The sequence below is a fragment of the Pantoea sp. Ft-CA_14 genome, from assembly GCF_024520875.1.
GTDB lineage: Bacteria > Pseudomonadota > Gammaproteobacteria > Enterobacterales > Enterobacteriaceae > Pantoea > Pantoea agglomerans.
Genome location: NZ_JALNPM010000014.1, coordinates 1 through 57,671, shown reverse-complemented (window position 1 = coordinate 57,671; position 57,671 = coordinate 1). Strand labels below are relative to the sequence as shown.

The window sequence follows — 57,671 nt, the reverse complement described above, 5'->3', positions numbered from 1 at the left end:
CGGCTCAATGCGAATCAGCACCGGCACGCGGTAATCATTGTTCAGCGCCTGGTCCAGACCGGCTTTCATCAATGGCGCTTCTGAGACGGTACCCAGGCGAATGCCGCGGAACTCAACCGGCGCCCCCGCCTGCAGACCACGGATGGAGTCGGTGAAGAACATCAGGTAATCAATATGGTTGGTGTAGAGCGAGTCCTGAATGCTGCGCTGATCGTCAAACAGATGATAGTCAGACTTATTCTGCGCAGGCTGACCCAGCTCCCAGCCATCCGGCACGTCAAAACTGACGCCGCCGCTGAACAGCGTGGTCAGCGATCCCATTTCCACCCGCATTCCTGAAGCGGACATATCCACGGCGATGCCACTGTCCTTCCAGAAGCGCACATTGGTTGTAATCAGGCGATCGTAAGGCGCAGCGACGAACAGCTGATAGGTCATCATGCGTTTTTCGGTATCAAAAGCGCTGGTCTCGACCGTACCGACGCGATAGCCACGGAACAGCACCGGATCCCCCGGATTGAGCTGACCCGCTTTCTTGCTGTCCAGCACGATGCGAATCCCTTTGGCATCCGGTGGCGCTAACGGCGGCGCATCCAGCAGCTTAAACTGCTCGGGTGCCTGGCTTTTAGTGCCCGGCTGTAATTCGATATAGGCACCGGATAACAGAGTGCCGAGACCGCTGATCCCTTCGCGACCCACCTGCGGTTTCACCACCCAGAAAACGCTGTCGCTGTGCAGCAGTTTTTCCATGCCTGAATTCAGGCGCGCTTTGATTTCCACATGGTGGAGATCGTCGCTTAACACCGCGCTTTCCACCACACCGACATCCACACTGCGGCTTTTAATCGTGGTTTTACCCGCAACAATGCCTTCGGCGTTTTCGGTGATGAGGGTGACTTCCGGCCCCTGATGGCTGAAGTGATAAAAGAGGATCCATCCGCCGATTAACAGCGTAACGATGGGGACAATCCAGACTGGCGACCAGCGCTTAATCTGTTCCACCTTTGCATGGCCGTGATTAGTTTCCGTCAAGGCGCGACTCCTTCATATTGTTTTCGCGTACACGATCCCAGGTTAATCGCGGGTCAAAGGTCATGGCAGCAATCATGGTGATAATCACCACCATTGCAAACAATACTGCCCCCCACGCGGGATAAACATTCATTAATTGCCCCATGCGCACCAGCGCAGAGAGCACGGCAATAACAAACACGTCGATCATTGACCAGCGGCCAACAAATTCGACCACTTCATAAATTTTGTGCATCCTGTGGCTGTCACGCTGTCCGCGTCCGCTGGCATCCCAGCAAAGCCAGCCAATCGCCAGCATTTTCAGCGTAGGCACCATGATACTGGCGATAAAGATCACCAGCGCCACCGGATAGGAGCCATCACCCCACAGCACAATCACCCCCGCCATGATATTGGAAGGATAGGCAGTGCCGAGGGTTTCCGTCACCATAATCGGCAACAGGTTGGCCGGGATATAAAGCAGTATGGAGGTGAACAACAGCGCCAGCGTCCACTGCAGGCTGTGCTTACGCCGTGCCTCAGCCGTGACGCCGCAGCGGGGACACTTATGCTCTGCTTCCGGCAGAATGGCCGTACAGCAGGGACAGGAGCGCAGACCCTGCTCTAAACCACTGATGCCCACTTCGGGCGGATGGGGCAGTGCAGGTCGGGGTGACAGACTGTCCCACAAGCCGCGTCGATCAACGCACTGAAAGGCCCGCAGCTGCAGCAGACAGAACAGAACCCACGGCCAGAAGCTGGTCTCCAGGCCGATCTCGCCATAGGCCATCAGCTTGACGAAACTGACCAGCACGCCCGCCATAAAGATTTCTGCCATGCCCCAGTTACGCAGCTGAAACAGAATACGTGCCAGACCAGTTTTGAGTCCAGTCGGCAACGGGACCCGATTGACCAGAAGGATAATGGTGATCATGCAGAAGGCCGGAACCGCCTGCACAAAGAGAAGGAACAGCGTCGCCAGACTGCTGTAATCTTCCGTCACCATCACCTGAGGTATCTGCGCCAGCGTGATCTGGCTGGTCAGCCCTGCCACCTTCATTGAGACAAAAGGAAACAGATTCGCCAGCAGCAGCATAAACAGCGCTGCCAGCGCATAGCCCGTTGGCCGTTTACGCGGTTCGTGCCAGTTGGCCGTCAGGGAGGTGTGGCAGCGCGGGCATGACGCACGGCTGCCAACGGGAATGTCCGGCAGCTTAATCATTAAATCGCATTGTGGACAGAGCATCCACGCGTTACTTTTCACTGCTGAACACATCCGTTAGCCCTGCCCTACGCGCCGTTTTTCAGTGACTCTAGCTCTTCCCAGCGCGCAAAAGCGGTTTCCAGCTCCTGCTCAGTCTGAGCCAGATTATCCAGCACCGGTTGCGTCTGATCGTGTGCCTGACTGAAGAAGTCGGGATGACTCATCTTCGCCTGCAGTTCTCCGATACGCGCTTCCAGCTGCTCCAGTTTTTGCGGCAGCTGTTCCAGCTCACGCGCAAGATTGTAGCTGAGTTTATTCACGCTACGCTTCGCATCACCCTTCTCGGCTGCAGGCTTAGAGGCGTTGCCCGTCGCTTTCGCTGGTGCTGCCGCCTTGTGCTGCCGGTAAGCGGCGCGCTGTTGCTGAGCATCGTGATAACCGCCAACAAAGGTGCCAATCTCACCGTTGCCTTCAAAAATCCAGCACTCGGTAACGGTATTATCGACGAACTGACGATCGTGGCTCACCAGTAACACGGTGCCCTGATAACCATCAATCAGCTCTTCCAGCAGTTCCAGCGTTTCGACGTCAAGGTCGTTAGTCGGTTCATCCAGAATCATCAGGTTGCTGGGACGCAGGAACAGGCGTGCCAGCAGCAGACGGTTACGTTCACCGCCCGAAAGGGCGCGCACCGGCGTCATGGCACGTTTTGGATGGAACAGGAAGTCCTGCAGATAGCCCAGTACGTGGCGCGGTTTGCCGTTGACCAGTACTTCCTGCTTGCCTTCGGCCAGGTTGTCCATCACGGTGCGATCCGGATCCAGTTCAGCGCGATGCTGGTCAAAGTAGGCTACTTCCAGCTTGGTGCCGGAATGCACACGACCATGGTCAGCTTTCAGCTGCTGCAGCATCAGGCGTAGTAAGGTAGTTTTCCCGCAGCCATTTGGTCCGATCAGCGCAATTTTGTCGCCACGCTGCACCTGGGTTGAGAAGTCCTTCACCAGCACTTTGCCATCGACCGCGTAGTCGACATTTTCCAGCTCAAAGACAATCTTGCCGGAACGGGACGCTTCGCCCACCTGCATGTTGGCTTTGCCCATCACTTCGCGGCGTTCTGAATGTTCACGACGCAGCGCTTTCAGCGCACGCACACGGCCTTCGTTGCGGGTACGGCGAGCTTTGATGCCCTGACGGATCCACACCTCTTCCTGCGCCAGTTTGCGGTCGAATTCGGCGTTCTGCATCTCTTCAACGCGCAACGCTTCCTCTTTGCCTTCCAGATAGAGATCGTAGTTGCCTGGCCAGGAGACCAGCTTGCCACGGTCCAGATCGACAATGCGCGTCGCCATGTTGCGGATAAACGAACGGTCATGGGAAATAAAGATGATGCTGCCGGTGAAGTTCTTCAGGAACGTTTCCAGCCAGTCGATGGTTTCGATATCGAGGTGGTTGGTTGGCTCATCCAGCATCAGGACGCGCGGGTTACTCACCAGCGCACGACCCAGTGCCGCTTTACGCAGCCAGCCGCCCGAGAGCGATGACAGCTCGGTATCGGGCTGCAGACCAATCTGCTCCAGCACGTCATGGATGCGGCTCTCCAGCTGCCACAGATTCTGATGGTCGAGGATGCTCTGCAGACGCGCCATCTCATTGAGGTTTTTATCGCTGGGATCTTCCATCACCACATGGGAAATGGCGTGATAGGCTTTCAGATGCTCAGCCTGCTCTTCAACGCCCTCGGCCACGAAGTCATACACCGAACCGGTAATATTGCGCGGCGGATCCTGTTGCAGACGCGCCACGACCAGATCGGTTTCATAAATAATGCGGCCATCATCCAGTGGCTGTTCGCCATTGATGATTTTCATCAGCGTGGATTTACCCGCACCGTTACGGCCCACCAGACAGACGCGTTCGTTCTCTTCGATGTGCAGTTCGGTGTTGTCTAACAGCGGCGCATCGCTGAAGGAGAGATAAGCGCCGTGGATACTGATTAATGACATGTAAGCTTATTCCTTACCGGCGTGAGTGATCAGCCAGCAGTTGTGAATTTGACGGTTACGCGCGAAGTCCTGCGACTGCGTTTTCTGGGTAATATCCTGCGCCTGCAGGCCCAGTGATTTCAGGCCATCCATGTCCATTTTGAAACCGCGTTTGTTATTGGAGAACATGATGGTGCCGCCGCGACGCAGCAGGCGCTTCAGGTTACGCATCAGCATCATATGATCGCGCTGAACGTCGAAGCTCTCTTCCATACGTTTTGAGTTGGAGAACGTTGGCGGATCGATAAAGATCAGGTCAAAGTTCTCGTCACTCTCATTCAGCCAGCTCAGACAGTCCGCCTGCATCAGACGGTGCTGACGCCCGGTCAGTCCGTTAAGACGCAGGTTGCGCTCCGCCCACTCCAGATAGGTACGCGACATATCTACCGTAGTGGTTGAACGCGCGCCACCCAGACCGGCATGCACACTGGCGGTACCGGTATAGGCAAACAGGTTCAGGAAATCTTTGCCCTGACTCATCTGGCCCAGCATTTTACGGGCAATGCGGTGATCGAGGAACAGGCCGGTATCGAGATAGTCGGTCAGATTCACCCAGAAACGCGCATTAAACTCTTTAACTTCGAAATAGTCGCCCTTCTCGCTCAGCTTCTGATACTGCGCTTTGCCTTTCTGGCGTTCACGCGTTTTCATAATCAGACGGTCGGCAGGCAGTTGCAGCACGCTCAGCGTCGCGCTGATGACATCGAACAGACGCTGACGCGCTTTATCAGGATCGATAGTTTTCGGTGGCGCATATTCCTGGATAATCACCCAGTCGCCATAGCGATCGACAGCAACGTTGTAGTCTGGCAGATCGGCATCGTAAATACGGTAGCATTCAATGCCTTCCTGACGCGCCCACTTCTCCAGTTTCTTCACGTTTTTACGCAGGCGGTTAGCGTAATCTTCCGCAATCTGTCCAGCGCTTTCATGACTGTTAACCGCCAGCTTATAGTTTTTCTGCACGCAATCCAGCGGACCGTTCTTCGCTTTAAACTGGCGATCGGCACGCAGCTGCAGGCAGCTCAGCAGTTCTGGCGAGGCGCTGAACAGCGACAGGTTCCAGCCGCCAAAATGCTGCTTCATCAGACGTCCGAGCTGGCTGTGCAGCGCAATCAGGGCTGGTTCGCTCTCCAGACGTTCACCGTAAGGAGGATTACTCAGCACCGTACCGTGAACCGCCGGATCGACCGGATTAGTCAGCTTCAGCAGATCCTGCTGGCCGAAGGTGAAAAGTTCAAAGACGCCAGCGCGGCTGGCATTCGCCTGCGCCCACTCCAGCACCCGACCATTATTGTCGTAGCCAAAGAAGCGCGCCTGAGTGGCAGCCGTACCAGTGCGGGCACGGTTCTGCGCCTCAGTTTTAACCTCCTGCCACAACGCAGCGTTAAACTGGCTCCAGGCGGTGAAGCCCCAGTGCTTGCGCAGCAGGCCTGGCGCACGATCGCAGGCAATCAGTGCGGCTTCAATCAGCAGCGTACCGGAACCACACATCGGATCGATCAGCGGTGTCGTCGGCTCCCAGCCAGAACGCAGCACGATGGCCGCCGCCAGGGTCTCTTTTAACGGCGCCTGACCGGTCTGCTGGCGATAACCACGCTGATGCAGCGAGCTGCCGCTGAGATCCAGCGCAATGCTGGCGCGATCGTCATTCAGCCAGACGTTGACACGGATATCTGCCTGCTCACGATCGACGTTAGGTCGTTCGAGGTTCTGACGGGTAAAGCTGTCCACGATGGCATCTTTAACTTTCAGCGCACCAAACTGGCTGTTACGAATCGAATCGTTGGTGCCGCTGAAATGCACAACAAAGGTTTTGTCGCTGCCGAACATCGTCGGCCAGTCCACGCTCTGCACGCCCAGATAGAGATCCAGATCGCTGTAGACGCCAAACTCTCCCAGCGGCAACAGGATGCGTGATGCTAAACGACTCCACATCAGGCTTTGGTACATAGTGCGATCGTCGGCTTCGTAGTGAACGCCTCCCTGCACCACTTGCAAATCCTGCGCGCCCAGCGCGTCCAGCTCACTTTTTAACAGCTCTTCGAGCCCACGCGCCGTGCTGGCAAACAGAGAATTCATATCGTCACTTTTTAACTCTTGAGAAAATTGTCGCGCATTATAGCGAATCGGAGACCTATGTCATAAAGTTAGCTTCTTTTGTGCTGCGCGTCGGGTTCAAGGAGAACACCATGATCACGCTTTCCCGCTTATTTATTCATCCTGTGAAGTCGATGCGGGGATTAGCGCTGTCACACGCGCTGGTCACTGACAGCGGACTGGCATTTGATCGTCTGTTTATGGTGACCGAACCTGATGGCACCTTTATTACCGCGCGTCAGCATCCGGAGATGGTGCGCTTCACGCCCGCGATTTTACCGGATGGCCTGCTGCTGACGGCCCCGGATGGCAGTCACTCCCTGATCCGCTTCAGCGATTTCGATGAGCAGGATCACCCCACCGAAGTCTGGGGAAATCATTTCACCGCGCGCATAGCGCCGCCTGCGATTAACCAATGGCTGAGCCAGTTCTTCCCCCGTGAGGTTCAGTTGCGCTGGGTCGGGCCGCAACCCAGCCGCCGGGTTAAAGCGTTTAATCATATTCCGCTGAGCTTTGCCGACGGCTTTCCGTTTTTGCTGATCAACAACGCGTCGCTGCATGATCTGCAACAGCGCTGCCCGGCCAGCGTCCGTGCCGAACAGTTTCGTCCGAATCTGGTCGTCAGCGGCGCTGCCGCATGGGATGAAGACAGCTGGGCGGAGATTCAGATTGGCGACGTGATATTCGAGGTGCCTAAGCCATGCAGTCGCTGCGTGCTCACCACTGTCAGCACCGAGACCGGCGTTAAGCATCCTGCCGGTCATCCACTGGCCACGCTGCAGACGTTCCGCACCGCCCTGGATGGCAGCGGGGATATTGATTTCGGTCTGAACTTAGTGGCGCGCAACAGTGGGGTGGTGCGCGCCGGTGATGAGATGATTGTCCTGAAACGTCATGCACCGCGCAGCTATGGTGCCGGTGAAGTGGTCGAAACACTGAAACCAAAGCAGCAGGCGCCAGATGCCGTGGCTATCACGTTTCAGGGTCAGACGTTCACCGGGGATAATCAGCAGGTATTACTGGATCAGCTGGAGATGCAGGGCTTCCGGATCCCCTACTCCTGTCGGGCGGGACTGTGCGGCAGTTGCAAGCTGAGTCTGGTCGCGGGTGAGGTTAAGGCGCTGAAACAGAGCGCCCTGCGTCAGGACGGCACGCTGTTGAGCTGCAGCTGTATTCCGGCTGGCGATGTAGAACTAAGGTAGTCAGACTGCGCGGGCGTAGCGCGGCGCGACATCCTGATACAGGGGCTGCAGGCGATCGTTCATCACCTTGATGGCATCGCCGAGCACCATGTTTTTTCCGGCCAGCGTCAATCCCGGCTGCGCCAGCAGGCAGAGCGCCGCATTATCGCCACTCTCAACCACCAGCAGTCGTGCCTGCGTTCCCTCTTCTGCCAGCGTAACCTGTACCATTTCACCGGGACGGGGCTGCATTGCCGGAGCATAAGAGGCGAAATGCCAGCTTTTCGGCATCAGTGGCTTGAGGAAGCGTGCAGCGACCAGCGCATTTAACACCAGTTCGGCGCGATGGCTGCCACTGAGTTTGCACTGACGGCAGGTCTCTTCAAAGGTGTAATAAAGGGCGGCGTCATCGACACAAAAACCCGATTCAGTGAAGGCATCCGGCGTGAGCATCTTGCGGGAATAACGGGAACGGAAAAGCATACCGTCTGCCAGGTCGAGCATCATTCGGTCGTGGCTGTTGTCAAAATACCAACGCCAGTTATCATCGGGTTTAATTTTCATCGTGTGCCCTGTATTTACCGCTGCGCCAAAAATCACGCAGAATTCAGCGAAAAAAGAAACATAAGGAAAAGCTGAAAAAGCGTGCAACAGGACAAAATATAAACGAGCCGAGGGGATAAATAAACCCCCCGGCCAATGATTGTGAGAATTGTCTTAGAGATGGGTGACGATATCTTTAATTAAGCCTGGCCCCTGATAAATAAAGCCTGAATAAATCTGAACCAGTGTTGCCCCGGCGGCGATTTTTTCACGCGCTGCCGTCAGAGAATCGATCCCGCCGACGCCAATAATCGGCAACCGTCCCTGCAGTTCCTGAGAGAGGCGCTGTATCACCGCCGTGCTGCGCGACTGCACTGGCCGTCCACTTAATCCACCCGCTTCCTCAGCATGCTTAAGACCGCTCACCAGCGAACGATCGAGCGTGGTATTGCTGGCAATCACGCCATCAATCTGATGACGAATTAAACTGTCCGCGACCTGAATTAACTCTTCTTCAGAGAGATCGGGCGCAATTTTTACGGCCAGCGGAACATATTTCAGATGACGCTGTTCCAGCTCTTTTTGTTTCTGTTTGATGGAAGAAAGCAGATCATCCAGCGCCTCGCCATATTGCAGCGAACGTAAACCTGGGGTGTTAGGTGAGGAAATATTGATGGCGATATAACCGGCGTGGGCATAAACCTTTTCCATGCAGATGAGATAATCATCTTTGCCCTGCTCGACCGGCGTATCTTTATTTTTACCGATATTGATCCCCAGCACGCCGTTAAAGCGCGCTTTCTTCACGTTTTCAACCAGGTGATCAACACCCAGATTATTAAACCCCATCCGATTGATAATTCCGCCCGCTTCCACCAGACGAAACATGCGTGGCTTATCGTTCCCCGCCTGGGCGCGCGGCGTGACGGTGCCGACTTCAACAAAACCAAAGCCCATCGCCGCAAACGCATCAATACACTCTGCGTTCTTATCCAGACCCGCCGCAAGGCCCAGGGCATTCTTAAAGGTCAGTCCCATACAGGTGACCGGACGCGACGGCAGATTCTGGCGATAAAACATCTCCAGTGGGGTGCCGTTCATAAAACGCAGTTGCTGAAAAGTGAGTTCGTGTGCGCGTTCGGGATCAAGTTTAAACAGCGCCGGTCGGACGATAGGATAAAACATGCACTCTCCTGAAGGACGGAAGCGATCGTGGAAGTCGGTGCACGGGAAAATGTGCGCCAGAATGGTAAAGTGCTCTGGCGCAAAAGTAAATCGAACAGCGGGGATGCATAAAACTATCTGAAAATGCTTTGATCTTACGCGGCGGAATCGTTTACGGGTTGATTTTTCACCTCAGAGGGAAACAGATATTCCCGCAGGATGCCGTGACGTTGCATGATGCCAAAAATACCGAGACAGACGAACGCTTCAGCCCCGACCATCGACCATGCGGCACCGATTGCGCCAAACTTCCACGCCAGGAAACAGCAGAGCGGCACGTTAACCACACCAGCGGCCATCATCACCCACATACGCTGGCGGGCCAGACCATGTGGGATCAGAATCTGTAATCCTGCCGGGTAGGCAATGTTGCCAAACAGGAAGCAGAGCACAAAGACGCGCAGCACATCCGCTGACTGAATAAAGTCTTTACCCAGCAATATTGAGACCACCAGGTCAGCAAAGAACCAGGTGAAGATTACAATCGACAGACTCAGGGAAAACGACAGCAGCAGGCTTTTGCGTGTCGCGGCAATCGCGGCCCGTTTATCCCGGCCGAACAGGTGGCTGACGCGCGGGAAGAAGGCGCTGCCGATCTGCTCCGGCACAGAGTTGGCCGCTTTACGCAGGCGATCGGCGCCGTTGTAGATCCCGACCATGTAAGTAGAAGCAAAGGTGGCGAGAATCACCACGTTGACGCTGTTGAAAAGGTTAGCTCCGGCAATGGCGATAAATACATCCATGCTGTCGGTGATGCGCTGTTTGATTTCGCGTGGTTCAAAGCGATAGCGGCCAATGACTTTCATCTCCAGCACAAACTTCAGCGTAATTGCCGCGCTGATAATGGAGACCGCGCCAGGGATCAGGGCAGCCAGCCAGGTATCCTGCGGAGATTTCACCAGCAAAAAGGTCAGCGGAATCGCACAGAAGTTACCGAAGGTGGCGATCATCGCCGTCTTACCCAACTTCTCAAAGCCTTGCATCAGCCAGCCGAATGAAAACAGCGAGCCGACCAGCGTGGTGCAGTTCGCCAGAATGATGAAGAACAGAGGGTGCCAGGAGGGATTGAACCAGGTCGCGGTCAGCAGCGTGCCGCTGGTGACCACCAGCAGCATCAGCTTGGCGTTAAACGTTGACCAGAAGAGCTGGCTGACGCGTTCTTTGTCATCACGATGGTGAGCAATATCTTTGGTGGTAAAGACATTGAATCCCCAGTCGGAGATGGTGCTGCAATAAAGCACGCAGGCGATCGCCAGCGCCAGCGTACCCATCTGCTCTACGCCCAGAACGCGGGCAAGATAGGGCAGCGTGGCCAGCGGAAACAGAAACGACGCGCCACGGTAAGCCAGCAGCGAGAAAATATTAATAACCAGACTTTTATCGAGTACTTTTGCCATGTCGCAACAACCTTATACACATTGCATGTCTCACCTTCTCATTTCGCTAAGGCATAAACAATATCGCTTCACATTTTTCAGAATCAGGCTGCGCGCTTGAGCTCTTTTTTAACCTTGTAATGCTGCAGCGCAATAAAGAGTTCCGGGCGATTAAACAACAACCACTCTTTAAGATTTTCTGATTTTACATTACGACCCATAAAGCGAATGGCATTACAGACATATTCCGGTACCGGCGTTTTATTATAGAGAGACAAATAGATCATCAGACGGAACGAGTGAAGTAAATAAGACTTTTCCAGCGAACTACGCCAGGCTGATTTAGGGAGCGAACTGGTTAACGTATTATAAGCATGCATAAAAGCGTCATAGCGCTGATAGAAAAACTCATTGCCTTTGGTACTGTTGGTCAGTGAACCACTGCGGATGCGCTGCTTATAATAGACCTGACGGCTGACCCATGCGTGCTGGCATTTCATAAACACGGAGAGCGTAAAGTTGTGGTCTTCATGAACCCGACGTACAAAGCGCAACTTATGCTGTTCAATGACGCTTTTTCTTAAGACGTAATTCCAGACGGCAGAGGTATATCTGCCATTACGCAGCAGGCGCAGAAAGACCTCCTGTGGTTTCTGCTGGCCAAACTGGTCATGCTTCACTTTTGGCGAGGTGATATCAATGTGGCCATCTTCATAGACGCAGGAGTTAAAACAGAAAAGATCCGTTTCAGGATGCTTCTCCGCCACCATTGCCAGCTCAGTCACGAGGCCATCAACCACGACATCATCCGGATCACAGAAAAAGAGAAACTGACCCTTTGCCAGTGCAATGCCGGTGTCCCGTGCATTGCCGAGGCCGCCATTTTCAATGGTGATCACTTTCACCTGAGAAAGGTGTGCATAATTCTGTTCAATTAAGGCTAATGTTCCATCAGTAGATCCATCATTCACAATGATTATTTCATTGGGCGCTTTAACCTGGCGTAATAACGAATCGACGCACTCTACAATATATTTCTCAACATTGTAGGTTGGAATAATAACGGATAACAGGATGTCAGACATATGCAATTCTCTGCTGTTAGAAAATGACAATACGATTCACCTGCCTGATGCAGGTTCTGACCAGAGGCGAAACGTCGAAAAGAGTAAGGCGCGATTATTATGATTGCTTTCATTGAGCCCGATTATCTTAAACCTGTAATGCGAAAAAAGACCAGCCGTAAAAATCATCTTAATGTTTCATGTGAGCATCACTCTTAACGAAAGTGCATCTATAGCCCGCAGTAATGTTAAAACCGTTGAGGATCGATTTAAATTAGCCCTGCAAAGCAGACGTAACCAGATTCAGAAATCTGTAAGCGAACATCTGAAACGATGAATAATTTCAGCATTCCTTCATTATTATTACAGTTTGCTTTCTGCAATAAATCTTAATCTTTGGCAGAGGCTGCCGCAGATAAGCTGATTCTGTGCTGCTTCGCAGCGCTATTTTGTCAGCCGTTGCGCTTTATGGCCGCGCCACTCTCAGAAAAAATGATTAAGCAATCAGACGAAAGATATTTTTTCTGCTCAACCGACACATTTTGACGATCTCGTATCATGCCCCTTAATGAATTGTTCCGCTGCCAGCGCTTAATTTAAGAATTATCGGAAGCGGCGATGCTGACATCTGTCGCAACGCCTTCTATTTGCAGATTTCACCCTTACTTTGCCGGATAAATCATTTAAGCCCACTCCCCTGCTCTGACAGTATGAAGGCATAAGTTCTCAACATTTGATAATCAATAACTTTTAGTTATAAGGAGTGATGATGCGAGTTATTACGCTGGCAGGCAGCCCACGATTCCCCTCCCGCTCAACTTCACTGCTGACGCTGTGTCAGCACAAGCTGGAGGCGCGTGGTATTGAAGTCATTCCGTGGAATATTCACAACTTTCAGCCTGACGATTTAATCAATGCGCGTTTTGATGCACCTGCGCTTCTCGCCCTGCGTGACGATCTGGCTTCGGCTGATGGACTGATTATTGCGACACCTATCTATAAAGCGTCGTTTTCGGGTGCGCTGAAGACGCTGCTCGATCTGCTGCCTGAACGCGCACTGGAACACAAAGTCGTTTTACCGCTGGCCAGCGGCGGCAGTGCCGGTCATATGCTGGCGCTGGACTACGCCCTGAAGCCGGTGCTCAGCGCCTTAAAGGCGCAGGAGATCCTGCATGGTGTTTATGCCGAGGATCATCAGATCAGTCATTACGACCGTCAGCCCGAACTGCAGGATTCACTGTCACAGCGCCTGGATGAGGCCGTCTCCGCCTTCTGGCTGGCACTGACCCGTCACCACCACCCCGTTGCGCAAGCGGTATAAGGAAGCGATCGATGAAGCTGAGATTAGGAAAGTGGCTGGTGGCCGGACTTCTGCTGGCCGGCCTCCAGGTACAGGCCGCCGAATCCGATCCGTCTGAGATTCGCATCGGCTATCAGAAAGGTTCGGTCAGCATGGTGCTGGCGAAGTCACATCAGTTACTGGAAAAACGATTTCCCCATACCCGGATTAAGTGGATCGAGTTCCCTGCAGGTCCGCAAATGCTGGAAGCGCTGAATATCAACAGTATCGACCTGGGCAGTACCGGTGATCTTCCCCCGCTGTTTGCCCAGGCCGCGGGCGCGGATCTGCTCTATGTTGGCGCGGAGCCGCCAAAACCCAAAGCGGAAGTGATTCTGGTGCCAAAAAGCAGCCCGCTGAAACAGGTTGCGGATCTGAAAGGCAAGAAAGTGGCTTTCCAGAAAGGCTCCAGCTCTCACAACTTACTGCTGCGCGCCTTACAGCAGGCGGGTCTGACCTTTAAAGACATCACGCCGGTCTATCTCACCCCCGCCGATGCGCGCGCCGCCTTCCAGCAGGGTGACGTTGATGCCTGGGCAATCTGGGACCCCTACTATTCATCAGTGCTGCTGCAGGGGAATTCGCGCCTGCTGATTGATGGCAGCTCCCTTAACCTGACCGGCTCCTTTTATTTAGCGACCCGCAGCTATGCCGAAGCCCATGGCGCGTTTATTCAGCAGGTGCTCGACACCTTCAGTTCTGCTGACGCGCTGACAATCAGCCAGCGTCAGCAGAGCACCACGTTACTGGCGCAGGCGATGGGCTTGCCCGAACCGGTTATCGCCAGCTACCTCAGCCATCGGCCACCCACCCGCATTTCGCCGGTCAGTGCCGAAACTGCCGCAGCTCAGCAGCGCACCGCTGACCTGTTCTATGCCAATCATCTCTTGCCAGTAAAAGTGACGATTCAGGATCGCATCTGGCATCCGCATACCGTGACGCAATAAGGAGCAACAATGAGCGTATCCATTTTCTGGTTCCTGCCGACGCATGGCGACGGCCACTATCTTGGTACCGCCGAAGGGGCGCGACCGGTTGATCACGCCTATCTGCAACAGGTGGCGCAGGCCGCTGACCGCCTCGGTTTTGGTGGCGTACTGATCCCGACCGGCCGCTCCTGTGAAGATGCCTGGCTGGTTGCCGCCTCGCTGATTCCGGTGACGCAGCGCCTGCGATTCCTGGTGGCGTTGCGTCCTGGGGTGATTTCACCAACCCAGGCAGCGCGTCAGGCCGCTACGCTGGACCGTCTTTCTAACGGACGTGCGCTGTTTAATCTGGTGACCGGCGGCGATCCGGAAGAGCTGGCGGGCGACGGTGTGTTCCTGGATCACCGCGAGCGTTACGCGGAATCCGCCGAGTTTACCCGCGTCTGGCGTCGAGTGCTGGAAGGCGAAACCGTCGATTATGAAGGCAAGCACGTGAAGGTACGCGGTGCGCGTCTGATGTTTAAACCGGTGCAGCAGCCTCGTCCCCCGCTGTGGTTTGGTGGCTCTTCTGAACCCGCCCAGGAACTGGCGGCCGAACAGGTCGATGTTTACCTCACCTGGGGCGAACCCCCTGCGCAGGTTAAAGAGAAAATTGATCAGGTGCGTGCGAAAGCGGCTGCCCAGGGACGCACCGTCCGGTTCGGCATCCGTCTGCATGTGATCGTGCGTGAAACCAATGAAGAGGCCTGGCAGGCCGCAGACAAACTGATTGCCAATGTGGATGACGCCACCATCGCGAAAGCGCAGGCGGCGTTCCAGCGGGCAGATTCTGTGGGGCAGCGCCGGATGGCCGCACTGCATGGCGGTCGCCGCGACAAGCTCGAAATCAGCCCTAACCTGTGGGCAGGCGTCGGCCTGGTGCGCAGCGGAGCCGGGACCGCGCTGGTCGGCGATGGCCCGACCGTGGCCGCACGCATCAAAGAGTATGAAGCGCTGGGCATTGAGACCTTTATCCTGTCGGGTTATCCGCACCTGGAAGAGGCTTATCGCGTCGGCGAACTGCTGTTCCCGCATCTTGACCTGCAGGTTCCACTGGTGCCCCAGCCGCGCGTGGTTCAGGCACACGGTGAAGCGGTAGCCAACGATTTTACCCCTGAGAAAAAAGTCGCCCGGGGCTGAGGAGAGCATGATGACCAGAACCCGAAAACGCCTTGCTGATACGCTGGTGCCCTGGCTGCTGCCGACGCTGCTGGTCGTGGTGTGGCAGATTGCCTCGCAAACCGGCTGGTTGTCGACCCGTATTCTGCCCGCACCGGAGAAAATTGTGACCACCTTCTGGCAGCTGACCGCCAGTGGTGAACTCTGGCAGCATCTGGCGATCAGTAGCTGGCGGGCGCTGATCGGCTTCAGTATCGGCGGTTCTATCGGCCTGCTGCTCGGGCTGATTACCGGCACCTCCAGAACCGGTGAACGACTGCTGGATACCTCGGTACAGATGCTGCGCAATGTGCCGCATCTGGCGCTGATCCCGCTGGTAATCCTCTGGTTCGGTATTGATGAGTCCGCCAAGATCTTTCTGGTGGCGCTGGGGACGCTGTTCCCGATCTACCTGAATACTTATCACGGCATCCGCAACATCGATCGCGGGCTGGTTGAGATGGCGCGCAGCTATGGCCTTTCCGGCTGGAGCCTGTTTATCCAGGTGATCCTGCCCGGCGCGCTGCCCAATATTATGGTCGGCGTGCGTTTCGCGCTGGGTCTGATGTGGCTGACGCTGATTGTCGCAGAGACCATCTCTGCCAACGCGGGTATCGGCTATCTGGCCATGAACGCGCGTGAATTCCTGCAGACCGACGTGGTAGTGGTCGCCATTATTCTTTACGCCCTGCTCGGCAAACTGGCAGATGTCGCCGCGTTGTTACTTGAACGTGTCTGGCTGCGCTGGCATCCCGCTTATCAACTGAAGGAGGAGAACGCATGAGCCAGACTCTCTCACCGGCGCGCCTCAACACCGGTACCCCGGTTGGCGTTAACGGAGTCAGCAAACAGTATGGCAGCCGCACCATTCTCAATAAGATTGACCTGCATATTCCCTCAGGTCAGTTTGTGGCGGTGGTGGGTCGCAGCGGCTGTGGCAAAAGCACGCTGCTGCGCCTGCTGGCCGGTCTCGAACAGAGCTCCAGCGGTGAACTGCTGGCAGGCAATGCGCCGCTGCAGTCGGCTCGTGAAGATACCCGCCTGATGTTTCAGGATGCGCGACTGCTGCCGTGGAAAAAAGTGATCGATAACGTCGGACTGGGTCTGCGCGGACGCGAATGGCGCAGCGCGGCGCTGGATGCGCTGGCGGCGGTAGGCCTCGCCGATCGGGCTGATGAGTGGCCAGCCGCCCTCTCCGGCGGCCAGAAACAGCGCGTCGCACTGGCCAGGGCGCTGATCCACCGGCCCGGTTTACTGCTGCTGGATGAACCGCTGGGGGCGCTGGATGCCCTGACACGCATTGAAATGCAGGGATTGATTGAGTCACTGTGGCAGCAGCATCACTTTACCGTGCTGCTGGTTACGCATGATGTCAGTGAAGCGGTGGTGATGGCAGATCGCGTGCTGTTGATCGAAGAGGGTCAAATCGGGCTGGATCTGCTGGTGGATCTGCCCCGTCCCCGCCGCCGCGGATCGGCGCGGCTGGCCGAGCTGGAAGCGGAGGTACTGGATCGGGTCATGCAGCGTACGGAGCGACCGCAGCCGGTTCGTTACGCGCAGCAGCGCTGAAAAAGGGGAGTGTCTCAGACGCTCCCCTTTTTAATTATCAGGCGTTCAGTGCCCGGGTAATTTTCTCGTAGAGGTCGCCAGAGAGTTTATCCAGCTCCAGCAGCTGCTCCAGCGCCTGGCGCATCATCGCCTGACGGCCTTCGTCATAACGTTTCAGGCGAATCAGCGGCTCCACCATCCGTGCCGCAACCTGCGGATTGCGGGTGTTAAGGTCGGTAAGCATCTCCACCAGGAACTTATAACCGCTGCCATCTTTAGCATGGAAGGCGGCAGGGTTAGCCGAGGCAAAGGCACCCACCAGCGAGCGAACACGGTTCGGATTACTCATGGTGAAGGAGCGATGATTCAGAAGCTGACGCACATTGCGCATCACGTTAGCGGCCGGACTGGTCGCCTGCAGCACAAACCATTTGTCCATCACCAGACCATCCTGATGCCAGCGCTCATCGTAAGCTGTCAGCAGCGCATCACGGCACGGTAACTGTGCCGCAACAGCAGCAGAAAGCGCCGCCAGCGCATCGGTCATGTTGGTCGCCTGGTGATACTGGGTCTGCACCAGTTTATCCGCCAGCTGCGCATCGCTGAAGGCGAGATAGGTCAGGCAGATATTTTTCAGGCTGCGCTGACCAATCGCGTCATGCTCGACGCGGTATTCAGGCTGCTGATTGGCGTTGTAGATCGCAAAAAACTCATCGGCCAGTTCGCGTGCCAGCGTGCGTTGCAGCGCGTCACGCACCAGCGCAATCGCCTGCGGATCGATCGTATCAAACAGCTCGGCAATCTCATTTTCCGACGGCAGTGTCAGGATCAGCGCGGTCAGCGCCGGGTCGCAGTCGGTATCCAGCAGCACCGCGCGGAAGGCGTCGGCGACATGCAGCGGCAGTGACAGATGCTGGCCCTGCTGATAGCGGGCGACATTCAGACGGATATAGGTCGCCAGCAGGCTCTGAGCCGCATCCCAGCGGGAGAAGTCGTTGCGTGCATGACGCATCAGGAAGGTGAGCTGAGCATCACTCCATTTGTAATCAAGCTTAACCGGAGCAGAGAATTCGCGCAGCAGCGACGGCACCGGCTGGAAGTAGACGTTATCGAAAATAAAGGTCTGGAACTCCTCGGTGACATTCAGCACATGATGTACCGGATGACCATTATTCTGCAGCGGGATCACCTTGCCTTCGCCATCGTAGAGTTCAATATCCAGCGGGATATGCAGCGGCAGCTTCTCTTTCTGATCGGCAGTCGCAGGCGTGTGCTGCGTGACGTGCAGCGTATACTGCTCCAGCTCCGGGTTGTAATCGTCGCGCACCGTCAGCACTGGCGTACCGGACTGGCTGTACCAGCGGCGGAACTGCGACAGGTCAACATTCGAGGCATCTTCCATCGCCTGAACAAAATCATCACAGGTGGCGGCGCTGCCGTCGTGGCGATCAAAATAGAGCTTCATGCCCTTCTGGAAATTCTCTTCACCCAGCAGGGTGTGCATCATACGGATCACTTCTGACCCTTTTTCATACACCGTCAGGGTATAGAAGTTGTTCATCTCGATGACCTGATCCGGACGGATCGGGTGTGCCATCGGGCTGGCATCTTCGGCGAACTGCGCACCGCGTACGATACGCACGTTATCAATGCGGTTCACCGCGCGTGAGCCCAGATCAGAGCTGAACTCCTGATCGCGGAACACTGTCAGTCCCTCTTTCAGGCTGAGCTGGAACCAGTCGCGGCAGGTCACGCGGTTACCGGTCCAGTTATGGAAATATTCGTGACCGATAACCGCTTCAATGCCCAGGTAATCTTTGTCCGTCGCCGTTTCCGCTTTAGCCAGCACATATTTGGCATTGAAGACGTTAAGGCCTTTGTTCTCCATGGCGCCCATGTTGAAGAAGTCCACCGCCACGATCATAAAGATGTCGAGGTCATACTCCAGACCGAAACGCTCTTCATCCCACTTCATGCTGTTTTTTAGCGAGGTCATCGCCCAGTCGGCACGGTCGAGGTTACCGCGATCGACGAAGATCTCCAGCGCCACATCACGTCCTGAACGGGTGGTGAAGCTGTCGCGCAGCACGTCGAAATCGCCCGCCACCAGCGCAAACAGGTAGCAGGGTTTCGGGAACGGATCCTGCCACTTCACCCAGCTGCGACCCTGCTCATCCCGGCCGCTGTCAATGCGGTTACCGTTGGAGAGCAGGAATGGATAGCGCTCACCGTCGGCATAAATGGTGGTGGTAAAGCGCGCCAGCACGTCGGGGCGATCGAGATACCAGGTAATATGACGAAAGCCTTCAGCCTCACATTGGGTGCAGAGCGCCTCGCCCGATTTATACAGCCCTTCCAGCGCGGTGTTCTGATCCGGATGAATATCGTTAATAATTTTCAGGGTGAAGCTTTCCGGCAGCTGGCTGATGACCAGTGCGCCCTCTTCTTCACGGAAGGCCGTCCAGGCTTGCCCGTCAACCTCCAGCGCAATCAGCGTTAACGCTTCGCCGTCCAGTCGCAGCTCAGCCTGGCTGTCGCCCAGCCGTTTAACCTGGCTGATGGCCGTTACGCGGGTGGTGGACGCATCCAGTTCAAAAGTTAAATCGATATCGGTGATGGTGTACTCAGGCGCACGGTAGTCGTGGCGATACTTGATTTGGGGCTGTTGCGTCATATTGCGTCTCGCGTTGTTATAAGTTTACCGGCAAAGTCTAAGCTTGTTACTACAAGCTTGCCACGCACAATGCACCTAAAGGGTGAAATGGCTACACTTTGTTAACAATGGCACAGATTGGCCTCGACCCGCCCGTCTGAAATATGCTGTGATCGGCTTCAGATAGTGAATTATACTTTTGCGTCTTTATGACTGTGTACAACACCGGGCTCTGCGCCACCGAACAGGATGCTGAAACGCGCCATGACAGGACATGCTTCCCCGATACTGACCTCGCTGCTGGATACGGACGCCTATAAGCTCCATATGCAACAGGCCGTTTTCCACCGCTATCATGACATAACGGTGGCGGCGGAGTTTCGCTGCCGCGGCGACGAACTGCTGGGTCTCTACGCTGACGAAATTCGTGACGCGATAACCGCAATGCAACACCTGGCGCTGACTGATGATGAAGCGACCTGGTTGTCTCACCTTCCCTTCTTCCGGCAGGATTACCTCAGCTGGTTACGCCAGTTCCGCTATAACCCGGATCAGGTTGAGGTGCGCAATCACCATGGCAAGCTGGAACTCCGTATTCAGGGGCCGTGGCGCGAAGTGATCATGTGGGAGGTGCCGCTGCTGGCGCTGATCAGTGAGATTGTGCATCGTCATCGCACGCCGCAGGTCACTACTCAGCAGGCACTTGACCACTTACATCAGAAACTCGGCGACTTTAAAGGCCAGCTTGCTGACCTTGATATGTCACGCTTCCGCCTGATGGATTTCGGCACCCGTCGTCGCTATTCGCAGGATGTGCAGCAGTCGATCGTCTCAACGCTGAAACAGGATTTTCCGTGGCTGATTGGCACCAGTAACTATGATCTGGCGCGCCGTCTGTCACTGACGCCAGTGGGAACACAGGCGCATGAGTGGTTCCAGGCCTTCCAGCAGATCAGTCCGGTACTGGCCAACAGCCAGCGCGCGGCGCTACAGGCGTGGCTGGATGAGTATGACGATAAGCTGGGCATCGCCCTGACCGATTGCATCGCCATGGACGCATTCCTGCGTGATTTCGGTCCGGTGTTTGCCCGCCGCTATCAGGGACTGCGCCACGACTCCGGCGATCCGGTCGAATGGGGCGAGAAAGCCCTCGCCCACTACCAGAAGCTGGGTATCGATCCGCAAAGCAAACACCTGGTCTTTTCTGACAACCTGAATCTCGACAAAGCGCTGGCGCTTTACCGCCACTTTGGCCAGCGGACTAACGTCGTGTTCGGCATCGGTACCCGCCTCACCTGCGATATTCCGGGCGTGACGCCACTTAACATCGTTATCAAACTGGTGCAGTGCAATGGCAAGCCGGTGGCGAAACTCTCAGACAGCCCGGGCAAAACTATCTGCCAGGATAAAGCCTTTGTCAGAGCCCTGCGTAAAGCTTTTGATCTGCCGCTGGTGAAAAAAGCGAGTTAATCCTCTTCTTATCGGGGCGTTGATACGCCCCGCCTCTGCTGTAATAAATCTGCTTTCCCCCTGAATTTTGCTTGTTTCCTGAAGACTCGCAAGTAACATAGCAAAACCCCGGATGGGGCAACTTTTTTACTCACTTCTTCTATATAGAGAGATATTTATGAGCGTAGTGCCTGTAGCGGACGTACTGCACGGTCGCGTCGCGGTTGACAGTGAAGTCACCGTACGTGGTTGGGTGCGTACCCGAAGAGATTCCAAAGCCGGTCTTTCCTTCATCGCTGTCTATGACGGCTCCTGCTTTAATCCCGTTCAGGCTGTCGTCAATAATTCTCTGAATAATTATCAGGATGAAGTGCTGCGTCTGACCACGGGCTGTTCCGTTATCGTCACCGGTAAAGTGGTGGCCTCACCGGGTCAGGGCCAGGCGTTTGAGATTCAGGCGACCAGCCTGGAAGTCGTGGGCTGGGTGGAAGATCCCGATAGCTACCCGATGGCGGCGAAACGCCACAGCATCGAGTATCTGCGCGAAGTGGCTCACCTGCGTCCGCGCACCAACCTGATTGGCGCGGTCGCCCGCGTTCGCCACACCCTGGCGCAGGCGCTGCATCGCTTCTTCCATGAAAATGGCTATTTCTGGGTCTCGACTCCGCTGATTACCGCCTCCGATACCGAAGGTGCCGGCGAAATGTTCCGAGTCTCTACGCTGGATATGGAAAATCTGCCGCGTAACGATCAGGGCAAAGTTGACTTCAGCGAAGATTTCTTTGGTAAAGAGGCGTTCCTGACCGTTTCAGGTCAGCTGAATGGCGAAACCTATGCCAGCGCCCTGTCGAAGATCTACACCTTCGGTCCGACGTTCCGCGCAGAGAACTCCAACACCAGCCGCCATCTGGCGGAATTCTGGATGCTGGAGCCGGAAATCGCTTTTGCCTCACTGGATGATGCCGCTGCACTGGCCGAATCAATGCTGAAGTATGTCTTCAACGCGGTGCTGGAAGAGCGTGCCGATGACATGGCCTTCTTTGCTGAGCGGGTAGATAAAGAGGCGGTTGAGCGCCTTCAGCGTTTCATCACCACCGATTTCGCGCAGGTGGATTATACCGATGCGGTTGAGATCCTGATTAACTGCGGTCAGACCTTCGAAAACCCGGTTTCCTGGGGTATTGACCTCTCCTCTGAACATGAGCGTTACCTGGCCGAGAAACACTTTAAAGCGCCGGTGGTGGTGAAAAACTATCCGAAAGACATTAAAGCGTTCTATATGCGCCTGAATGACGATGGCAAAACCGTGGCGGCGATGGATGTTCTGGCGCCAGGCATTGGTGAGATCATTGGCGGTTCACAGCGTGAAGAACGTCTGGATGTCCTGGATGCGCGTCTGGAAGAGATGGGTCTGAATAAAGAAGATTACTGGTGGTATCGTGACCTGCGTCGCTACGGTACCGTGCCACATTCTGGCTTTGGATTAGGCTTTGAACGTTTAATCGCCTATGTCACCGGCGTACAAAATGTCAGGGACGTAATCCCCTTCCCGCGCACCCCACGCAATGCGAGTTTCTGATATTCGGCATTAAATATAAGAAATTCATATATATAACGAGGTCGGCACTGCCGGCCTTTTTTTATTTTTGTAAATTTTGAGTTCTCTCACAAAGTTCCGTGTTTTTTACATTTTGTAATACATATTTTCTTACTGAAACAAGATTACGAGTTTAGTAGCATTTAAGCGCTAGAATTACGGCGGGTGGGATGGAAAGATGCGTGCAGACACAGGAAGACACCAAACTTCGTTCAGGGTTCCCGTAAAGGTTTCTTGACGGCAGTGGCAGGTGTACAAATAACTCCAATGAGGGTAATGAATAATGATGAAGCGCAATATTCTTGCAGTGGTTATCCCTGCTCTGTTAGTAGCTGGCGCAGCAAACGCTGCAGAAATCTATAACAAAGACGGCAACAAACTGGACCTGTACGGTAAAGTGGATGCGCGTCACCAATTCTCTGATAGCGCTGGTGATGATGGCGATGAGTCTTATGTGCGCTTCGGCTTCAAAGGCGAAACCCAGATTAATGACCAGCTGACCGGTTACGGCCAGTGGGAATACAACGTTCAGGCGAACAACTCTGAAGGTTCTGACGCACAAGACGGCAACAAGACCCGTCTGGGCTTTGCCGGTCTGAAATTCGGCGATGCAGGTTCAATCGACTACGGCCGTAACTACGGTCTGGTTTACGATGCAATCGGCTGGACTGATATGCTGCCAGTATTTGGTGGCGACTGGGGCAGCTCAGACAACTTCATGAACGGTCGTAGCACCGGCCTGCTGACCTACCGCAACACCAACTTCTTCGGCCTGGTTGATGGCTGGGACTTCGCAGTTCAGTATCAGGGTAAAAACGACCGTACCGACGTTCGTCGTGCTAACGGCGACGGTTGGGGCGCATCAACCAGCTATACCTCACCAATCGGTGTAGGCATCGTTGGTGCATACAGCAGCAGCGACCGTACTAACGCACAGGCTGCGGGTACTACTGACGCCAACGGTAACGTAATCGGTCAGGGCAAACGTGCTGAGAACTGGGCAACTGCGCTGAAATATGATGCGAACAACGTTTACCTGGCAGCAATGTATGGTGAAGGCCGTAACTCTTCATTCTATGACGCTACCGTACCTAACACCGCCGCTGGTGCTACCCCTGGCTCAACGACTACGGGCACTGCTTTTGTTAACAAAAGCCAGACTATTGAGTTAGTTGCTCAGTACCAGTTTGACTTCGGTCTGCGCCCATCCATCGCATACGTACAGCAGAAAGGCAAAGATATCGAAGGTGTGGGCGATGCTGACCTGTACAAATACATCGACGTTGGCGCGACTTACTACTTCAACAAAAACATGTCTACCTATGTTGATTACAAAATCAACCAGCTGGATGACAACAACCCACTGGGTCTGAACACAGACGACATTGTTGGTGTTGGCCTGGTTTACCAGTTCTAATTCCGCTTAAAACATGTTGAAAAACGGGGCTACGGCCCCGTTTTTTTATGGCTGCTATTCCCGACAGGTGCGTTTTTCATCGCCCCGTTACCCCGCTTTAATCACTGCATTTCCTCGTCGCGCAATCCACACTGCAAAATGTATGAATTTGTCTCGCAAACGGTTGGCATTTGCCTGGCCGGACGCTAACCTGAGAGCTCTTTTCGCTAAAGTTCACGCTAATGGACCTGACACATGTTTGAATCGATCTCTGCTGCACCCGCCGATCCTATTCTTGGGCTGGCCGATCTGTTTCGTGCTGACGACCGCCCGGAAAAAATCAATCTGGGCATTGGCGTCTATAAAGACGAAACCGGCAAGACCCCGGTACTGACCAGTGTTAAAAAAGCTGAGCAATATCTGCTGGAAAATGAAACCACCAAAAACTATCTCAGTATTGATGGTCTGGCTGATTTTGCCCGTTGCACACAGGCCCTGCTGTTCGGCAACCAGAGCCCGCTAATCACCGCTGGCCGCGCTCGCACGGCTCAGACACCGGGTGGTACCGGTGCGCTACGCGTTGCAGCCGATTTCCTCGCCACGCAAACATCGGTGAAGCGGGTCTGGATCAGCAATCCAAGCTGGCCGAATCACAACAACGTGTTTAACGCTGCCGGTCTTGAGGTCTGTGAATACCACTATTACGACCCGGCAAACCATACGCTCGATTTCGATGGTATGCTGGCGTCACTGCAGCAGGTTCAGCCAGGCGACGTGGTGCTGTTCCACGGCTGCTGCCATAACCCGACCGGTATCGACCCGACCGCCGAGCAGTGGCAACAGCTGGCGCAGCTGTCACAGGCCAATGGCTGGCTGCCGTTGTTCGACTTCGCTTACCAGGGTTTTGCCCGTGGTCTGGAGGAAGATGCAGAAGGCCTGCGTATTTTTGCCGCCTCGCATCAGGAACTGATCGTTGCCAGCTCTTACTCCAAGAATTTCGGCCTGTATAACGAGCGTGTCGGTGCCATCACACTGGTTGCCGCCGATGCGAGCGTGGCAGATACCGCGTTCAGTCAGGTGAAGTACACCATCCGCGCGAACTACTCCAATCCGCCGGCACATGGCGCCGCCATCGTCGCCACCATTCTGGGCAACGATACCCTGCGTACCATCTGGGAGCAGGAGCTATCGGATATGCGTCAGCGCATCCAGCGCATGCGCCAGCTCTTCGTAAATACCCTGGCGGAAAAAGGCGCACAGCGCGACTTCAGCTTTATTATTAAGCAGAACGGCATGTTCTCGTTCAGTGGCTTAACCAAAGACCAAGTCATTCGCCTGCGTGAAGAGTTTGGCGTCTACGCGGTGAACTCAGGGCGTGTGAATGTGGCGGGCATGACGCCAGACAATATGTCGGCGCTGTGCGAAGCCATTGTCGCCGTGCTGTAAGCAGGATGACCGAATTGAAAAATGGGCCTGCTGGCCCATTTTTTATTGCAGGAAAGGATTGCTGATGCGTTCATGCCCCAGCGTAGAAATCGGGCCGTGACCGGGCAGAAAAGTGACATCATCGCCCAGCGGCAGCAGTTTCGTGCGGATAGCATCGATTAACTGTTGATGATCGCCCTGCGGGAAGTCTGTGCGTCCCACACCACCATTAAAAATCACGTCACCTGAAATCAGTAACCGTCCTGGCCGATCGAAGAACACCACGTGGCCAGGCGAATGGCCCGGACAGTGCAGGACTTCCAGCGTGGTCAGCCCTACCTGTACGCTCTCCCCCTCTTCCAGCCAGCGATCGGGGGTAAAAGGCGCGCATTCATCAAGTCCGAACATCCGGCTCTGGGTAGGCAGCGCTTCCAGCCAGAATGCATCACGCTTTTGCGGTCCGACAATCGGAATCTGCCAGAAGGCAGCCAGCTCGACGGCGGCCCCGACGTGATCAAGGTGTCCATGAGTCAGCAGAATCCGGGAAGGTTTAAGTTGGCGTTGTTCCAGCGTCTCTTTGATCAGATCGGCATCGCCGCCTGGATCAACCAGCGCGGCTTCACGAGTGGACTCGCACCAGATAACTGAACAGTTCTGGGCAAACGCGGTAACAGGAATAATGTGGTAATTCATAACGCTCCATGACCGGCTCACGCAGCGTTGCCGGTGTCATTACCAGTGCCTGATCGGCCCGGTATCAATATGTACAAAGTTACTGCGGGGATAATATCCTACACCACCCGCACGCAGAGATAACGCCGCTTTGCGTACATTGGCCAGAGAAACCCCTTCGATATGGAAATCCATTGCCTGGCCTTTGGTATGATAGCTGTGCTTTGCCACCCCAGGACCGCTCTCACGTAACATGTTGTTGGTTGCCAGTGAACGGTAGCCCGAAACCAGCTGTATCGGTTTACGCATTCCCAGCAGCGCCTGCAGGCGGAAGATTTGATCAAACAGGTGCGGATCGATGCTTTTCACTTTATTGGCGCGATAGTCACGGAAAAAGTGATTTAATCGTGACAACTCATCCTTGTCGTAACTCTTACCATTAAAAAACTCAGTTTTAAGGGTTTCACCGGTATGAAGATTATTAAGCATCAATACACGCGGGCGAGAGGTAGAAAGCGAGGCCCTTGCAGAAGCGGGTAATAATGCCAGACCGGCGGCGGCGCTACCGCACAGCAGTAGTTTGCGACGAAAAGAATCAATAGTAGACATGTAACGATTTACCTGAGAGTGAAGCCATAGAAATGTGCAAAAAGCGCACAGCCCGAACCATAACTTTCTCTCAGTAGAGCGTCAACCCATCTGCAACCTGTTTGCGTGGCGATCCCTGCAGGAATCGCCATTTGATAATATTTTTCTGAATAACCGGCCCGCCGCTAACGATTTAAAATCAATCACTAGAGCAGCAATTGCTCAGCCCGACTCAAAGCCTGGCTGCCCGAACGCGCGGTGTCATCATAATTGTAAATATCTGTGCGGAACTGTGGTTTGCCATCATCAGCGACCCACGCCGTCAGATAATAGAGATTGACCGGAATACGATGCCGAATGGGCACGTAGCGGGTGTCACCCTCTTTTAACGTACTGGAGATGCGGGCATCGTTCCAGCCCGCGTCCTGCAGTAATAAGCCTGCCAGTTCCGACGCTTTATTTACCCGGACGCAGCCTGAGCTGAGCGCGCGGATATCGCGCTGGAACAGGTTGTGGTTCGGCGTGTCGTGCAGATAGATCGCATCTGAGCTGGGCATATTAAATTTATAGCGGCCCAGCGCATTCGCCACACCCGGTGCCTGAATCAACCGATAGGGGAACGATGAAGCGGTGACCATGCGCCAGTCGATCATGCTGGGGTCGATCACTTCAGCGTCAGCGCTCCAGCCCGATAGCAGGGTATAGCCATGCTTATAGAGATAGGTCGGATCCTGCTTCACTTTAGGAATGATATCTTTACGCACCAGCGTGGTCGGCACATTCCATGGCGGGTTCAGCACCACATTATTGAGTGCGCTGCGCATCAACGGCGTTTTGCGATCGGGACGCCCGACGATGACGCGTGATGAGAGGATCTTGTTGCCGTTGTTGTAATAAATCAGCGAGTAGTTGGCGATGTTCACCATAATGCCGTTGTGCATATCGTCCGGCAGCAGGCGCAGTCGCTGAATGTTCAGCGCCAGCAACGAAGCACGCATCTGCGGAGAGACGTTAAGCCACTGCCGCGTTCTGGCACCGATAGCACCGTCGCCATCCAGTCCCTGCCACTGCTGGAAACGCTTCACACCCGCCACCAGCGTCTCGTCATAGACATTGGCGGTATTCCCTTCCAGCGTCTGACTCTGAACGTTACCCGGCGATTGCAGTGAAGGCGCAGACAAATCGGTGACTGGCGCGGCAGAAGGGCTGACCGCAACCGGCTGGTCGCTGTGGGTCACTGGTGAGGCGGCCACCGGCACCGCATCGTCATCCGGTGCAGGTGCATTAACCTGCGCCGTTAACATGCCGCTGCGCTGCAGGATTTCACGCAGCGCCGGCACATCGTCACTGACCTGTCCCGGGCGCAGCGTTTCACTGCTTTTCAGCTGCGGCCAGGGTTGTTTATCACCTAGCAGGGTTTTCAGCGCGGCGTGCATCGGCTGATACTGCGGGTGCTGCGGCTGCAGTGACGCAATAAACGTGTTGCCCGATCCTGCATTGACCGCATTCTGCCACTGATTCACGACCGCCACCGACGGCTGTGTCAGCCGGTAGGGAACATTGCTGTAAAGCCAGGTTTCACCCTGCGTCGGCACATTCGAAACAAATTGCAGATAGCCCAGCATCGCATCGGACAGCGCGACATCCCGTGCAAAGCCGGTGATCGCCGGGTTTGTCAGACGCTCAATCCAGCGCGTGAACTGTGGCTGAACACCAGAAAGTGCCACTTCAGCCAGCTGCTGCTGAAATTTTTGTATCGCCTGGGGATCCTGCCAGAGCGGTTGCATATGGCGGGATGCATAGAGCGTCGCCAGCGGTGCCAGATAAAACGGCTGATCGGCGCTGGAAAACGCCTGCCGGATGCGTTGCTGACTTTCGGAGACGGAGGTGACCGCCTGCGTTGTCCCGGGCAAAGCGGCGATAACAGCGGCCTGCGGTAGCGTAAATGGAACAACGGTTAGCGCCAGCGCTAACAATGATAGAACGCGATGATGATTTAATTTTTTTACCAGCAACATCCCTGCCCCCTTGTTTTTCAACTTCGCAGTGTTCCCTGTATCCACTGCGACCGCGCCGTGACTCATCATGTGAGTATACAAACAAAAACGGCATTTGCCTCATGCGACAAATGCCGTAACCAGATTAACGAATGGTTCAGTTTTTGACTACGTTTCCGCCTGCGAATTTTCAGCGGTTAAATCGGGCAGCGCATCTGCGTCGCTTCCCGCCCGCACCGGCGAAGGATCGGCAGCAAAACCACGCAGACCAACCACATGCACATGCTCAGTGTTATTAAACACCTTACGCACCAGTTTGTAGGTCGTGCCTTTTTCCGGACTGATATTCTCCGGTGCTGCAATCACCAGCTGCATCTCCAGTCGCTCACACAGTTCAAACAGCGTGGCGATGGAGCGGGCATCCAGACGGGCCGCTTCATCAAGGAACAGCAGTCGGCATGGCGAAATATCTTTGCCGCGCAGACGACGGGACTCTTCTTCCCAGCTCTGCACCACCATCACCAGAATGGACATCCCGGTACCGATCGCTTCACCGGTTGAGAGCGCCCCGCTCTCTGCGCGCAGCCAGCCATCGGAACCACGGTTAACTTCCACTTCCATCTCCAGATAGTTGCGGTAGTCCAGCAGCTCCTCACCGATGGTCTGCGGCGTACGCTGCCCCATGTCGATATGCGGATTAAGACGCTGGTAGAGCTTCGCCAGCGCCTCCGAGAAGGTCAGGCGATTGCTGTTAAAGAGATCCTGATGCTGCTCGTGCTCTTCCGACAGCGTATCCAGCAGCATGGCGTGGGTTTCACGCACGTTCACGTTGAGCCGCACGCTGCGTACCTGACCAAAGCTGACGGTCTGCAGGCCCTGGTTGAGCTGGCGGATACGGTTCTGTTCACGCTGGATCGTTTTACGGATGATGTTGGCCGCACTGCGCGAACTGATTGCCAGCATCTGCTCACGCGCCGTCAGCTCTTCCGTCAGACGGTTCAGTTCGATTTCCATCTGCTCAATTGCTTCGACCGGATCGTCAGTCCGAATAATATCCTGACGAATACGCTCGCGCAGATGCTGATAAACCGCAATAAAGAACTGAATTTTACGTTCCGGACGTTTTGGATCTTCCGACAGTCGCAGCACGTCGCGCAAATGTTCGTTGTCCGCCACCGCCAGACGCAGCGCACCCAGCGCTTTATCCGACATAGAGCGCAGCTCATCGCCGCTCAGGTAGGCCAGTTCACGGCGATGCAGACGACGCTCAACGCCATTCTCTTTCACCAGACGCAGTACGGTACACCAGCCCGCTTTGGCGCTGACCACCTGCTCACGCACCTGATGATACTGACGCTCCAGCTGACGCAGTCGCTTCTGCAGGTTATCCATCTCCGCTTCGCAGAAGGTAAGCTGTTTCTCCAGCTGATTGCGGCGGGCGCGGTTGTGGCTCAGTGCCGTGTAAAGCTCGTCACGGCGAACGCGCGCGCGTTCTTCCGCGCTGCTGTCAGCCTGGACGCCAATGTCCTGCATCTCCTGCTGCAGCTCTTTCAGCATGTCGCGCTTGGCATCATAGGCGCTTTTCAGCGAGGCCAGCACCTGGGAGTATTGCGTCAGCTGCGCCTGATGTTCACGCAGGCGATCACGACTGCGGCTGCGTTCGCCCTCAGCCTGCTCCAGACGCTGACGCAGCTTATCGCTGAGGTCGTTGTTGCCGTTGAGCATGCTGGCCGAGTCGTCGTAGCTGAAGTGGGCGCGACGCTGCACCACTTCTGTCAGGGCAAAGGCCTGCTGACGGGCGTTGCGCTGCTGCTGCTGCGCCTGCTGATAATCCGCCTGTAACTGCTCATGCTGTTCAGGATCGCTCTGCAGCACGGCGATGATCGGTTCCAGTTTCGCCAGCTTAGCGCCATGCTGATGCAGGAAGCGCGCCGCTTCCTGTGCCGCATCGACCTGCTCGCGGATCTCTTCGCAGCGATCGCCCAGCGTCTCATCCAGCAGCAGATTGACGCGTGGCAGCAGCCGGTTTAACTGTGATACGCCCTCTTTGGCCAGCTCATACTGCTGACGCTGCTGCTGATTGTTGCTCTCATGCTGATTCAGCGCGCGCTCCAGCTCACCCCGGCGTGCGCCGAGCTGACGGATCTGCGCTTCCGGATCGGCGTCAAAGGCGACGGCCAGATGACTGCCGATAAAGCGGCTGAATGACTGATGCAGACGCTGCGTTTTCTGCACGTCGAACGACAGCGTGGCGTAGCGTTCGGCCAGCTTATCGCGCTCAAGGTGTAGCAGCTCCAGCTGATTCTCACGCGCCGCGCGGCCAAACAGCGGTATTTTCGGGAAGCGGGAGTAGCGCCACTGACGCTCTGCCACCTTCACCACTACCGCATTCTGCAGTTCATCGACGCTGAAGACGCTGTCATCGAACGACTGCGGATCACCCTCGATCAGGTAGAGATCTTCCGGACACTCTTCCAGACCATCCAGCAACTCACGAACGCGGGAGAGATCCGGCACCACAATCGCATGACGCGACGGACCGTAGAGCGCCGAGAAGTAAGGCGCATCATCCAGCGTCACATCATCGTAAATCTCTGACAGCAACACGCCGCCAAAACGTTCGGCAAGCTGGGTCAGGCGCGCATCTTCGGCACCGCCCGGCTGGCTGAGCCGCTCAATCTGCCGCTCGATATCGCGTTTACGCGCCGCCACTTCGTCGCGCTCGACGGTGGTTTCACGCTCACGCTCCAGCAACTGCTGCATATATTCGGTCACGTCCTGGCTGCTGTTCAGCGCCTGGCCGGTCTGCTCGCTAAGCTGGGTCAGGATCTCCTGCGCCGCCAGCCAGTGTGGCGCACGGGCGGTCAGGCTGGTGATGCGTTCGCGCAGCTGCTCCAGCTCCTGGCGCATCATCATGCGCTGCTCACCGGCGTCGGAGACGCTGCTATTCAGCTGTTCAATCTGTGCTTCAAGCTCCTGCTGCAGGCCTGCCAGCGCATCCGCTTCATAATGCTGCCCCTGACGCTTGCAGAATTCCGCCAGCAGGCGCTCCGCCTCATGCTGTTCGCGCAGACGCTGTTCCAGCTCATTGAGACGCAGACGCAGCGAAGAGAGCTGTTCGGCGTGATGACGCTGGTTGCTGGCATCACGCAGCAGTTCGCGGCCGGTTTGCCAGGCGTCCTGACGGGTCACGTCACCGGCAATGCTGGTCACCAGCGCCAGCGCCTGTTCAAACTGACTGTGCGCTGCTTCCGCTACGCTCAGCTTCTGCTCCAGGCGCAGCAACCGTTCTGTCGCCTCTTCCTCTTTGGCCTGGAAGCTTTCCTGCCATTCAGCCGCATTTTCAATGCTCAGATCGGGCAGCTGGCAGAGCGTGCGGGCGCGTTCCAGCGCCTGCAATGCCTGCTGATACTGGATGGCGCGGGTTTGCTGCACGTCGAGCGCCTGCTGGAAATCGGCCAGCTGGCTTTTCAGCTCATCCACTTCCAGCTCAGCCGCTTCGGCCCGCGCTTCATTCTCTTCCTGAATTTCACGCGCTTCGGCGACCACTTCGGTCTGCTCTTCCAGCCGCAGCGTCAGATCTTCGATATCCGCATCGTAGCGCTCAATCTTCTCCTGCTGACGCATCGCCGTCTGTACCAGGTTCAGGTGATCGCTGGCGGCCTGATAATCGACTTCAAGATCGTTTTCTGCACCACTGTGCTCGGCCAGTTCGCGCGCCATCTCAACATGACGATACTGCTCGGTGGCGAGCTGCTTACGGCTGCTGAACAGCTCGTTGCGCAGCTGTAACGCGCTGTCGAGGTGTCCCCGACGCTCGTTGGCGTGGCGCATATAGTCAGCCGAAACGTAGCTGGTCGCCTCGGAGATCAGATGCTTGAAGAGATCGCGGTCAGACTGGGTAACGCGGATCGCCTCCAGCGTCATGCGGTTCTCGCGCAGCGCGGCTTCCATATCCTGGAACGCTTTGCGCACGCCACTGTTTTCTGGCAGCAGGTAATCACGCAGAGAGCGGGTGATGGCGCTGGAGATACCGCCATACAGCGAGGCTTCAATCAGACGATAAAACTTGCTGCGATCGCTGGCAGAGCGCAGACGACGCGGCACCACACCAAGATCAAACAGCATGGCGTGATAATCGGTGACTGAGTTATAGGCGCGGAACTGCACGCCTTCCTGCGCCTCAACCCGCTCTTTGACTTCGTTCAGCGGTAATACGCGAGCCTGACGGCTGTTGAGCACTTCCGTCAGCATATCGGTTGGGTTGGTGTCGGTGGGCAGGCCATGGATACTGAATGGCTTAATATCGACCTTTTTATCGCGTCCGGCGACCTGTTGCAGACGGACACCGACCACGACACGCTGATGGCGTGAGTTCACCACATCCAGCATGGAGTAGCAGACGCCAGCCCGCAGTTTACCGTGCAGACCCTTGTCACGGGATCCTGATGTCGCGCCCGCTTCGGTGGTATTACGGAAGTGCAGCAGCGTTAAATCGGGGATCAGCGCGGTGACAAATGCCGCCATCGTGGTGGACTTACCCGCACCGTTACCGCCTGATAGCGTGGTCACTAATTCATCGAGATCAAAGGTACGGGCAAAAAAGCCGTTCCAGTTGATCAGCGTAAGCGAACGAAACTTTCCGCGCTCAATCATGCCTGTTCTTCCTCTGCGTTCTCACTCGCGTCGCCTTCCTGTCCTTCATTTTCATCGGTGTCGACCGGTGCTGTCGCGTTTTCCAGTAGCATAGCTTCGCCATCACGAATCAGACGAAGCTGCGCTTCACGGGCGTCATCACCGCCGCGCACGTCGGCACCAAAGCGGAACACCGATTCCGTGATGCGGAACTTGCTGCTGTCGTTGCCGAAAAACCACACCATGCCAAGGCGACGCAGGCGGCTCAGAGAGGCGCGCACTTTCTCCTGCAGTTTGGTGCGATCCAGATCAGAACCGGTTGAACGCTGGTTGACCAGCTTCAGCAGGCGGTTCTCATCGGCCAGAGAGAGCAGTTCGTCGTACAGCTCCTGCTGGGTGAAGATACCTTCATTGGCCAGTCGTTCCGGGCTGAGATAGAGATAGCAGAGAATCTTCCCGACCATCATGTCCAGCTCAGAGAGCACGGAACGCGGAATCAGCGTGGTTGAACGCGGACGCAGATAGAAAAAGCCTTCCGGCGCACGGATTAACTCAACGTTATAGCGGCTGTAAAACTCTTCGAGAAACGACTGGTAGTCCATCAGAAAAGCGTGATTATCCAGCTCTTCGATACCGATATGGCGTCCGGCGCGTAACTGGCTGTCCAGCGCGGGAAAAATCGGGTTGGCCAGTGCCTGTGCCAGCTTAACCGGCATCACTTGTTCAATATTTGTCGATGACATGTGCCTGCACCTTGGCTCCGTAATCATTGATGGTTTGCCATTCCACAGGCAAACCGGCTAAATCAGCTTCCGCTACGCCAAGGCGTACCGCCTGATCCACCACAATACGCGCCAGATCGAAATGGCGGGCTCGGGGATACTGGGCCAGGTAGTCGCGCATCACTGACGCGAGGTTGAGCGGTTTTTGTTGCGATTTGTAGACCTGCAGCGCTTCTTCAATCATCGCTGCCAGCTGTTCGCGGATTTCGTTGATCTCTTCGTACTCCATCTCCGGCGGCAGTTCGCCCATCACTTCGTCGTTACGCAGCGTCAGCGCCTCATCACGCATGTCATACAGGCGGTCGGCGTTGGCATAGGTCAGCGCCCAGGGCGCGTCGAAGTAATTCTGCACCGATACCCGCAGGCGCTGCGCAAAGACGCGGTTTTTATCCATGTCGATGGCGGTACGAATAAATTTATGGACGTGGCGGTCATAGCCGATCCAGAGGTCAATCGCCTGCTGGCCCCAGCTGGTAATACGGTCGAGTTTGCTTTGCAGATCAAACACCAGCTTATCGACAAAGCCCAGATCGGGGCTGTCCAGCGTGGCATCCTGAATGCGCAGCAGATTTTCCTGAAGTTTGTCGCCCGCGGCTTCAAGCGTATCCTGCAGTTCACGCAGCGTTCCTGAGGTTTCAGAAAGCAGCATTTCACAGCTGGAGATGGCCGCGCGCCAGTCTTTGTTCAGCAGTTCGGCGATATCATTTTTAACCGCCTGCTGCTGTTCATCCATCAGACGCTGGGTCATATCGATGCTGTCGAAGATCTCCGCCACGGAATATTTCAGCGGTGCGAAAACATTGCGGTGCCAGTGAAACTCATCACCGTTTTCCTGCGCGGCATCGGCTGCCCGCTTAAGCTCATTGGCCACAATCGACAGCTGCATCGACAGGCGCAGAGTCGAGAACTCCCGCTGGCGGATGTAATAGTCGGTGATGCCGATCGCCAGCGGCGTCAGGCGATAGATGGCATTGCCTTCCGTGATTTCGCTGGTAAAACGGTTGAGCAGGCGCTGTCGCACCATGTCGTTGATGGCGTTGTTGGCACGAACCAACACGGTTTCATGGGTTTGTTCGAAAGCTTTACTGACGTGACGGAAAGCATCAATCAGATCGCCTTCGCTCATTTCGCCATCCATCCGCTCACCGTTGAGGGTGGCGATAGCCAGCAAAAAGGCCAGACGTTCCACTGGCAGCGCAAGGGAAAAGTCATTTTTGCGCGCCCAGGAGACCAGTTCAGGTACCGTCTGGGAAAATTCACTCATAATTCGTCCTTCTGCCCGGGTTTACGCGCGGTCACGTGGATGTAGCGCCCTAAGCTCAAAAAGGGTTCCTGACGGCAGTAACGCCGCTCCATCTCAATAATTTCGTCGTCGCTTTTTGGCTCGCCCTTCGGCGGCTTCATGTAGTCACTGAACACCCGGATCCCGGCACGCTGTTCAATCACAAAGCCACACGCCTCCAGCCAGCGATAGACCTGCTCGGGGTCGCGCGGATAGTCAGGCGACAGCGTTCGCTTTTTGCGTTTAGTCAGGTTGGTGCGCAGATAGCCAAAGTTACCCAGCGTTAAAGTGCGCAATGTCAGGCCGTGCAGATTGTAAAACATCAGCGACATGACGCCCCCCGGACGCAGCAGATCAAACAGCGCTTTCAGCACCTTCTCCGGTTCAGCGACCCACTCAAGCACAGCGTGGAACAATACCAGATCCACCGGCTTATCCAAATGTTCGCCCACCTGCTGAGCGCTAATTTGTCTGAATTGCATGTTGTGGCTCACACCCTGCGCCGCCGCATTTTCACCGGCCCGGCGCAGCATCTCGCTGGAAAGGTCGCACAGCAGAACCTGATGGCCCTGCGCAGCAAGCCCGCTGGAGACCTGGCCGACACCGCCGCCAGCATCCAGCACCGACAGCGGGTGCGGTGACAAACCGGGCAGTATCTTCTCCAGCTCATCCCAGAGGATGGCCTGGCGTATCTTCCCTTTAGTGGTGCCGTAAATATTTTGCGAAAATTTATCCGCGAGATCGTCAAAGTTACGATCCTGCATGGCATGCGCTCCGGTATGCTGCGGTGAGACTTGTGCTATTTTGTCACAGGCACCAGAAGAATGAACCTTTCATCCCCATCTTCCCTTCCGGGTGCTCTATTTTCGGACAACAGGACTCTTTTTTGATGTTATTTACCCTTAAAAAAGTTATCGGCGGGCTGCTTTTACCCCTGCCGTTTCTGCTTTTGCTGATGGCGCTTGGCATTTTACTGCTTTGGTTTACTGGCTGGCAGAAAAGCGGCAAAACCGTGATCTCCGTCAGCTGGCTGTTACTGCTGCTGCTGAGCCTGCAACCGCTGGCCGATCGTCTGCTTTTGCCGCTGGATAGCCGCTATCCGACCTGGAACGGATCAGAGAAGGTGGACTACATTGTGGTGCTGGGTGGAGGCTACACCTTTAACGCGGCGTGGGCACCCAGCTCGAACCTGCTGAATAACAGTCTGCCGCGCGTGGCAGAAGGCGTCCGTCAGTGGCAGCGGAATCCGCAGTCGACGCTGATTTTTACCGGCGCAGCGGGCGGCACCAATCCAAAGAGTAGCGCCTGGGTAGCGTCACAGGTGGCGGAAAGTCTGGGCGTTCCCCGCGAACATGTTCAGATTCTCGACCAGCCCCGCGACACCGCGGATGAAGCGCAGGCGGTCAAAACCGTGGTGGGCGATCGCCCGTTTCTGCTGGTCACATCCGCGAATCATATGCCGCGCGCAATACGCTTTTTCCACGCGATCGGGTTGAAGCCAATGGCCGCTCCCGCGAATCAGCTGGCGATTACGTCACCGCTGAATGGATGGGAGCGGGCGATACCCTCATCGATCTGGCTGAGTCACAGCGAACGTGCGGTCTACGAAACGCTTGGCACACTATTGCAACGGCTGAAAGGCGAGGAGTCGGACTCAGCCGAGCCAGGGAAGTAATTGCGCGCGTGCATGGTCAAAACGCGGACGATTAAACGTGCCGGTCTGTACCAGATGCTCAATGCAGTCCCACAGTTGATAAACCCACCGACGCCAGACAAAACCCTCTGAAACCGGCGCCCGTTGCAGGTAATTGTGCAGCAGCGCCGTTTCGGCAGGCGAGGTATCCAGATGGATAAGATCGTATTCACGGGGTGCCCAGAGGATGGTGCCCGGCTGTGTCATCGCGATTAACTGGTCACTGCGGCTATCTTTCAGCATGCTCTGCAGCTGAATGTTGCCGTGAACCATCACACAGGGATCGTCGAAGCCGCGAAACAGATGCGCCAGTCGTGCCCGGCAGCGAAACAGAATCTGACGATCTTCCAGCGTAAAGGCTGGCGGACGCAGATAGCTCAGGGTCGCCCATAGCACCTCAACCCGTTGTGCATACCAGGCGGGCCAGCTGTTCTGCTGCGTGCTGTCCACCGTACCGACCAGGCCATGGCTGTCGAGCCGGTGCCAGGCCAGCACTCCCTCGACCACCTGTTCGCAAAACTGTTGCCAGCGCTGAGCATCCCGCGCAGGCGCTTCCGCCGTTACGCCATTCAGTCGCGCCAGCAGGAGCATTTCATGCACCGGCGGCTGCTGGCTCATCACCAGACCATAGACCGCTGGCACGGCGATCAGTCCGGCCTGGCCCAGCAGCGCCAGCTTTCTGGCTTCCATCGCCGCCCGGCCCTGATGACGAAAATATTTCGCCACCACCGGCATGGGGCGCCCGTCCCGATCGTATAACGCATAAAGCCGGGTGGGTGGATGTTCACTGATCATTTCGAGGCGGCTGATGGTTTCACCCAGCGCCAGCGTGAGTTCCGATTTAAGCTGTTCCATGCGGCATCCTCCTCAGATGAGTATCACAATATCCTGAAGGAAGTGTTGGAGATAAGTTTAGCGGCGGATCAAGAACGTTGCGCTGAAACGGGGAGACAGGCTCCCCGCTTGTCAGGCCTGCATGGCATCACGAACGCGTTGCAAATCGTCTGGCGTATCCACACCCACACTGGGAATGGTTTTCGCGACGGCGACATGAATTTTTTCGCCGTACCATAAAACACGCAGTTGCTCGAGCAGCTCAATCTGTTCCAGAGGACAAGGCGCCCAGGCGACATAGCGGCGTATAAAACCAGCACGGTAAGCGTAGATGCCAATGTGGCGCAGCAGCGTATCACCGATCTGCTCGCGCGATGCGGCGTACCGTTCACGATCCCAGGGTATGGTCGCCCGTGAAAAATAGAGCGCGTAGCCATTCACATCCATGACGACTTTCACCGCATTCGGATTAAAAGCTTCTTCCACATCGGTGATCGGCACCGCCAGCGTCGCCATCCCGGCCGCCGACCCCGCCAGATTGGTCGCCACCTGACGCACAATCTCGGCCGGAATCATCGGCTCATCGCCCTGCACGTTTACGATGATTTCATCATCGGCAAACTGATATTTTTCGATCACTTCCGCCAGTCGCTCAGTGCCAGACTGGTGATCGGCGCGCGTCATGCAGACTTCGCCGCCTGCCGCTTCCACTGCCTGCGCCACGTCGGGATGATCGGTGGCAACAATGACCCGGCTGGCACCCGATTCACGGGCCCGCTCCATTACATGCACGACCATCGGTTTACCGTGGATATCGAGCAGCGGCTTGCCGGGTAAGCGGGTTGACGCATAACGCGCAGGAATGATAGCGGTGAAACTCATGGATGAATCTCTTCAACTGACAGCGTGCGGGCTTCGGTTTCCAGCAGCACCGGAATGCCGTCCCGGACCGGGAAGGCCAGGCCATCAGGTTTGCAGATCAGCTCCTGTTGAGCATTGTTGAAGTAGAGTTTGCCATTGCAAACCGGGCAGGCAACGATTTCGAGTAAACGATGATCCATATGTCCTCCATCAGGGACCGAATGCTTAAGGATTCAAGCATACCATAGCGCGGCGCGTGCGGGATGGGGTAAAACGCCATCCCGCAGCGGCTGCCGCAAAATTGATTAATCCAGCGTCCACAGGGCTGGCCACTGATCGTTAAGCGCGTCGGGTGCCTGCAGGATAGCGACGCTTTCAGCACCCTGCCACGTCGCGAAGCGTTCGATAGCACGCCGGATATCCAGCAAAAATCGCGCCGTAACGCGGGTCTTCTCCTCCAGCCAGATATTTTTAATCTCCAGCTGTTTTGCCTGACGCAGCATGCGGGCATCCAGCCGCCCTTTTATCTGGCCGCGATGGAGGATGGGCAAAACAAAATAGCCAAATTTGCGTTTTTCCTCCGGGGTATAGCACTCAATACGGTAGTCAAAATTGAACAGCTCACGCGCACGCTTGCGATCCCAGACCACCGGATCAAACGGCGACAGCAGCGCGCTGTGCGTCGCCTGCAGCGGCGTATCCAGCAACGGCACGTAGTCACGATGCAGCCACATCTCACCTAGTCCCTCTGTATTGACGGCGACCAGATCGCCCGCAGCCTGAGCGTCAGCGATAAAGTTGTTCACGGGTGCCCGCTTCAGGCGATAGTAATCCGCCAGCCAGGCCGCGCGGAAAACCCCTAAGCTGCGGGCGCTGTTCATCAGCATCTGACGGGTCGCCTCCGCTTCACTGATGCCATGTATCGCATCCTGCCAGTCGGGCATCACGCGGCTGCGCAGATCGTAGACGCGCTGAAAATTACGGCGTTCGGTGACCATCAGCTCACCGGCGCTGAAGAGATTCTCCAGATGACGTTTGTGCGGTTTCCATGCCCACCAGCCTGACTTCGGGTTATCGGCATGGGTAAAATCGGCGGCGCGTACCGGACCGTTGTCTCTGATCTGCTGCAGTAATTCGGCAATGGCCTGCTGGTGCTCAGCGACCCATTGCGCATTGTATTTCCAGCCCAGACGTTCCGGCGACAGCATGCGATGACGAAGAAGTCGGTAATCGGCACGGGGAATAAAGCAGGCTTCGTGCGCCCAGTACTCAAAGAGTTCGCCCTGTGCCAGAGCCTGTTCCAGCCATGCCTGAGGATAGTTCCCCAGGCGACTGAACAGCACCAGATACGGACTGCGGGCCACCACATGAATGGTATCGATTTGCAGCAGCGACATGCGGGAAATGCAGTCAATCAGATCCTGATAAACAGCACGTTTTGCCGGAGTTCGCAGCAGGCCCTGCGCGGCGAGATGAAGGTGGCGTGCTTGCTGTAACGAAAGTGAATGCGTACTGTTCATCCTCTTCCTTATCAGGCTTCACCTGAACGGGGGCGGGTATCAGGAAATATGGCGGCAGAGTTGTTCAATGTCATCCAGTAACGGCGTCACGGCATTACCAGTTAAATGGGCATCGACCGGCAAATACCACCAGTCAGGCTGGGCAAAGTGACGGCATTTCACCGCGTCTTTTTCGGTCATCAGCAGTTGCTGACCCGCCTGGAGTAATCGGGTCAGTTCATCTTTGCTGTAGGCATGATGATCGGCAAAGGCGATCTCTGCGACCGGCGTTATACCCTGCTGTTTCAGCGTGGTGAAAAAACGCGGGGGATGACCAATACCGGCCATGGCGACTACCGCACCCAGTTGCTCCGGCGGGCAGGTTTCACCGGTCAGCAGATTGGTGGCCAGCCCGGGCTGAAGTTGCATGGCAATCTCGTCGGGCTGTGCTTCGCCGCCGTTAATGATCACGGCATCGACCTGCTGCAGACGATCGGCACGTTCACGCATCGGACCGGCAGGCAACCACCAGCCATTACCAAAACGACGGCCCCCATCAACCACCACGATCTCGCGATCGCGCTGCAGGGCGTAATGCTGCAGGCCATCATCCGTGATGATCACATCCAGCGAACCCTGTTTCAGTAACGCCTCAATCGCCCGTCGCCGTTGAGGGGCGACCGCGACCGGCGCCCCGGTGCGCTGGGCGATCAATACCGGCTCATCCCCGGCCTGTTCGGTGGGGGTCTGCGCCGTGACCAGCAAGGGATAGTGGTCCGTCTTGCCGCCATATCCTCGGGAGACCACGCCAGCGCGCAGGCCGCGCTGCTGTAATGCCTCGACCAGCCAGATGACCACCGGCGTCTTTCCATTCCCGCCGGCAGTCAGGTTACCCACCACCACGACCGGCAGGGGCGCACGCCAGCTTTTACGCCAGCCGCGCCTGTAACTGAAGCGTATCAGGGCCGTGATCGCACCATACAGCAGGCTGAATGGCCATAGCAGCAGCCATAGCGGTGAGCGACCACTCCAGATACGTTCAATCATTGGCCGAATTGCATCTTGTGCAGCTGTGCATAGGCACCGCGTTCTGCTAACAGCACCTGATGCGTACCGCGTTCAACAATCTGGCCATCTTCAATTACCACGATTTCATCCGCTTTCTCGATGGTAGAGAGTCGGTGCGCAATCACCAGCGAGGTACGGTTCTTCTGCAACTCATCCAGTGCAGACTGAATCGCGCGTTCAGACTCGGTATCCAGCGCCGAGGTGGCTTCATCGAGGATCAGGATCGGGCAATCACGTAATAACGCACGGGCAATGGCAATACGCTGACGCTGACCGCCAGATAACAGCACGCCATTCTCGCCAATCATCGTATCCAGGCCCTTATCCATTTTATTGATAAAGTCCATGGCATGCGCCATGGTGGCCGCCTGCTCGATCTCTTCACGACTGTATTGCTCACTGCGGGCATACGCGATGTTATTGGCAATCGTGTCGTTGAAGAGGTGCACATTCTGTGACACCAGCGCCACCTGATTACGCAATGAGCGCAGGCTGTACTCACGCAGATCATGACCGTCCAGCAGGATTTCGCCCTGCTGGATATCATAAAAGCGGGTCAGCAGGCTCGCCATCGTAGACTTACCGGAACCGGAACGGCCCACCAGCGCCACCGTTTTTCCTGCTGGCAGCGACAGATTGATATTACGCAGTGCCGGAATTTCACGGCCTGGGTAGGTAAAGGTGACATCACGGAATTCAATATCCCCTTTAGCACGGGTGATTTCGCGCGTACCGTTATCTACTTCCTGCTCACTATCCAGAATAGAGAACAGTGTCTGACAGGCCGCCATCCCACGCTGGAACTGGGCGTTGACGTTGGTCAGAGACTTAAGCGGGCGCATCAGGGCAATCATCGAGGAGAAGACCACGGTGATGGTACCGGCTGTCAGGGTATCCATGACGCTGGGGAAGCTGGCGGCATAGAGCACAAAAGCCAGTGCCAGCGACGCGATCAGCTGAATAATCGGATCGGAAATGGAGGAGGCTGAAACGAGTTTCATTCCCTGCTGACGCATCCGGTTACTGACGCGGGAAAAGCGCTCCGATTCAATGTCCTGTCCGCCAAAAATCAGCACTTCTTTGTGCCCTTTCAGCATCTGCTCGGCGCTGGTTGTCACCTGCCCCATAGTGTTCTGCATACTTTTGCTGATGGTGCGGAAGCGCTTAGAGACGGTGCGGATAGCAAAGGAGACGATAGGTGCCAGTACAATCAGGATCAGCGACAGCTGCCAGCTGTAGTAGAACATCATGATAAACAGGCCAATAATGGAAGCCCCTTCACGCACTACGGTGACCAGCGCGCCCGAAGAAGAGGAGGCGACCTGCTCAGAATCGTAAGTAATGCGTGACAACAGGGTGCCGGTTGACTGCTGGTCGAAAAACGAAACCGGCATGCCCATCATATGGCTGAACAGACGACGGCGGATGTTCATCACGACGTTGCCAGAGACCCAGGAGATGCAGTAGCTGGAGATATAACTGGTGACTCCGCGGACTAGCATCAGGCCAATAACCACTAACGGCAGCCATAGCATCACCGATCTGTCAGCTTTACCAAAACCATCATCCAGTAACGGTTTCAACAGTGAGAGCATTAAGGCGTCGCCCGCAGCATTAATAATCAGGGCGACTGAGGCCGCAATTAATCCCGCTTTATTAGGCGCGATCATCGGCCAGAGTCGGCGAAACGTCTGCCACGTAGAGAGATCTTTATCTTGATGCATTATTTATTCACGCTGTTGGAAATAGCCGGCCATTCTACCTGGATTCGCGTTTGACGCCAAACCACTGATGATACCAACGGGGCATTAATTGTTCCCGCAGGGTAGAAACCTGCGCTCTGCCCTGATTTATCCTGATACTGATTTGTCCTGACTGGCCCGTATCCAGCCAGTGAAAACCGGCCGTTCGGTAGTTTTCCAGCACATTTTTCGCGGGCATGCGCCATGCATTGTAGCGTGCCAGCGAGGCGATAGCGGTGTGGCCTGCGGCTTTACGCAGCAGCAATGAGGTCGACGACGTCCGGCTGCCGTGGTGCGGGACCTGCAGAATATCGACCTTCAGCCCCTGCTTCTCCAGCGCCACCAGCTGGCGTTCCGCTTTCGCTTCAATATCACCGGTTAACATCAGCCGGACCTGACCATCATCAACGATCACCACACAGGAGTCATTATTTCCGCCCGGCAGGGGTGCCGTCAGCGGCCAGACCACCCGAAAGTGGAGCTGCCGCCAGCGCCACTGCGTGCCCCGTACGCAGGGTAAGTGTGCCTCATCAGCCAGCGCACTTCTGACTTCAACCGCTGGCCAGCGTTGAGTAATCGCCGCCAGCCCGCCAGTATGATCCAGATGTTTATGACTCAGGATGACCTGTTTTAACCGTAACTGCCTGCGCTCCAGCCATGGAATGATCACCCGACTCCCCGCATTATCGTTCTGCCAGCGCGGGCCGGTGTCATACATCACGGCCTCGTCGCCCTGGCTGATCACCAGACTCAGACCGTGCCCGATATCCAGCATATCGATGCGCCAGCCCTGCTCCTGATTTGGCTGGCGACTCAGTATCATCGCCAGCGCTAACGCGCCGCTGCTTAGTGGCAGAGAGAAGAAGAGCTGCGCACGCCAGAGAATCAGACCGCCCCATACCATGACTGTAAACCAGGTTGTGCCATTCAGCGGCCACCAGCCTGGTGGCAGCAACGTCAGGCCATGAAACAGTGCACGTAAAGAGAGATCGGCCGCTCCCCAGAAGAAGCCAGATAAATGCGCCACCGGCAGCAGCAGGGCGAGCGTCACCAGAGGCATGGTAATAAACGAGACGACCGGAATCGCGACAACATTTGCCACCAGCGCAGTCAGGCTGATGCCGTTGAAAATCGCCACCTGCAACGGCACCATTAAAATCATCATGCCCGCCTGTAAATGCAGCAGTTGTACCGGAATCCAGCGCCGTTGCCGACGGAACGACGCAGGCAGCGGGAACCAGTGATACCAGACCAGCAGCATGCCGACAGCCAGTACCGAGAGCCAGAAGCTGTCTGAGAGCACGGTCAGCGGGTCGGTTACCAGCAGCAACGCAATACAGAACGTCCAGACCTGCCAGCTATTCAGCTGAACTCCCGCAAACCGTGTTATCGCCCATAGCGTCAGGGCAAGCAGCGAACGCTCTGCGGGAGGCTGTGCACCGGAGAGCCAGGTATAGATTGCAGCAAACAGCCAGCTCACGATGAGGGGGAAAAGATAGCTGATATAACGGGCTGGCAAGATAAATTGCACCCCACGCGCAATCATCCAGCCGGTGCTGGCGGCCAGGGCGATATGCATGCCCGATATCGCCATCAGATGCGCGGTACCGGTATCCCGCAGTAGCTGACGCGTCTGCTGGCTCATCTCATCCCGAATGCCAAAAGCCAGTGCCTCCAGCGTTGCACGTGCAGGCATTGCACGGGTCCTGTCACGATGCCATAAAATAAATCGCCAGCGGCTATCACAGCGATCGCTTACCGCAGTCTGCTTAAGGATTCGTCCCTGAAGCGGCGTATTATTAGCCAGTGCAAAACGCTGCGCATCAAAATCGCCCTCATTAAGGCGGGCATGTACCGGTCGCAGACGCAGTTTCATCGTCCAGCGTTGTCCTGGACAGTAGACCTCCGGATCAGCATCAAACCAGATCCAGGCAAAGCGAGGCGGAAAAATCATCCTGCCCTCCTCTTTCAGCAGACGAACCCGGATTTGCTTCCGCTCTTTCCGCAGTTCACTGATCTGAAGGGTGTAGGTGGCAGGACGCGCCGAGAACTTTTCGATATCCCGCACTATCAGACGGGCGTCGTTACAGGCCCATGCCAGAAACAGCAGAGTAATACCGGCCAGACGGACGGGTTGGTAAGGGCAATGCAGCAGAGCCAGTCCTGTGAGGAGGAAGCCCCACATCACCTCACCGGAAGGCAGCCGGGCCATCAGCATTAGCGGTAACGTTGCAACGATCGCCAGTCGCGCCAGAACGGTCCATGTCAGCATAATCGTATCCATTGATTCAGTTCGATTATTCTGGGCAAAGGAGGTAAAAGTAACAGCGGATGATCAGGCAGGCTGGAGCGCTCTCACAAAGAGAGTGCGGCGTTGCAGTGTTGATGACAGCAATCCGGATGTCAGATCTGAGCCTGAATCGCAGGCAAAAAAAAACGACATCCGGAGATGTCGTTTATCTGGTTCGGTATCGGCTTAGCCGTAGATATTTGCGCGATCGCGCAGCTCTTTGCCTGGCTTAAAGTGGGGAACGTATTTACCTTCCAGATCCACTTTGTCACCCGTTTTCGGGTTACGTCCAGTACGCGGAGCGCGATAGTGCAAAGAAAAGCTGCCGAATCCCCGGATTTCGATGCGTTCGCCCTGTGCCAGCGTAGTGGCCATGTGCTCAAGCATCTCTTTTACTGCATCCTCAACGACTTTCGCCGGTATATGAGTATGCTGTCCCGCCAGTCTTTCGATCAGTTCTGACTTGGTCATGTAACCTCCGGTTTATCCCTATGGGAATGTATGACAGCTTTTACCGAAACCGGGTGGTTGCCCACCCGGTGCTTCAGGCCGATTACTCGCCTTTAGCCGCTTTGAACGCTTCAGCCATAGCGCTAGAGAAATTGCCTTCTTCCTGTTTGGTGTTAACAGTATTGATAGCTTCTTTCTCATCAGCCTGGTCTTTCGCACGGACAGACAGGCTTACGACACGGTTTTTACGATCAACGCCGGTGAACTTAGCTTCAACGTCGTCGCCAACGTTCAGAACCAGAGTTGCATCTTCAATGCGGTCCAGTGAAGCTTCAGAAGCGCGCAGGTAACCCTCAACGCCGTCTGCTAATTCAACTGTAGCACCTTTAGCATCAACTGCAGTCACTTTACCGGTGACGATGGCACCTTTCTTGTTCAAAGTGATGTAGTTGTTGAACGGATCTTCTGCCAGCTGTTTAACGCCCAGAGAGATACGCTCGCGCTCTGCATCAACCTGCAGTACAACGGCAGCGATTTCGTCGCCTTTTTTGTACTCACGAACGGCTTCTTCGCCAGTCGCGTTCCAGGAGATGTCAGACAGGTGAACCAGACCGTCGATGCCGCCATCCAGGCCGATGAAGATACCGAAGTCAGTGATTGACTTGATTTTACCTTCAACACGATCGCCTTTGTTGTGCGTCTCAGCGAACAGCTGCCATGGGTTAGATTTACACTGCTTCAGACCCAGGGAGATACGACGACGCTCTTCGTCAATGTCCAGAACCATAACTTCAACCACGTCGCCTACATTAACAACTTTAGACGGATGGATGTTTTTGTTGGTCCAGTCCATTTCAGACACGTGTACCAGACCTTCAACGCCTTCTTCGATTTCCACGAAGCAGCCGTAATCAGTCAGGTTGGTAACACGACCGGTCAGGCGGGTGCCTTCCGGATAGCGTTTAGCGATAGCAACCCATGGATCTTCGCCCAGCTGCTTCAGACCCAGAGAAACACGGGTACGCTCGCGGTCGAACTTCAGCACCTTAACGGTGATTTCGTCGCCCACGTTGACGATTTCGCTTGGATGCTTAACGCGTTTCCATGCCATGTCAGTGATGTGCAGCAGGCCATCAACGCCGCCCAGATCAACGAATGCACCGTAGTCAGTCAGGTTCTTAACGATACCTTTGACTTCCATGCCTTCCTGCAGGTTTTCCAGCAGCTGATCGCGCTCTGCGCTGTTTTCGGATTCGATAACCGCACGACGTGAAACCACGACGTTGTTGCGTTTCTGATCCAGCTTGATCACTTTGAATTCAAGCTCTTTGCCTTCCAGGTGCAGCGTATCGCGCACCGGACGCACATCTACCAGTGAACCTGGCAGGAACGCACGGATACCGTTGAGCTCAACTGTGAAGCCGCCTTTAACTTTGCCGTTGATAACACCGGTAACAGTTTCAGCGTCTTCGTAAGCTTTCTCCAGCGTGATCCATGCTTCATGGCGCTTAGCTTTCTCACGGGACAGCAGGGTTTCACCGAAGCCGTCTTCCACTGCATCCAGAGCAACATCAACTTCGTCGCCTACCTGGATTTCCAGTTCGCCGGCTGCGTTCTTGAACTGCTCTGCAGGAATTGCAGATTCAGATTTCAGACCCGCATCAACCAGAACGACATCTTTGTCGATAGAAACGACGATGCCACGAACGATAGAACCCGGGCGGGTTTCGATTGTTTTTAAGGATTCTTCAAATAGTTGAGCAAAAGATTCAGTCATATTGATAATCTTCAGGATTCTTCAATTTAACGTCCATCTGACTTCATGTCGGATGGGGTTGTTTCACATGCCCGGCACCGGATCCATGGTACAGGGTGGTAGATTCAGTTAAGCCGTAATACCCAGCTTCTCGCGGGCATATTGTAGCGCTTTTTCAATGACTTGATCGATAGACATCTCGGTAGAGTCCAGAACCAATGCATCGCCAGCGGCTACTAAAGGCGCAATTGCGCGATTACGATCGCGGTCGTCGCGTTCTTTTATCTCGGCTAAAAGGCGGTCAAAGTTAACATTAAAGCCATTATCCTGCAACTGTAGCATACGGCGCTGAGCACGCTCTTCCGGGCTGGCATCAAGGAAAATTTTCACTGGCGCATCCGGAAAAACTACGGTGCCCATATCACGGCCATCAGCAATCAGGCCAGGCATCTCGCGGAAACCGCGCTGGCGGCGCAATAATGCTTCGCGTACCCGGGGAAAAGCGGCAACACGAGAAGCGGTGTTGCTGACCTCCTGAGTACGGATTTCACCGGTGACATCTTCACCTTCAAGTATGACCTGCATTTCACCATTTTGTGACACAAAGCGCACATCCAGGTGAGCGGCAATCGGCACCAGCGCCTCTTCAGATTCAATCTCCACCTGATGATGCAATGCGGCCAACGCCAGCACGCGATAAATAGCACCGGAGTCCAGCAGATGCCACTGCAGCGATTCCGCCATCGCTTTGCACAGGGTTCCCTTTCCCGCTCCACTTGGCCCATCAATAGTTATGACCGGGGCAGTTACTGTCATTATTCCCTCCTGTTGCTGCGTGCTTCCTGACCTTTCGGTCACCATTAATGACTAGCATTATACGCTGCATAGCACGGCTTGGTTACCCTTTCGCACTGATCAGGTTCGTAATCTTAGTCAATTCAGAGGATCTCTGGCCTGTTACAGCCAGATAAAATCAGGGGAGTTCCGGTGCGAACCGCACCGGAAGGGGAGATATCAGGCGCTCTGGCTGATTTTAGCCAGTTGAACGAAATAGTCCGGGAAGGTTTTTGCAGTACAGCCAGGATCGAGAATGGTCACCGGGGTATCAGAAAGTGCAACCAGAGAGAAACACATCGCCATGCGGTGGTCATTGTAGGTGCCAATATCCGCATGAATCAGCGTCGCTGGCGGCGTAATACGGATGTAGTCATGACCCTCTTCGACTTCTGCCCCGACTTTACGCAGCTCTGTGGCCATTGCGCTCAGTCGATCGGTCTCTTTTACCCGCCAGTTATAAATATTGCGTAACCGGGTAGTGCCCTCTGCAAATAGCGCCGTAGTCGCGATGGTCATTGCAGCATCCGGAATATGGTTCATGTCCATATCGATGGCCTGCAGTTTTCCGGCCGTACAGGCAATGTAATCATCGCCCCACTCAATCGTCGCGCCCATCTTTTCCAGCACGTCAGCAAACCGGATGTCACCCTGCACACTCTGGCGTCCAATCCCGGTGACGCGAACCGTGCCGCCTTTAATGGCGGCAGCGGCCAGGAAATAGGAAGCGGAAGAGGCATCGCCTTCAACCAGGTAATCACCCGGCGACTGATACTGTTGCTGTCCCTTGATCAGGAAGCGTTGATAGTTCTGATTCTCAACCTCGACGCCAAAGCACTGCATCAGATTAAGGGTAATATCGATGTAAGGTTTCGACACCAAATCACCTTTGATGGTGATACAGGTATCCTGCTGTGCCAGCGGCGCGGTCATCAGCAGCGCGGTCAGGAACTGGCTGGAAACGCTGCCATCCACACTGACTTCACCCCCGGTAAAACCACCGCGTAAACGCAGCGGCGGATAGTTTTCGTTTTCCAGGTACTCAATGGTTGCTCCGCCCTGACGAAGTGCGTCAACCAGATGCCCGATTGGACGCTCTTTCATGCGGGGTTCGCCGGTCAGTTCGATATCGTGCTGGCCCAGACAAAGCGCCGCGGCCAGCGGACGCATTGCGGTTCCGGCATTGCCCAGAAACAGTGACAGCGGTTGAGATGCGTGCAGTGGCCCGGCATTTCCCGTCACTTCACACAGGGTGCGATCGCTGGAAAGCGTATAGCTTACACCAAGCGCGGTCAGCGCATTCAGCATGTGCTTAACGTCGTCGCTGTCGAGCAGGTTGGTAAGACGGGTTGTACCTTTAGCCAGAGCAGCCAGCAGCAATGCACGATTGGAAACGCTCTTTGAGCCGGGCAGATTTACCGTGCCGTTGACGCGCGCAATCGGTTGGAGAGTCAGGGAGTCCTGCATGTGAAACGAAATCCTCAAAAAATACAGAGACCTCGCCGTGTGACGAGGTCTGGCATCAGCATCAATGCTGATATCTTAATAATCAGCCGTGACGGCGTTCAAAATCGACCATGAAATCGGTCAGGGCCTTCACACCTTCCAGCGGCATCGCATTATAAATAGAGGCGCGCATACCGCCTACTACACGATGGCCTTTAAGCGCGTGTAATCCCGCCTTAAACGACTCTTCCAGGAACAGCGCATCGAGTGAAGCATCGGCCAGCTGGAAAGGGATGTTCATGCGTGAGCGGTTTTCTGTTGCCACATCATTACGATAGAAGCCACTGTGATCGATTACGCCATAAAGCAGGTCAGATTTTGCCTGATTGATACGATCAATTTCAGCCACACCGCCCTTCTCTTTCAGCCATTTAAACACCAGCCCTGAGAGATACCACGCAAAAGTCGGCGGGGTGTTAAACATCGAATCGTTATCGGCCAGCACTTTGTAATCGAGGATTGAGGGCACAGAGGCGTGTGCCTGACCCAGCAGATCTTCGCGAACGACAACCAGCGTTAATCCGGCCGGGCCCACATTTTTCTGCGCACCCGCATAAATCACACCGTAACGACTCACATCGATAGGGCGTGACAGAATGGTGGATGAGAAATCAGCAACAACGGTTTTACTGCCAAAGTCGGGCTGTTCGTCAATCGCGATGCCATCAATGGTTTCATTCGGGCAGAAATGCAGGTAAGCGGACGTCTCACTCACCTCCCATTCGCTCATCGGCAGGATGGCTCGTTTACCGTCGCGCGTTGTTTTGACATCCAGCGTGCGTGGGGAACAATACTTTTCCGCTTCTTTTATTGCGCTATGCGCCCAGTAACCGCCATCAACATAGTCGGCACTGGTCGCTTTACCCAGCAGATTTCCCGGTACGGCAGCGAACTGCGCACGCGCCCCGCCATGACAGAATAAAACTTTGTAATTCGACGGTATTTTTAGCAGATCACGGAAGTCCTGCTCCGCTTCTTCAGCCACCTGAATAAACTCTTTACTGCGGTGACTGATCTCCATTACAGAGGTACCCAGACCGCGCCAGTTCGTCAGTTCCTGTTCTGCACGACGAAGCACTTCAACCGGTAGCATCGCCGGGCCAGAGCTAAAATTATAAACTTGCGTCATTTCCCCTCACCACTGTCATATCGAACGGTTATGAATAACCATCCGGTTTTATCACTGCATTCTGATAGCTGCAATCATAAATCAGGGAGCGGTCACATTTTCTGAATCTGGATCGCCGGAGGTTATGTTACCAATGCAAATCTGCGCGGAATTTTGTGAGGCTTTATCCAGCGCCATTAATCCGCGTTTGGCCTGAGAGCAGAAGTGATGAAAAGTAAGCCGGTAAAGTAAGCCGGTAAAAATGTCCCGCCCTGATAGCGGTCTGTTAGCAAAATCCGTATCATTGCGCGCTTTACGCACCCTATGACAACTGAGAGAGCGGCACTATGACGCAAACATTTATCCCGGGCAAAGATGCCGCACTGGAAGACTCCATTGCGCGTTTCCAGAACAAGCTGCAGGATCTTGGCTTTAACATTGAAGAAGCATCCTGGCTGAATCCTGTCCCCCATGTCTGGTCAGTGCATATCCGCGATCGCGATTGCCCGCTCTGTTTTACCAACGGCAAGGGCGCCAGTAAAAAAGCGGCGCTGGCCTCCGCGCTGGGCGAGTATTTCGAGCGTCTCTCAACTAACTATTTTTTTGCTGACTTCTGGCTGGGAAAAAAGATCGCTAACGGCGATTTTGTTCACTATCCCAATGAAAAATGGTTTGCGTTACCTGATGATGAGTCCTTACCTGAAGGTATTCTGGATCCGCGCCTGCGCGCATTTTACGATCCCGACAATGCACTGACGGCTTCCGGCCTGATTGATCTGCAGTCCGGGAATACTGAACGTGGTATCTGCGCCCTGCCCTTTACCCGTCAGTCCGACCAGCAGACTGTCTATATCCCGATGAATATTATCGGCAACCTCTATGTCTCAAACGGCATGTCGGCAGGTAATACCGCGAACGAAGCGCGTGTTCAGGGGCTGTCTGAAGTGTTTGAGCGCTACATTAAAAACCGCATTATTGCTGAAGCGATCAGCCTGCCTGCGATTCCAGATGACGTGATGCAGCGTTATCCTGAGGTGATCGAAGCCATTGCACGTCTTGAAGCGGAAGGCTTCCCGATTTTCGCTTATGACGCCTCTCTCGGCGGTAAATATCCGGTTATCTGCGTGGTGCTGTTTAACCCAACCAACGGAACCTGTTTTGCCTCATTTGGTGCTCACCCTGATTTCGGTGTGGCGCTGGAGCGTACCGTTACCGAGTTGCTGCAGGGCCGAAGCCTCAAAGATCTGGATGTGTTTACCCCACCGACCTTTGATGACGAAGAAGTGGCTGAGCATGCCAACCTTGAAACACACTTTATCGATTCAAGCGGCCTGATCTCCTGGGATCTGTTTAAAGAAACTGCGGATTATCCTTTTGTCGACTGGTCATTCGCGGGCAGCACCGAACAGGAATTCGCCACGCTGATGGCAATCTTCGCCTCGGAAGATCAGGAAGTCTATATTGCAGACTACGAGCATCTGGGTGTCTATGCCTGCCGCATCATCGTGCCAGGCATGTCTGATATCTACCCGGCAGAAGACCTGTTCCTGGCGAACAACAGCATGGGAGCGGGCATGCGTGAAACCCTGCTGGCCCTGCCTGACAGCAACTGGAATCCGGAAGAGTATCTGGATCTGATTGGACAGCTTGATGATGAAGGCTTTGATGACTTCACCCGCGTTCGTGAGCTGCTGGGTCTGGCGACCGGTAAAGACAATGGCTGGTACACGCTGCGTGTTGGCGAATTAAAAGCGATGCTGGCGCTGGCGGGCGGCGATCTGGATCAGGCATTGATCTGGACAGAATGGACGATGGAGTTTAACAGCTCAATCTTTACGCCAGAGCGCGCTAACTACTATCGTTGCCTGCAGACCCTGCTGTTACTGGCTATGGAAGATGAGCGTGATCCATTGCAGTATCATCACGCTTTCCTGCGGATGTATGGTGAGAGCGCAATGGAAGCAGCCTCCGCCGCGATCAGTGGTGAGAATCCGTTTAACGGCCTTCAGGCTGTTGATGATGAGCTGCAGGCCTTCCCTGCCCATCAGTCGCTGCTTGCCGCCTACGAAAAACTGCAAAACGCCAAACGTCACTACTGGAAAAACGCGTAAGCCCTGACGCGTCAGACTGAAAGCAGACGGTTAAACATGGCACTGGATTTATCTGGTGCCATCCTTCCCCACTTTCTCTATGAAACATTAGCTACTTTAAAATTCCTTCCCATTACATCACATCATTTTAATTAACATATAAGCCATTAATTAATAACACAGGCTGAACTAAAAAAGTGGCGCATCACTTTATATTAAAATATTTTTGTATTTTTAAAATAAATTTATTTGTCTATATTCAGCTAGTTAACTCATTATTTTCTCATTAATTTGCGACCAGTGGGTTACCACCCTGGCAAACATGATCCATATCAATTACTGACCTATACTCCTTTGTTAGTATTTTTTCAGACAACTTCAGGAGTAAGTTAGTGTGAAAACTGACAACCCTTTTAATCTTTTATTACCCGCCGCGATGGCAAAAGTGGCCGAAGACGCGGGTATCTATAAAGCAACCAAACATCCTTTTACGACCTTCTTTCTGGCAATAAACGCCGGCGTATTTATCTCAATCGCATTCGTTTTTTATATTACAGCGACCACCGGTAGCGGCGCGATGCCCTATGGCATAGCCAAACTGATTGGAGGTATCTGCTTTTCACTCGGCTTAATGCTGGTCGTGGTATGTGGTGCCGACCTTTTTACCTCTACTGTACTAATCGTTGTCGCCAAAGCCAGTGGCCGCATCAGCTGGGGACAGCTGGCCCGCAACTGGATTAACGTTTACGCCGGTAACCTTGCAGGTGCACTCTTCTTTGTCGCCCTGATGTGGTTTGCCGGACAGCACATGGTCGCGAATGGCGCCTGGGGATTGAATGTCCTGCAAACCGCCGACCACAAGATGCATCACACCTTCATAGAGGCGGTTTGTCTGGGTACATTGGCCAATCTGCTGGTCTGTCTCGCCGTCTGGATGAGTTACTCAGGCCGCACCCTGACCGATAAGCTGGTCGTGATGATTCTGCCTGTTGCGATGTTTGTCGCAAGCGGTTTCGAACACAGTATCGCCAACATGTTTCTTATACCCTATGCCATTGCTATTCGTGACTTCGCGACACCTGAATTCTGGCAGGCAGCTGGCACCACGGCGGCACAGTTTCACTCGCTGACCCTCAGTAACTTTATTATCGACAACCTGATTCCCGTGACCATCGGAAACATTATCGGCGGCGGCGTTCTGGTTGGGTTGACCTACTGGGTTATCTATCTCCGTAAAGGTGACCAGGTTCATTAAACGCATTTTTGACGGCACAGGAAGTTGGCTGTGCCCGACCGTAAAGTCTCCTCATATAAGGCAGGTATATTATGACCGAACTTAATGCAAAACTGGCTTCAGCATGGGAAGGATTTGCTGAAGGCGAATGGCAGAATAGCGTCAATGTGCGCGACTTCATTCAGAAAAACTACACCCCATATGAAGGTGACGAGTCATTCCTGGCGGGTGCCACCGAAGCGACCACCAAACTGTGGGAAAGCGTGCTGGAAGGCATCAAAATTGAGAACCGCACCCACGCGCCAGTCGACTTCGACACCGATCTCGCCTCAACCATTACCTCGCACGACGCGGGTTACATCATTAAGCCACTGGAAAAAATTGTTGGTCTGCAGACCGAAGCGCCATTAAAACGCGCCATCATTCCTTATGGCGGCATCAAAATGGTCGAAGGGTCATGCAAAGTGTATGGCCGTGAACTCGACCCTTCACTGAAAAAAATCTTCACCGAATACCGCAAAACGCACAACCAGGGCGTGTTCGATGTTTATACCCCGGACATTTTGCGCTGCCGTAAATCAGGAATCCTGACCGGCCTTCCTGATGCTTATGGCCGTGGCCGTATTATCGGTGACTATCGTCGTGTGGCGCTGTACGGCATCGATTTCCTGATGGCGGATAAATTCGCTCAGTTCGCCTCACTGCAGGAAGATTTAGAGAATGGCGTTAATCTGGAAGCGACTATTCGTCTGCGTGAAGAGATTTCTGACCAGCATCATGCGCTGGCCCAGATTAAAGAGATGGCAGCAAAATATGGCCATGACATCTCCGGTCCGGCTACCAATGCGGTTGAAGCAGTACAGTGGACTTACTATGGCTACCTGGCTGCAGTTAAATCACAAAACGGTGCTGCCATGTCATTTGGCCGCGTCTCAACCTTCCTTGATGTTTACATCGAACGTGACCTTAAAGCCGGTAAACTAACTGAAGAGCAGGCACAGGAACTGATTGACCATCTGGTGATGAAACTGCGTATGGTTCGCTTCCTGCGTACACCTGAATATGATGAGCTGTTCTCAGGTGACCCAATCTGGGCAACGGAATCCCTGGCTGGTATGGGCGTTGATGGCCGTACCCTGGTCTCAAAAAGTACGTTCCGCTTCCTGAATACCCTCTACACCATGGGTCCTTCACCTGAGCCGAACATGACCATCCTGTGGTCAGAAAAACTGCCGATTAATTTCAAAAAATATGCCGCTAAAGTCTCTATCGATACCTCATCTTTGCAGTATGAGAACGATGACCTGATGCGTGCTGATTTCGACAATGATGACTACGCAATCGCCTGCTGCGTGAGCCCGATGATTGTCGGCAAACAAATGCAGTTCTTTGGCGCACGTGCCAACCTGGCGAAAACGCTGCTCTACGCAATCAACGGCGGCGTGGATGAAAAGCTGAAAATGCAGGTTGGACCGAAAGGCGACAAAATCAGCGACGACGTACTGGATTTCGACACCGTCATGGAGCGTATGGATCACTTCATGGACTGGCTGGCAAAACAGTATGTGACTTCGCTGAACATCATTCACTACATGCATGATAAATACAGCTACGAAGCGGCACTGATGGCCTTACATGATCGGGATGTCTACCGCACCATGGCCTGTGGTATCGCGGGTCTCTCCGTCGCTGCGGATTCACTTTCTGCAATTAAATATGCCAAAGTGAAACCGATTCGTGACGAAGATGGTCTGGCCATCGACTTCGATATTGAAGGCGAATATCCGCAGTTCGGTAACAACGACTCACGGGTAGATGACCTGGCCTGCGATCTGGTTGAACGCTTCATGAAGAAAATTCAGCAGCTGAACACCTATCGTAATGCCGTGCCAACTCAGTCTGTTCTGACCATTACTTCGAACGTGGTATATGGTAAGAAAACCGGTAACACACCAGATGGACGTCGCGCTGGCGCGCCGTTTGGACCAGGTGCTAACCCGATGCATGGTCGTGACCAGAAAGGTGCAGTTGCCTCACTGACTTCCGTCGCGAAACTGCCGTTTGCCTATGCGAAAGATGGTATCTCCTATACCTTCTCAATCGTACCAAACGCGCTGGGTAAAGATGATAACGTGCGAAAAACCAACCTTGCCGGTCTGATGGATGGTTACTTCCATCACGAAGCCAGCATCGAAGGCGGTCAGCACCTCAACGTTAACGTTATGAACCGTGAAATGCTGCTGGACGCGATGGAACATCCAGAGAAATATCCGCAGCTGACCATTCGCGTTTCCGGTTACGCTGTACGCTTTAACTCACTGACTAAAGAACAGCAGCAGGATGTGATTACCCGAACCTTCACTAAATCACTGTAATTACTGCTCTACCTGATAAAAAAGGCTCCTCGCGGAGCCTTTTAATTAAAAGTCTGTTCTGGTGGTCATCTCCATCAAGGTTCCCACCAGAATCGATTTCCTGCCCTGAGCGCAACAGAGATTGCGCCGTCTGTCCCGGCAGACTTACTGGAGAAAACATCGCAATGTCAGTTAACGGTCGTATCCACTCATTTGAATCCTGCGGCACCGTCGATGGTCCCGGTATCCGTTTTATCACCTTCTTCCAGGGCTGCCTGATGCGCTGCCTCTACTGTCACAACCGCGACACCTGGGATACGCACGGTGGCAAAGAGATCAGCGTCGAAGCGCTGATGGCGGATGTGCTCTCCTATCGCCATTTTATGAACGCCTCTGGCGGCGGCGTCACGGCGTCGGGTGGTGAAGCCATTCTTCAGGCTGAATTTGTGCGCGACTGGTTCCGTGCCTGTAAGGCCGAAGGTATTCATACCTGTCTCGACACCAACGGCTTCGTACGCCGCTATGATCCGGTGATCGATGAACTGCTCGACGTTACCGACTTAGTGATGCTCGACCTGAAACAGATGAATGATGACGTCCATCAGATTCTGGTGGGTGTCTCTAATCACCGTACGCTGGACTTTGCCCGTTACCTGCAGAAAAAAGGCAAACGGACATGGATCCGTTTTGTCGTGGTGCCCGGCTATTCCGACGATGATGACACCGCGCATCGCTTGGGTGAATTCACGCGTGACATGGAGAACGTTGAGAAGATTGAATTGCTGCCCTATCACGAACTGGGTAAGCATAAATGGATTGCGATGGGTGAAGAGTACAAGCTGGACGGGGTGAAGCCACCGAGCAAAGAGACAATGGAGCGCGTGAAAAACATTCTCGCCAGCTATGGCCACGAAGTGATGTACTGAAGAATCTGCCACAAAAAAGGAGCTTAACGCTGGTCAGTTAAGATTAGATTTGTAAAGGCTGTCACGGTCAAACGTGGCAGCTTTTTTTCCGGGCGAGCGAGCCACAGTGCGGGCCAGCGCACCTCTGCTGCTGCCGGGCCGTCCTCGCGCCGCTCACGCGGTACCTTCGGCTTTGACGGCGTGCCGACGAACCGT

Annotated in this window: 43 protein-coding genes (1 of these 43 running past the window's edge); 15 read left to right on the top strand and 28 right to left on the bottom strand. The window is 54.9% G+C overall.

Annotated features, from left to right (window positions below; genetic code table 11):
- The 4 genes in view from pqiB to rlmKL are tightly spaced (at most 14 nt apart) and all read right to left on the bottom strand, a layout consistent with a single transcriptional unit that may run on beyond the window.
- Positions 1-1,032: the 5' portion of an intermembrane transport protein PqiB gene (pqiB, locus tag NR195_RS18575; protein ID WP_010255015.1), read on the bottom strand. 612 nt of this gene lie to the left of the window's left edge; only the first 1,032 of its 1,644 coding nucleotides appear in the window; its start codon is at positions 1,030-1,032; its stop codon lies beyond the left edge, outside the window.
- On the bottom strand, positions 1,019-2,287 hold the full coding sequence (gene pqiA / locus NR195_RS18570; RefSeq protein ID WP_010669781.1) for a membrane integrity-associated transporter subunit PqiA: 1,269 nt from the start codon (positions 2,285-2,287) through the stop codon (positions 1,019-1,021). The genes pqiB and pqiA overlap by 14 nt, the downstream gene beginning before the upstream one ends.
- Before the next feature lie 14 nt (positions 2,288-2,301).
- A complete protein-coding gene (locus NR195_RS18565; protein ID WP_031592840.1) occupies positions 2,302-4,218 on the bottom strand; it encodes an ABC transporter ATP-binding protein in 1,917 nt (638 codons plus the stop codon).
- Between the two features lie 6 nt (positions 4,219-4,224).
- Positions 4,225-6,339, bottom strand: a complete 2,115-nt coding sequence (gene rlmKL / locus NR195_RS18560; protein WP_132498807.1) for a bifunctional 23S rRNA (guanine(2069)-N(7))-methyltransferase RlmK/23S rRNA (guanine(2445)-N(2))-methyltransferase RlmL — start codon at positions 6,337-6,339, stop codon at positions 4,225-4,227.
- Between the two features lie 110 nt (positions 6,340-6,449).
- Here rlmKL and NR195_RS18555 point away from each other — a divergent pair, with 110 nt between their 5' ends.
- Positions 6,450-7,559, top strand: a complete 1,110-nt coding sequence (locus NR195_RS18555) for a YcbX family protein (RefSeq protein WP_010255007.1) — start codon at positions 6,450-6,452, stop codon at positions 7,557-7,559.
- On the opposite strand, the gene NR195_RS18550 is transcribed toward NR195_RS18555, so the two are convergent.
- The 4 genes from NR195_RS18550 to NR195_RS18535 form a co-directional block, all read right to left on the bottom strand.
- The gene (locus NR195_RS18550) at positions 7,560-8,102 is read right to left on the bottom strand and encodes a cell division protein ZapC (protein WP_010255003.1); all 543 of its coding nucleotides are present in this window, start codon (positions 8,100-8,102) and stop codon (positions 7,560-7,562) included.
- A 153-nt stretch (positions 8,103-8,255) separates the two neighbouring features.
- The gene (gene pyrD, locus NR195_RS18545) at positions 8,256-9,266 is read right to left on the bottom strand and encodes a quinone-dependent dihydroorotate dehydrogenase (protein WP_010255000.1); all 1,011 of its coding nucleotides are present in this window, start codon (positions 9,264-9,266) and stop codon (positions 8,256-8,258) included.
- 134 nt (positions 9,267-9,400) lie between these two features.
- A complete protein-coding gene (locus tag NR195_RS18540; protein ID WP_010254996.1) occupies positions 9,401-10,702 on the bottom strand; it encodes a flippase in 1,302 nt (433 codons plus the stop codon).
- Between the two features lie 83 nt (positions 10,703-10,785).
- Positions 10,786-11,766, bottom strand: coding sequence for a glycosyltransferase (locus NR195_RS18535; protein WP_010254993.1), 981 nt, complete (start codon positions 11,764-11,766; stop codon positions 10,786-10,788).
- A 748-nt stretch (positions 11,767-12,514) separates the two neighbouring features.
- Between NR195_RS18535 and ssuE the strand changes: the two genes are divergently transcribed.
- The 5 genes from ssuE to ssuB are packed head-to-tail and all read left to right on the top strand — an operon-like array spanning position 12,515 to position 16,776.
- Positions 12,515-13,066, top strand: a complete 552-nt coding sequence (ssuE, locus tag NR195_RS18530) for an NADPH-dependent FMN reductase (protein WP_045140577.1) — start codon at positions 12,515-12,517, stop codon at positions 13,064-13,066.
- Positions 13,067-13,077: 11 nt separating this feature from the next.
- Entirely contained in the window at positions 13,078-14,031 is a 954-nt protein-coding gene (locus NR195_RS18525; protein ID WP_010254990.1) for a sulfonate ABC transporter substrate-binding protein, read from the top strand.
- Positions 14,032-14,040: 9 nt separating this feature from the next.
- The gene (ssuD, locus tag NR195_RS18520) at positions 14,041-15,189 is read left to right on the top strand and encodes an FMNH2-dependent alkanesulfonate monooxygenase (protein ID WP_022625932.1); all 1,149 of its coding nucleotides are present in this window, start codon (positions 14,041-14,043) and stop codon (positions 15,187-15,189) included.
- A gap of 10 nt (positions 15,190-15,199) precedes the next feature.
- Positions 15,200-15,991, top strand: coding sequence for an aliphatic sulfonate ABC transporter permease SsuC (ssuC, locus tag NR195_RS18515; RefSeq protein ID WP_010254987.1), 792 nt, complete (start codon positions 15,200-15,202; stop codon positions 15,989-15,991).
- Complete coding sequence (ssuB, locus tag NR195_RS18510) at positions 15,988-16,776, top strand: aliphatic sulfonates ABC transporter ATP-binding protein (RefSeq protein ID WP_010254985.1); 789 nt, start codon at positions 15,988-15,990, stop codon at positions 16,774-16,776. Before ssuC ends, ssuB begins: the two co-directional genes overlap by 4 nt.
- 37 nt (positions 16,777-16,813) lie before the next feature.
- On the opposite strand, the gene pepN is transcribed toward ssuB, so the two are convergent.
- Positions 16,814-19,429, bottom strand: coding sequence for an aminopeptidase N (gene pepN / locus NR195_RS18505; RefSeq protein WP_033785541.1), 2,616 nt, complete (start codon positions 19,427-19,429; stop codon positions 16,814-16,816).
- Positions 19,430-19,672: 243 nt separating this feature from the next.
- On the opposite strand from pepN, the gene pncB reads away from it, so the two are divergent.
- The 4 genes from pncB (at position 19,673) to NR195_RS18485 (ending at position 25,296) form a co-directional block, all read left to right on the top strand.
- Positions 19,673-20,878 carry a nicotinate phosphoribosyltransferase gene (pncB, locus tag NR195_RS18500; protein WP_050679503.1) on the top strand — a complete coding sequence of 402 codons (1,206 nt, stop codon included), beginning with the start codon at positions 19,673-19,675 and terminating at the stop codon, positions 20,876-20,878.
- Between the two features lie 157 nt (positions 20,879-21,035).
- On the top strand, positions 21,036-22,436 hold the full coding sequence (gene asnS, locus NR195_RS18495) for an asparagine--tRNA ligase (protein ID WP_187507053.1): 1,401 nt from the start codon (positions 21,036-21,038) through the stop codon (positions 22,434-22,436).
- Between the two features lie 301 nt (positions 22,437-22,737).
- On the top strand, positions 22,738-23,871 hold the full coding sequence (gene ompF, locus NR195_RS18490; protein WP_274605124.1) for a porin OmpF: 1,134 nt from the start codon (positions 22,738-22,740) through the stop codon (positions 23,869-23,871).
- A gap of 234 nt (positions 23,872-24,105) precedes the next feature.
- The gene (locus tag NR195_RS18485) at positions 24,106-25,296 is read left to right on the top strand and encodes an amino acid aminotransferase (protein WP_187507054.1); all 1,191 of its coding nucleotides are present in this window, start codon (positions 24,106-24,108) and stop codon (positions 25,294-25,296) included.
- Between the two features lie 42 nt (positions 25,297-25,338).
- Here the strand turns inward: NR195_RS18485 and NR195_RS18480 are convergent, their stop codons facing one another.
- From NR195_RS18480 to cmoM, 7 genes are all read right to left on the bottom strand, one after another.
- Positions 25,339-25,968 (bottom strand): MBL fold metallo-hydrolase, encoded by a 630-nt coding sequence (locus NR195_RS18480; protein WP_010254975.1) that lies wholly within the window; start codon positions 25,966-25,968, stop codon positions 25,339-25,341.
- A gap of 39 nt (positions 25,969-26,007) precedes the next feature.
- Positions 26,008-26,556, bottom strand: coding sequence for a YcbK family protein (locus NR195_RS18475; RefSeq protein ID WP_010254972.1), 549 nt, complete (start codon positions 26,554-26,556; stop codon positions 26,008-26,010).
- Between the two features lie 185 nt (positions 26,557-26,741).
- Complete coding sequence (ldtD, locus tag NR195_RS18470; protein ID WP_045140579.1) at positions 26,742-28,553, bottom strand: L,D-transpeptidase; 1,812 nt, start codon at positions 28,551-28,553, stop codon at positions 26,742-26,744.
- 147 nt (positions 28,554-28,700) lie between these two features.
- Positions 28,701-33,188 (bottom strand): chromosome partition protein MukB, encoded by a 4,488-nt coding sequence (mukB, locus tag NR195_RS18465; protein WP_256844804.1) that lies wholly within the window; start codon positions 33,186-33,188, stop codon positions 28,701-28,703.
- Entirely contained in the window at positions 33,185-33,910 is a 726-nt protein-coding gene (gene mukE / locus NR195_RS18460; RefSeq protein WP_122889044.1) for a chromosome partition protein MukE, read from the bottom strand. The genes mukB and mukE overlap by 4 nt, the downstream gene beginning before the upstream one ends.
- Positions 33,891-35,213, bottom strand: a complete 1,323-nt coding sequence (mukF, locus tag NR195_RS18455) for a chromosome partition protein MukF (RefSeq protein ID WP_022625941.1) — start codon at positions 35,211-35,213, stop codon at positions 33,891-33,893. Before mukF ends, mukE begins: the two co-directional genes overlap by 20 nt.
- Positions 35,210-35,995: a tRNA uridine 5-oxyacetic acid(34) methyltransferase CmoM gene (gene cmoM, locus NR195_RS18450; protein ID WP_010254961.1), complete on the bottom strand. Its 786-nt coding sequence runs from the start codon at positions 35,993-35,995 to the stop codon at positions 35,210-35,212. The genes mukF and cmoM overlap by 4 nt, the downstream gene beginning before the upstream one ends.
- 125 nt (positions 35,996-36,120) lie before the next feature.
- Here cmoM and elyC point away from each other — a divergent pair, with 125 nt between their 5' ends.
- Positions 36,121-36,906, top strand: a complete 786-nt coding sequence (elyC, locus tag NR195_RS18445) for an envelope biogenesis factor ElyC (RefSeq protein WP_010254959.1) — start codon at positions 36,121-36,123, stop codon at positions 36,904-36,906.
- Here the strand turns inward: elyC and NR195_RS18440 are convergent.
- The 12 genes from NR195_RS18440 to serC all read right to left on the bottom strand — a co-directional run bounded on the left by NR195_RS18440 (position 36,886) and on the right by serC (position 50,893).
- A complete protein-coding gene (locus NR195_RS18440) occupies positions 36,886-37,779 on the bottom strand; it encodes a fructosamine kinase family protein (protein WP_010254957.1) in 894 nt (297 codons plus the stop codon). The genes elyC and NR195_RS18440 overlap by 21 nt on opposite strands.
- 111 nt (positions 37,780-37,890) lie before the next feature.
- On the bottom strand, positions 37,891-38,640 hold the full coding sequence (gene kdsB, locus NR195_RS18435; protein ID WP_010254955.1) for a 3-deoxy-manno-octulosonate cytidylyltransferase: 750 nt from the start codon (positions 38,638-38,640) through the stop codon (positions 37,891-37,893).
- The gene (locus NR195_RS18430) at positions 38,637-38,819 is read right to left on the bottom strand and encodes a Trm112 family protein (RefSeq protein ID WP_003849374.1); all 183 of its coding nucleotides are present in this window, start codon (positions 38,817-38,819) and stop codon (positions 38,637-38,639) included. Before NR195_RS18430 ends, kdsB begins: the two co-directional genes overlap by 4 nt.
- Before the next feature lie 105 nt (positions 38,820-38,924).
- A complete protein-coding gene (locus tag NR195_RS18425) occupies positions 38,925-40,139 on the bottom strand; it encodes a winged helix-turn-helix domain-containing protein (RefSeq protein ID WP_122889045.1) in 1,215 nt (404 codons plus the stop codon).
- A 39-nt stretch (positions 40,140-40,178) separates the two neighbouring features.
- Entirely contained in the window at positions 40,179-41,165 is a 987-nt protein-coding gene (gene lpxK / locus NR195_RS18420) for a tetraacyldisaccharide 4'-kinase (protein WP_256844803.1), read from the bottom strand.
- Complete coding sequence (msbA, locus tag NR195_RS18415; RefSeq protein ID WP_010669759.1) at positions 41,162-42,910, bottom strand: lipid A ABC transporter ATP-binding protein/permease MsbA; 1,749 nt, start codon at positions 42,908-42,910, stop codon at positions 41,162-41,164. The genes lpxK and msbA overlap by 4 nt, the downstream gene beginning before the upstream one ends.
- Before the next feature lie 34 nt (positions 42,911-42,944).
- Positions 42,945-45,200, bottom strand: coding sequence for a DNA internalization-related competence protein ComEC/Rec2 (locus NR195_RS18410; protein WP_256844802.1), 2,256 nt, complete (start codon positions 45,198-45,200; stop codon positions 42,945-42,947).
- 204 nt (positions 45,201-45,404) lie between these two features.
- Entirely contained in the window at positions 45,405-45,689 is a 285-nt protein-coding gene (gene ihfB, locus NR195_RS18405; protein ID WP_003849360.1) for an integration host factor subunit beta, read from the bottom strand.
- An 82-nt stretch (positions 45,690-45,771) separates the two neighbouring features.
- Positions 45,772-47,445, bottom strand: coding sequence for a 30S ribosomal protein S1 (gene rpsA, locus NR195_RS18400; protein WP_003849352.1), 1,674 nt, complete (start codon positions 47,443-47,445; stop codon positions 45,772-45,774).
- Positions 47,446-47,553: 108 nt separating this feature from the next.
- Positions 47,554-48,240: a (d)CMP kinase gene (gene cmk / locus NR195_RS18395; RefSeq protein WP_010254946.1), complete on the bottom strand. Its 687-nt coding sequence runs from the start codon at positions 48,238-48,240 to the stop codon at positions 47,554-47,556.
- A 198-nt stretch (positions 48,241-48,438) separates the two neighbouring features.
- Entirely contained in the window at positions 48,439-49,725 is a 1,287-nt protein-coding gene (gene aroA / locus NR195_RS18390) for a 3-phosphoshikimate 1-carboxyvinyltransferase (RefSeq protein WP_010254943.1), read from the bottom strand.
- Between the two features lie 82 nt (positions 49,726-49,807).
- Entirely contained in the window at positions 49,808-50,893 is a 1,086-nt protein-coding gene (gene serC, locus NR195_RS18385) for a 3-phosphoserine/phosphohydroxythreonine transaminase (protein WP_010669757.1), read from the bottom strand.
- 326 nt (positions 50,894-51,219) lie between these two features.
- On the opposite strand from serC, the gene ycaO reads away from it, so the two are divergent.
- The 4 genes from ycaO to pflA all read left to right on the top strand — a co-directional run bounded on the left by ycaO (position 51,220) and on the right by pflA (position 57,476).
- On the top strand, positions 51,220-52,983 hold the full coding sequence (ycaO, locus tag NR195_RS18380) for a 30S ribosomal protein S12 methylthiotransferase accessory factor YcaO (protein ID WP_010254940.1): 1,764 nt from the start codon (positions 51,220-51,222) through the stop codon (positions 52,981-52,983).
- 373 nt (positions 52,984-53,356) lie between these two features.
- Entirely contained in the window at positions 53,357-54,217 is an 861-nt protein-coding gene (gene focA / locus NR195_RS18375) for a formate transporter FocA (RefSeq protein WP_010254939.1), read from the top strand.
- A 71-nt stretch (positions 54,218-54,288) separates the two neighbouring features.
- The gene (pflB, locus tag NR195_RS18370; RefSeq protein ID WP_010254936.1) at positions 54,289-56,571 is read left to right on the top strand and encodes a formate C-acetyltransferase; all 2,283 of its coding nucleotides are present in this window, start codon (positions 54,289-54,291) and stop codon (positions 56,569-56,571) included.
- A gap of 164 nt (positions 56,572-56,735) precedes the next feature.
- On the top strand, positions 56,736-57,476 hold the full coding sequence (pflA, locus tag NR195_RS18365) for a pyruvate formate lyase 1-activating protein (RefSeq protein WP_010254935.1): 741 nt from the start codon (positions 56,736-56,738) through the stop codon (positions 57,474-57,476).
- Positions 57,477-57,671: the final 195 nt, after the last annotated feature.

Coding starts and splice junctions, on each gene's coding strand:
- ssuB (WP_010254985.1), top strand. CDS start 15,988: ATGAGCCAGACTCTCTCACCGGCGCGCCTCAACACCGGTACCCCGGTT.
- NR195_RS18425 (WP_122889045.1), bottom strand. CDS start 40,139: ATGAACAGTACGCATTCACTTTCGTTACAGCAAGCACGCCACCTTCAT.
- NR195_RS18485 (WP_187507054.1), top strand. CDS start 24,106: ATGTTTGAATCGATCTCTGCTGCACCCGCCGATCCTATTCTTGGGCTG.
- mukF (WP_022625941.1), bottom strand. CDS start 35,213: ATGAGTGAATTTTCCCAGACGGTACCTGAACTGGTCTCCTGGGCGCGC.
- ldtD (WP_045140579.1), bottom strand. CDS start 28,553: ATGTTGCTGGTAAAAAAATTAAATCATCATCGCGTTCTATCATTGTTA.
- NR195_RS18540 (WP_010254996.1), bottom strand. CDS start 10,702: ATGGCAAAAGTACTCGATAAAAGTCTGGTTATTAATATTTTCTCGCTG.
- msbA (WP_010669759.1), bottom strand. CDS start 42,910: ATGCATCAAGATAAAGATCTCTCTACGTGGCAGACGTTTCGCCGACTC.
- ssuE (WP_045140577.1), top strand. CDS start 12,515: ATGCGAGTTATTACGCTGGCAGGCAGCCCACGATTCCCCTCCCGCTCA.
- ssuC (WP_010254987.1), top strand. CDS start 15,200: ATGACCAGAACCCGAAAACGCCTTGCTGATACGCTGGTGCCCTGGCTG.
- ssuD (WP_022625932.1), top strand. CDS start 14,041: ATGAGCGTATCCATTTTCTGGTTCCTGCCGACGCATGGCGACGGCCAC.
- pqiA (WP_010669781.1), bottom strand. CDS start 2,287: ATGTGTTCAGCAGTGAAAAGTAACGCGTGGATGCTCTGTCCACAATGC.
- NR195_RS18535 (WP_010254993.1), bottom strand. CDS start 11,766: ATGTCTGACATCCTGTTATCCGTTATTATTCCAACCTACAATGTTGAG.
- pflB (WP_010254936.1), top strand. CDS start 54,289: ATGACCGAACTTAATGCAAAACTGGCTTCAGCATGGGAAGGATTTGCT.
- NR195_RS18475 (WP_010254972.1), bottom strand. CDS start 26,556: ATGTCTACTATTGATTCTTTTCGTCGCAAACTACTGCTGTGCGGTAGC.
- rlmKL (WP_132498807.1), bottom strand. CDS start 6,339: ATGAATTCTCTGTTTGCCAGCACGGCGCGTGGGCTCGAAGAGCTGTTA.
- NR195_RS18565 (WP_031592840.1), bottom strand. CDS start 4,218: ATGTCATTAATCAGTATCCACGGCGCTTATCTCTCCTTCAGCGATGCG.
- lpxK (WP_256844803.1), bottom strand. CDS start 41,165: ATGATTGAACGTATCTGGAGTGGTCGCTCACCGCTATGGCTGCTGCTA.
- mukB (WP_256844804.1), bottom strand. CDS start 33,188: ATGATTGAGCGCGGAAAGTTTCGTTCGCTTACGCTGATCAACTGGAAC.
- NR195_RS18550 (WP_010255003.1), bottom strand. CDS start 8,102: ATGAAAATTAAACCCGATGATAACTGGCGTTGGTATTTTGACAACAGC.
- pepN (WP_033785541.1), bottom strand. CDS start 19,429: ATGACGCAACAGCCCCAAATCAAGTATCGCCACGACTACCGTGCGCCT.
- ompF (WP_274605124.1), top strand. CDS start 22,738: ATGATGAAGCGCAATATTCTTGCAGTGGTTATCCCTGCTCTGTTAGTA.
- rpsA (WP_003849352.1), bottom strand. CDS start 47,445: ATGACTGAATCTTTTGCTCAACTATTTGAAGAATCCTTAAAAACAATC.
- NR195_RS18480 (WP_010254975.1), bottom strand. CDS start 25,968: ATGAATTACCACATTATTCCTGTTACCGCGTTTGCCCAGAACTGTTCA.
- pncB (WP_050679503.1), top strand. CDS start 19,673: ATGACAGGACATGCTTCCCCGATACTGACCTCGCTGCTGGATACGGAC.
- cmoM (WP_010254961.1), bottom strand. CDS start 35,995: ATGCAGGATCGTAACTTTGACGATCTCGCGGATAAATTTTCGCAAAAT.
- mukE (WP_122889044.1), bottom strand. CDS start 33,910: ATGTCATCGACAAATATTGAACAAGTGATGCCGGTTAAGCTGGCACAG.
- aroA (WP_010254943.1), bottom strand. CDS start 49,725: ATGCAGGACTCCCTGACTCTCCAACCGATTGCGCGCGTCAACGGCACG.
- NR195_RS18440 (WP_010254957.1), bottom strand. CDS start 37,779: ATGGAACAGCTTAAATCGGAACTCACGCTGGCGCTGGGTGAAACCATC.
- NR195_RS18555 (WP_010255007.1), top strand. CDS start 6,450: ATGATCACGCTTTCCCGCTTATTTATTCATCCTGTGAAGTCGATGCGG.
- elyC (WP_010254959.1), top strand. CDS start 36,121: ATGTTATTTACCCTTAAAAAAGTTATCGGCGGGCTGCTTTTACCCCTG.
- asnS (WP_187507053.1), top strand. CDS start 21,036: ATGAGCGTAGTGCCTGTAGCGGACGTACTGCACGGTCGCGTCGCGGTT.
- cmk (WP_010254946.1), bottom strand. CDS start 48,240: ATGACAGTAACTGCCCCGGTCATAACTATTGATGGGCCAAGTGGAGCG.
- serC (WP_010669757.1), bottom strand. CDS start 50,893: ATGACGCAAGTTTATAATTTTAGCTCTGGCCCGGCGATGCTACCGGTT.
- pyrD (WP_010255000.1), bottom strand. CDS start 9,266: ATGTTTTATCCTATCGTCCGACCGGCGCTGTTTAAACTTGATCCCGAA.
- ycaO (WP_010254940.1), top strand. CDS start 51,220: ATGACGCAAACATTTATCCCGGGCAAAGATGCCGCACTGGAAGACTCC.
- pflA (WP_010254935.1), top strand. CDS start 56,736: ATGTCAGTTAACGGTCGTATCCACTCATTTGAATCCTGCGGCACCGTC.
- NR195_RS18430 (WP_003849374.1), bottom strand. CDS start 38,819: ATGGATCATCGTTTACTCGAAATCGTTGCCTGCCCGGTTTGCAATGGC.
- NR195_RS18410 (WP_256844802.1), bottom strand. CDS start 45,200: ATGCTGACATGGACCGTTCTGGCGCGACTGGCGATCGTTGCAACGTTA.
- kdsB (WP_010254955.1), bottom strand. CDS start 38,640: ATGAGTTTCACCGCTATCATTCCTGCGCGTTATGCGTCAACCCGCTTA.
- ihfB (WP_003849360.1), bottom strand. CDS start 45,689: ATGACCAAGTCAGAACTGATCGAAAGACTGGCGGGACAGCATACTCAT.
- NR195_RS18525 (WP_010254990.1), top strand. CDS start 13,078: ATGAAGCTGAGATTAGGAAAGTGGCTGGTGGCCGGACTTCTGCTGGCC.